Raw genomic sequence first — 57,125 nt, 5'->3', positions numbered from 1 at the left:
CACCGAAGTGACTGGACCGTGGATCAATGATGGTTCCGAACTGACACTGAGTGATGGCAGCGGTCGCATTCTGGCCACCATCCGCGCTGAGGCTACGGCCTGCTCGTCGCCCTGATCGCGGCTGTTCCAGTACAACCTTTCCATGCTCATCGGAGCTGTAATTTGAAAATGCCTGTCTTTGGATTCGGTGCGAGCCGTTTCGTGCTTGCGTCGTTGGTGGCGGCCTCGCACTTGTGGTCCAACATGCCGCATGGCTATGCGGCTTATGCGGTGTGGGCGTTCTTCGTACTCAGTGGCTTCCTCATGACCTTGGTGCTGACGACCAAGTATGGCTTTGATGGAGCCGGTCTGAAGGCCTACGCGTTCAATCGCTTCATGCGCATTTTCCCGCTTTACTGGCTGGCTGCGATCATAGGCTTGCTCACCCTGTGGTACTACGGCAGCGTAGGTATCGATCTTCGGCCCATTAACGGCGAGTTTCACATGCCGCGCGGCCTGCAAGACTGGGCCTACGTGGTTACCCTGTTCCCGGGCATCAACCGCGGCGGTCTTCCGGTGCCGGTCGCAAATGCGCTGGCCATCGAGGTAGGTTTTTACCTGCTTATGCCGATGATGGCGACTTCCCGTGGCGCGGCTGCGCTCGGTGTAGTTATAGGCGCGTTGATCAACCTCAAGCTGGGTATTCAGCAGGACAGTTTCGGTGAGCGCTATGCAACGTTCTTGCCCTGCCTCTTGCCATTCGCCGTCGGTGCGCTGATCTGCCAGTACCGTGAGGTTCTGCAGCGCATCCGCATGCCGTTCATCAGTTGTGCGGCGTGGCTTCTGCACGGCGCGGTATGGTTTTTCGTGCCAAGTTGGCCTTGGGACTGGGGGCTGTACGCTTCCATGCTGTTGTCGGCCTGGATGGTGATATCGCTGCACCAACAGCGCGGCGGCAAGCTGGACAAGATGCTTGGTGACCTGAGCTATCCGGTGTACCTAGTCCACACCACGGTGGCCGCTTGGTTCGTCTGCGCCTGTGGCTTCACCAGACCATTTACCACGTTCTTTCTGCCCGCATTCGCAGTCACTGTTGCGTTGTCCTGGCTGATCGTCGTGCTGGTCGATCGCCCGCTTTCACGCCTGAAGCGGAAGCCGCCCGCACACGTGGCGGAAGCTCGCTAGAGACACTGTTCAAAAGTACAAATAGAGGCGGAAAGAAAATGCCGGCGCGGATTTCGCGCCGGCATTTTTTCTTCGTTCGCAGGAACCGGTTCAGCGGGCTGGCGCAACAACTTCGCAGGGCGGCAGGTCTATCTGCTGCTGGCTCAGGACGCCTTGACTGTCGGAGCGGACCAGCGACAACAGTGAGTGGTTCGGCAGCGAGTGTTCCACTGTAAGTGTCGTTTCCTGCGGCGTTGTGCTGGCCAGCAGGGTACGCTGTGCTCCCACCGAATCCACCCACAGCTGAGCGCCGGAGGGTGCCAGATCTCGGGTATCCAAATGGATGCGAACCGGCTGTGCGGCATCGTTGCCGCAACTGCCAGCTACCGGATCAGCTGCCAGGGTGGCTGTCGCCGATGCCAGCATGATGCGTTGGTCAAAACGCTGCTCTTGGGTACTTCCGGGCCAGAAGCCGGGCACAGTTGCCAAGGATGGGTATAGGCGATTGCGGATCTGGAACCGGCTGGAAAAGATGTTCAACTGCTTGTCCACTAGCAGCGAGATCAACTTCACCCGCTCTTCCTCGGGATAGCCGCACACGGTCATGATGTCGGTGCAGGCGGTCGGCGGGCTGCGCGGGTCCGTGGCCAGCCGTTGCATGGCCAGTGCCGTGTTTTGCCAGTACGGTATCAGGTAGTGCGGCAGTTTCCAGTTGTAGACCGATGCGTGCCACTGGACGCCCAGCAGGCCGGAGATCAGCAACAAGATGGCGCTGCGTTCGAGCACGCAGGCCTTGGTCGAGGCAGGCGGTGTCGACCGGGTGAGCCGGTAATGGAACATAACCGCGATGGCCACCAGGTTGATCTGGTAGGACATTACGTAACGAGGCTGGTGCAGGTAGTTCCAGTCAAATGCAGGTACCCTGCTCAGGATAATGCCGGCGGTCAGGGCATACGCTACCAGCATCAGGAACGTGGCCATGGCCAACGTACGGTCATATGCGCGGGCACGCCACGCGCCGATTACCGTCACCCAGAAAAAAACCTGGAGAGCAATCACCGCGGCAGCGCACACCAGCGCTGCAGTGCCGGTGTTGTCGGGGAAACGCGAGGTAAGCAGCTGCAGATGCACCAAGCTGTCGGAGAAAGGTATCAGTAGCCCGCTGAAGGCTTCTGTGGTGAGCAGGGATTCGGCCAGCCCACGGCTTGGTAGGAGTACGGCCGCCCCAGTGCCCGCATGCTGGGCGACCCACCAGAGGAAAATGCGGGCAAGGACCAGACCTGTCACGCCGGCGGCGAGAGTGCTGAGCTTGCTGCGTCGGGATGAGGTCAGCAGCGGTACGCAGGCAAGTGCGGCCGCAATCACCAGCACCAGGGCTATCTCGTCGGTGCAGAGACCCAGCAGCAGAGTCGCCACCAGTACCAGCACAGGTCTGGCCTTCTGCAACAACTGGCCCATCACAAGCGAGAAGTACAATGTGCCCAGTAGTAGCGGAATGTACCCGAGTGTCGCCAGCGGCCACGTGAATATGTTGGAGCTGTTGAGCGACAAGCCAAGCGCAAACACCAGCCCGACGCATATCCATGAGAACGCGTTCCGCAGGGGATCAGCTTGAGGCTGGCGCATCATCTCGCGGGAAATGGCCCAGCACCAGGCGATGCCGATGGCAACACCGATTAAGCCCTCGACGCGGAAATCCAGATCGAAATATTTCGTGTGGAACAGGAGCACCAGCTTCTGCAGCGGCTGCGCGTGATCTCCTGCGCCGCGCTGCATGAACAGGTCTAAGAAGGTCAGAGAGCCCTCTAGATAGCGCGGCAGGAACGTCTCGAGGAAGTACCATGCGTCCGATTGCACGAGCGGCGTTGCAACGGCGTCGCTGTACAGCAGGGCATTTGCTGAGGCAGCGATCACTAGCAATATGCCGAAGGCACGCAGAATCAAGGCCATCGGCGCTGTCTTTGGAAAAGGCAGTGCCGATTCCTGGCGCGAGGCATGTGTCTTCGATAGTTCATTCATGCGTACTGCCTCAGTGCCGCGTCGGCCGCCTCCATCACTGCATCCAGCTGCGGCTCAACACCGATCCACAGGGGCATGCGCACCAGCCGAACGCTGATATCGTCGGTGACGTGCATGGTCGAGCCTGTACGTCCCCGGGAGATGCCGGCCGGGGAGGAATGCAGCGGGATGTAGTGGAATACAGACTGCACGCCGCTTGCCTTCAGGTCCTGGATGAAATGCGTCCGCGCCTCCAGCGACGGCAGCAGCATGTAATACATGTGTGCATTGTGGCTGCAGTGGGCCGGTATGGTCGGCCGTACCAGGCGGCCCGCAGCCTCATGCGGGGCTGCCCAGGCGTGGTAACGCTCCCAGATCGCCAGGCGACGAGCGGTGATGTCCTCGGCCGCATCCATCTGCGCGGCCAGGAAGGCGGCAGTGATCTCGCCGGGGAGGAACGAGGAGCCCACATCCACCCAGGTGTACTTGTCGACCTGGCCTCGGAAGAAGCGGCTGCGATTTGTACCCTTTTCGCGAATGATCTCGGCACGTTCAGCATGGGTGTGGTCGCGGCACAACAACGCGCCGCCTTCGCCGGAAATGATGTTCTTGGTTTCGTGGAAGCTCAGAGCGCCGAGATCGCCGATGGTGCCCAGCGGCCTGCCCTTGTAGGTGGACATGATGCCCTGCGCGGCATCCTCGACTACCGCCAGGTCATGGCGCGCGGCAATGGCCAGGATTTCGTCCATTTCGCAGGACACACCTGCGTAGTGCACCACGCAGATGGCCTTGGTCCGCGGGGTGATGGCCGCTTCGATCAGTGTCTCATCGATATTCAGCGTGTCCGCGCGGATGTCCACGAACACTGGCACCGCGCCACGCAGGACGAAGGCATTGGAGGTCGAGACAAACGTGTAGGACGGCATGATCACTTCGTCGCCGTCCTCAAGGTCCAGCAGCAGGGCTGCCATTTCCAGGGCGGCGGTGCACGAGTGGGTCAGCAGCGAAGCGCTGGCGCCGGTGCGCGCGTTCAGCCACGTATGGCATTGCTTGGTGAAGGGACCATCGCCGCTGAGGTGCCCATTGGCATGCGCATGGGTGATGTTGACCAGTTCCTGGCCAGTCATGAATGGCTTGTTGAAAGGAATCACTGCTGCTCCTGATCGTGGCTGGCGTCGGCCTGGCGCACGCATTCCATGATGTAGTGTGTATAGGGGACGAAAAGCATATCGCTTCTGACCTGGCCTTTGACCACCCCGAACTGTGACTCGGCGAGGGCATGGTAGGCGGACGGCGTGCGGATGCTCTGGCCACGATCGCGGGCGATCAGGCCGTGGGCGATGACCGACTGGCCATCGACGTAGGCGCCGTCGAGCGAGATGAAACGGCCGCCCGGCTTGAGGGCGGCATGTGCGGTGCGCATCAGCGCCCGCGCGTGTGAATCGTCAAGGTGGTGCAGTATGCCGATGGCCAGCACGAGGTCCGCCTTCTGCTGCCCTTGACCCACCTTGTAGTCGGTCACGTCCATGCATTCGAAGCGCGCGCGGTCACCAAAGCGCTTCCGTGCTGCGTCGATATAGTCTTGGGACAGATCGAACCCGACGTAGCGCAGGCCCGCGGGCAGCTGACTGAAAAGTTCGCCCGTACCGCAGCCGATATCGAGGACATGATCACCCTGGCGGGGGCGAATATGGTCGCGGATCAGCCGTGCACGGGAGCGACGGGCTCCAAGTAGGTTCTGCAGCAGGTCGTAGACCGCCGGGTGTGAAAGCACTGCGTGCAACCCATCGGTCTTCTGCGACATGGTTCAGGCTCCGGAGCGAGACAGGACAATGACGCCGAGGATGATCAAGGCGGTGCCGGCGATCTTATGCCAGTCGAAGGACTCGCGGAAGAGCAATACCGCAAGGGTTGCCACCAATGGGAAACTCAATGCAGTGAACGGGTAAGCCTTGCTAAGCGGCATCCGGCCGATGGCCGCCATCCAGCACAGCGAAGCGCCGAATGCCGCCGCGAAGGCGCTGATCACCCAGGGATTGAGCAGCAGGGTGATGATCGCACGTGGGTTGAGGCCATCGATGGTCGCGCCGGGATTGAGGTTGACCTGCCATTTCAGCATGAGCTGGCCATATACGGTAAGCAGGATGGTCAAGGCAATGAAAACGTAGCTCATCGGATCAGGTCGCTGGCAGGGTGATTTTGCGGGTAAGGACATCCAGCAGGTCGGTGCCGTCCCAGACCGGGTGGAAGTCCAGGGCGCGGCCGAACGGCACAACTCGATCGATGGCGCGATTGCGTAGGCGGCAAAGAAAGTCGCGCAGAGCTGAAGCCGTGAAGCCGTGCTGTACCAGCGTCTGGTCGCGGTCATCGAGTTGTGCTGCCAGCGCATCAAGTCCGAGCAGGTCGATTTCGACTACCAGACCGTGGCCGGACTGGATCTCGCGGATCCCGCCGTCAGCGCGCGCCGCTTCGAGGCGCAGCGGATATAGGCCGATGGCATCGGCTGAGTGCACGCCATGCTCTGTCGCAGCCAGTAGGTTGGCGTCGGTCACCCGCGCCATCAGCGCAGCCGGCTCGTCTTCCAGCGCAGCGGCCTGCATGCGCACCGCTGGCCAGAAGCATGCCTTGGCTGCCGCGATTGTGGGCTCATCGCCGACCCAGTACAGGGTGCGCGGTGACGAGCAGGCCTGCTGGCCGAACCAGAGTACGTCGTTGCAGAAGCGCCGCGCCAGTTCCTGCAGATCGGCATCGCTGCCGTCGGTGAGGGCAGCTGCACGCATCACGGCTATGCCGAAGCGGTCCGGAAAGGCGAGTTCGACGGCCAGCGGGGAGATCGGCAGCGAGCGGATCTTGGCGACGGTGGCGTCACCGCCCCAGATGATGCGCGCGTGGCAGTGACGGGAGATCGCCGTGGTGATCGAATCGTCGTGCGGGTAGGTCAGCAGTACTGCACGCTCCAGTACCAGCGGGTGCAGGTCCTCGCGCTGCATGTCATGAAGGATCGAAACCAGCGCATCGCGCTGGGTGCTCTGCTTCTGCGACAGGCGTGCCACGTTGGTGTTGCCCGATAGCACCGACATCAGCCAGGCGTACGCGAAAAGTACGTCCACATTGGCCGGTGCCAGATGGAAGATCAGGCCGCGGGCTAGGTCCAGTTCGGCCGGGTGCGTCCCGATGCGTTGCGACAGCTGGTTGACCGCAGCGCCTCGGAACCAGTGGCCCAGGGTGGCCAGCTCGGGGTGCTGGCGCAGCTGCGGCAGTGCGAATACACGTCGGGAGAAATCGGCGACGAACTCGCGCAGCGGCGCGCTGAACGGCAGCAGCGGCGGTAGTGCTGATAGGCGTTCCAGTTCGGCGTCCAGCGCGGCGTCCGGGTGGATTGAGAAGAGCAGTCTGGTCATGCGTTGGGTACCGTGCGGGTATCGCTGCAGCCGCGGATTTCCACGTTCTTGATACGGCCAAGCACCGCGAAGTGCTTGCCGGGGCGGCCGCAGGCGCAGTCGTCCTCGCCGTGGATAACTCCGAGATCTTCGGTCAGCAGGCTATGGCCGGGATAGCTTTCGGGCAGGAGGCTCAGCACCTGGATCGCACCGGTGGTACCGTGCGGTACCGGGCGCAGGTCCTGGAGGTCACGCACGATCACGTCTGCATAGGCCGGTGCATGCAGGTGGCCCTGCTCGCATTCGAAGAAGATCGAGCCGACCTGTTCGACCATGCCGTAATAGTTGTGCACACGCTCGATGCCGAAAGTCTGCGACAGCGCGGCCTTGTAGGCGGCATTGCCGACTTTCTGCTCGTCCATCTTCTTCCAGCCGCCTCCATGCACCAGCATGCTGCCGGCCGGGAAGCGGATCTGCTTGCCGTCGCGGCGTGCAGCCTGCACAAATGACTGCCAGACGATGAAGGTGAAGCCGAACAGCAATACTGGTTCATCAGGCTGGGCGTGCAGCCATTGCTCTAGTGCGGCCCAGTCCGGCTGCAGATCTTCGTCCAGCAGGTACAGATGGTCGCGGCCGAAGTTGGAGAAGCCGAGGATACCTGCGGCGCGTGCGTTGAAGCGACTGCGGTCGCGCAGGAAACTGGAGTCGTCGACCACCAGCATGCGCAGGCGCTTGGCGCCTGCGAAATGGGAGAAGATGCGAGTCAGGGCACGGGCCTGTGCGCGTGCGGTGTCGGCGTCGAGGAAAATGCGCGAAACCGCAGCACCGGTGGTGCCACTGGACACCAGCGTGCGCGAAACCTTGTCATCCTCGATGCTCTTGAGGTCCATCAGCTTGAACATGCGCACCGGCAGCCACGGTACTTGCTCAAGGCTGCTTGCGTCGCCGGCATGCCACAAGCCGTCAAGGATGCGCGCGTAAGGGACACACTGCGCGCGGTGGTGGCCGGTCAGGCGATTGAGCCCGTCCAGCAACCAAATGCGTTTTTGGGCGCGGTCCAGGCCGAAGACATCGACATCCAGGGCGGCGGCCGCATCGGCAGCCGGTGCAGCAGGCAGGGTCACCTTGCAACTCCTTGTCCGGCCATCTGCCGGAGACTCTGGTAATCCACCTTGCCGCTGGCCATCAGGGGCAGCGCATCGAGGTGGAGGGAACGGACGTGACCACCGAACAGTTTGTAGCGTTCCTGCACAAGCTGGCGCACCTGCGCCTGTTCGGCAACCTGAGTGCCGTGGCTGAAGGCCACCAGGTCGTCATCGCCTCCTGAGCAGACGATCTGCTGGCTCAGTGCCGACGACAGCATGGCCTCGACTTCGTCGAGATTGACCCGGTTGCCGGAAATTTTCAGAAAGCGCTTGGCGCGGCCGGTGATGTAATGAAAGCCGTCTTCGTCGACGCGGGCGAGGTCGCCGGTGCGTAATGCGCCCTGCAGCTCGTCACCCTTGGCCAGATCAGTGCGCGTGCTGGCATAGCCCATCATTACGTTGGCGCCGTAATAGATCAGCTCGCCGGTCGTAGCGTCGACCTGCATGCGGCCCCCGGGGACCGGCACGCCGATACTGCCGACCTTGTCGATAATGCGTGCGGACGGAACGTAGCTGATCCGCGGCGATGCCTCGGTCTGGCCATACATGACGAAGAACTCCAGGCGATGGGCTTGGCTGGATTCAGCGAAATAGGCCACCAGTTCATCGCGCAGGCGGCCGCCTGCCTGGGTCAGCATGCGAAGGCTAGGCAGCTGCATTCGGGCCAGACCCATGCGTCGAAGGATCTCGAAGGTGGCCGGAACACCGGACAACGAGGTGATGCCATGGCGCCGTGCGCTGTCCCAGAATTCCCGAGTCATCAGGCTGTCCTCGCTCAGCACCACCGATCCACCCACGGCCAGGTGGCTGTTGAGAATGGACATGCCGAACGAGTAGGCCAGCGGCAGCGTGGTGATCGCGCGATCATCGGCATGCAGGCCCAGGTACTCGACGATGGCGCTGGCATTGGCATTCAGACCAGAGGATGACAGACGAACCAATTTGGAGGAGCCGGTGCTCCCGGAGGTGCTGAGCAGTAGTGCCAAGTCCGGGTGTGGCACGTCGGGTGCTGCGGCCGCCTCACGCACGTGCAGGGACAGCGCTGCGCCCTGATGCACGGTTCGGTAGCCTGCGGCCGCCTTGCCCGGGCTGGCGACCCAGTCAGGCTGGTAGTGCACCACTAACGCGGCAAGTAGCTGGGGGTCTGTGTCCGGCTGCAGTAGCAGGGGAACCTGGCGCCCGCTGCGTAGTGCGCCCAGATAAAGGGCAACGGCATCGACATGGCTGGGCATGCACAGCAGGCCCATGCCGCGCCCGTCTGGAAGACGCGCGGCGTGCTGGTCGGCGAGGTTGGCCAACGCGGTGTAGTCCAGCGATTTATCGCCATCGATCAGGGCGATGCGCGCGTCATGTTGTTCCAGGTTCCAGAACGACATTCAGACCACCATTTGTCCGTCGATGCCGATCACCTGTCCGGTGACATAGGTGGAGGCATCGCTGAGCAGGAAGGCCACCAGTGCGGCGACTTCCTCGGGGGTGCCGGCGCGGCCCATCGCAATCGATGCAACGCGCTTGGCATGCGCGGCTTCGGGCATGCTACGGGTCATGTCGGTATCTATGAAGCCTGGCGAGACAGCATTGACGCGGATGCCGCGTGGGGCTAATTCCTTGGAGGCCGAGCGAGTGGCGCCGAGCAGTGCCGCCTTGCTGGCTGCATATAGGCTGAGCCCAGCGGCACCATTGACGCCCATGATCGACACAAGGTTAACGATGCTGCCTGTGCCGTTGCGGGCCATCAGCCGTGAGGCGTACTGCATCGCCATCAGCGGCACTTTGACGTTGACGGCCAGCACGTGGTCGATGTCCTCGCTTCGAATCATTCCCAGCAAGCCCTCGTGCAGCACGCCGGCGTTGTTGACCAGTCCATCCAACCGGCCGAAGTGGGTGAAGATCTGCTTGAACAGGCCGGCAATGGCCTCGGCATCGGTTAAGTCCATGGCTACGCACAGTGCCGGCGGCGCGCCGAGTGCCTGTATCTGCGCACCCAGGTCGGCCAAGGCCTGTCCGTCGCGGGCCACCAGCACCAACTGTGAGTGCTGAGTAGCCTGCTGCAGGGCAATCGCGCGGCCTATGCCGCGCGATGCGCCGGTGACCAGGATGACTGGCGCAACGTCGGTCATGATCAGACGGCCGCGCCGTGCTTGCGCAGGATTTCGCGGGCCTTGCCCACCGAGCTCATGTCGATGACTTCGTCCATGTCGATCATCACGCCGAATGCCTCTTCCAGCGCGGCCACCACTGACATGTGGGCGATCGAGTCCCACTGCGGGATGGTTGCGTAGCGCAGCTCATCACTCACGTTGTCGGCCGGGATACCCAGTACGCGGGCGAACACGGCAACGACTTGGTCTTCGGTAACGGTGTCATTCATAGAAATTTCCTGAACCCAAACAGGGTGCTGTTGAAATGGAAGCCGAGGCGGGCATAGAGGTTGAGGATGCCCGTATTGGCAGCGGAAACGAGGGTCGTGCACTGCGGAACGCCGCGCGCGGCGAGCGATTCCAGTGCGGTGATCCACAGTGGCAGGGCGAGCATCGCATAGGGGCCGGTGGCACCGGTCAGGAGCAGCTCGCAGTTGCCGTTGTCGGCAGCCACGCGTTCAGCATGGAAGCCGATGGTGCGCCCGCGTGATTCGGCGACATGGGCCAACCCGCTGCTGACCAGGTCTTCGATCCAGTTGGCAGTGCGCAACGCTGCGCGCTGCGGGTCGATGGCGGGGTCTTCCAGGAAGCGGCCATGGATGAAATCGGTCACGGCAATGCGCCGCAGTTCGGGCACGTCCGCGCCGGTCGCAAGGCGCAGCGTCGGCAGCATGCCGCGCGGTACCGGCGGGAGGTTAGCAAACCCGCTGCGCGAGACGGTTAAGGAGGTTTCCACGAAGGTATAGCCCTGCAGCAGCAGGGCCGACTTGGCCGCCGTCTGGGTCGCGTCGATGCGGCCGAACAGGTAGTGCACAGCATGCGCGGTACACCATTGCTCCAGCTCGGAAAGCAGCGAGGCCGCCTGCTCGGCGGTGGAGATCTCCAAGGATGTCACCTCGGCGGTGACGAAGCCAAGTGCGCGCTCATCCCACGGCGTCAGGCGTGCGGCAATACGGCCCTGACTGTTGTCGATGACTACGTTCACCGCGCTTCCTCTGCGTCGTTCACCGCATCGGCGACGATGTAATACGGACGCTTCTGTACGTTGCGGAACACTTGACCAACATACAGTCCAACCACGCCGAGGCAGAACATCACCAGGCCACCGATCAGCCAGACCGAGCCGATGATCGAGGTGTAGCCAGCCACCTCGATGTCCCCGTCCCACCAGCGCAGCAGGCTCATGGCCACCAGCACGAACGCGACCAGGGAGCAGGCGATGCCGGTACCGGCAACCATGCGCAGGGGTTTTTCGGAGTAGCCCAAGGCGATGTTCATCGACAGCTTGAGCAGCTTTCGTAGGGTGTAGGAGGTCTCGCCGACGGCGCGGGCCTGATGCTGCACCGGCAATTTGCCGGTGCGGAAGCCGGCCCACTTGACCATCAACGGAAATGAGCGGTCACGTTCGGGCATCTGGCACACGGCCTGGATGACCTTGCGGTGGTAGATGCCGAAGTTGGCCGTGCTTGGGTCCTGGGGAACACCGGTCAACCAACCCAGCACATTGAAGAAGGCCCAGGAAGACAGGCGCTTGAGCGGAGTGTCCTGACGTTCCTGGCGCTGGGCAAACACCACATCCAGTTGTTCGGCATTGGCCTTGCGATACAACGTCGGAATTTCGCCCGGTACGTCCTGCAGGTCGCAGTCCATGACTACGGTCCATTTGCCACGTGCGTGTTCGATGCCGGCGGAAATGGCTGAATGTTGGCCGAAGTTGCGCGACAAACGCAGGCCGCGCAGCCAGGGACGGCTGCGGGCAAGTTCCGCGATCCGGGCCCAGGCCCCGTCGGGGCTGGCGTCGTCGATCAATATCATCTCGAAGCTGATGCCCATCGTCTTAATAGCAGCTTCCACTTGGTCCACGAGGTCTTCCAGGCACCCCTGGCAACCATAGACCGGTGCCACCACTGAAATCTCAAAGCTGGAATCCCCGCGGCTGGGGGAGGAAGGCATCGCGTCTGTCATGGCGTAGCGGAATCCTTAGGCGCCCTGCCTCGGCACGTAAATGTCACCATCTCGGCAGGCAGCGGGGCGCACGGGGCGTGTACCTGCATCCGCCCGCGCGATGATTAGTGGCGGCAGCCAGCGATTATAGCTTTACAGGCTGTCTCGCACCGATCGGGTGTCATCTCTCCCTGAATGGACCCAGATCCCTGCGTTCGGTTTCTGCGAAGCTCTATCCGTGACTTACTCAAGCTGGATTGTGCCCAGCTCTATGGCGGCGTGCCCCGGACAGGCGATCGAGACCGACAGAGGGCCTGGCTGGGCGTGCAGTGCAGGCTCGCTGAAGCCGGAGGTCACGAGTAGATCACTATAGGCGGTAGCCCCAGTCGTGGTGCCGATACGTACTTGTGGGTGGCCTTGCAGCTGTTTCATGGTGATCCACAACCCACTACTACCGTCAGGCTGGAGGTTGAAGCCCTGTGCTGTCGTGCCAGTGCGCGGACCCCACTGGTCAACCGTGAAGCTGCAATCCTCTACTGCGACGGAGGTAGCCGATTTCAGCTCAGTCGAAACGTCGAGAATACCTACATACACCGGCGGCTGGCCGGGACAGCTGAGACTGACCGGCATGGGGCCAGTGAGGTTGGAGACGGCACTGGTGACGAAGGCGGCCGTAACAAGGTGCTCGCCCACGTTGGTTTCGCCGACGATGTCGCCGATCCTCACTTCGGGCGCGCCCCGCAGATGCTTCATCGCAAACCACATGGCGCTGGAGCCGTCGGGTTGAAGATTGAACCCCTGTCGCGGCATAGCCTGGTGCGGGCCCCACCGATCGACCTCGAATTCGCAGGCCGCATGGCTTGCTTCAACAATCATTGGATGTAGGCGCGGGGCGCGGAATGCCGCGGCGTGCTGCGCGCGCAGATAGTGGCCATCACCGAAGACGATATCTTGGCGAAGTGTGCGTAGTTGGTCGAACTGCTTCCAGGCGGCATTGCATGTCGGGGTGCGCGGCGCGCTGTCGTGCCCGGCGCAGTCAGTCCAGCTTCCATCGTTGCTAGCAAGCAGGTGCCCGCGGAATGGGCGCAGCGTCATCGGGCCGCGTTGGGCAGACTGCGGGAGGAGAGCGCCGTTGCCTAGCAACTGGCCGATCAGGCCAGGTAGCTCGTACATTGGCAGATCGGTGCCTGTGCGAAGCGCGCCACGGTTGCCGTCGAGGATCAGCAGAGGAGTACGGCTGATACCGACTTTGCGCCGGGTCGCTGGGCTGTCGAACACCGCCTTGTCACGGCCGTTCACCGCGGTGTAGGGGTCTGGATCGACATCGAGTGACGGTGAATGGTCGCCGAAGGCAATGATCAGAGCCTCCGGGTCGCGCATCAGGATGTCCTCTGTCCAGTCCATGAAGGCCTTGGTGGTATAGGCCACCGCATTTGCGTAGGCGTGAAGCACCGGAACATCGGCAGGGCTGATTGTCACCAGGTCGGGACGGCGCTCGGAATTGCGCACGAAGCCCCAGTGTGACGACAGTGAAACGAGATAGTTGAATAGGGGGGCATCGGACCGGTTTTCATCCAGATACTGCAGGTTCTGACGGAAGAACGAGCTATCGGCCAGCAGCCCACCTTCCAAGTCATCCAGCTCGAAAGCGCCGATCGGTCGATATATATCGAAGCCAGCGTTGTCATAGGCGCGTATCCGGTTCCAGTTCTCGGCTTGATGCGCGTGGCTGGCTATCGTGCGGTAACCTGAGCGCGCCAGCACTGCGGGAATACAGGGTGAGGGATTGCGCATCAGGTTCACGAAGGCCACCGAGTTGCGTGGGGCGGGCAGGCCGCACAATACTTCGAACTCGGCGTTGGCGGTGGCGCCGCCCATTTCTGGTGACAGTACGTAGGGGCGACCAGCACTTTCCCACAACGCCAAGAAGCGTGGGTCCAACGGACTTCGTGAGCTCTGGTAGCGGTCCAAGAGCGTGATATCCCAGACGCTCTCTAGCAGGACGACATGTACGTTGCGTGGTTTGCTGATACTGCCCGGCCGCCATGCCTGCAGTGTCAGCGCATCGATCTCGGCAGCCGTAGGAACGTTGCCGGTGTCCTCGTGCATCATTCGCCAGTCTTCGAGCAGGTAGATCAACGGACCGCGCACCCGCAGCAAACTGATCTGGTCCTCACGGCCTGGAATCCGCACGACCTCGCCATCGGGCATTTTCAGTTCTTCGATTCCCACCGGGAGCAGGTTTTCTGAGATCGAACGTAGCTGGCCGGACGCTGAGGACAGTAGGAAGACGAAGACTGTAGTCGTGGCCAGCGCCAGCAGGCTGTGCCAGCTCAGTCGAAGACTCCCCAGCGGCAACAGCACAGCTACGGAAATCAGCGCTGTCGCCAGCAGTAAGGGACGACCTGACAAGGTGGCCAGCAGGATGGGCAGCGCCTGTACATCCGCGATGGAAAGCGGGACGTGTAGCATCGCAACCTTGGCTGCGCTGCCGACCAGCAGCAGGCTGGCCAACCCTGTTGTCAGTGCGGCGCCCCACCAGCGGTTACGTAGGCCAGGGCCCATTAACCATAGCGCGCAGCCTAGCAACAGCCCGGTAACGACAATCGCCCCGACGCCATACGTAAACCCAAAGCTGATCCGCGCCACTACGGCCATAATGCTGCAGGCCATCAGGCTGATCGGCAGGTACTTCCACGACGCCGCCAAATCCGTAATGAACGAGCGGGCAGTCGGTCCAATTCCTAGCTTCATCAAATATAAAAATCGTGAGAAAACGCCCGCATTCTGGCCCCACGAAGCCGCTTAAAGACACCTCAAGGGTGTAACGCTATGTATCAAATCTTGTCTGGCCACCTCTTTAAGGTGGCCATGGCAAGGTGCCCGGCGGGAGTGTCAGTCCGGCCGGGGGCTGCGCCGGTTGCTGCATGGCTTTGCAGGTATCGGCTTGGATTACCCTAGTGCGATTTCCAGCTCCGGCAGCAAGGTGAACAGGTCACCGACCAAACCAATATCCGCAATCTCGAAGATCGGCGCATCGCCGTCCTTGTTGATGGCGACGATGGTGCCGGCATCCTTGATGCCGGTCAGGTGCTGGATGGCACCGGAGATGCCCACGGCGATGTACAGCTCCGGGGCGATGATCTTGCCGGTCTGGCCGACCTGCATGTCGCTGGGCACATAGCCGGCGTCCACCGCGGCGCGCGAGGCACCGACGCCGGCGCCGAGCTTGTCAGCCAGCTGGTAGATCACCTTGAAGTTCTCTTCCGAGCCGACGCCGCGGCCGCCGGAGACCACGCGCTTGGCGCTCTGCAGGTCCGGACGGTCGCTCTTGCCGGCGGCCAGGCCGATGAAACGGGTGTGGCCGGGCAGGGCGGCGTCGATGGCCAGGGCCTCAACCGGTGCGCTGTTGCCCTTGGCCGCTTCCGCCCAGGAGGCGGCACGCACAGTGGCCACCACAACCTGATCGGCGGGAGCTTCCACGGTGATGATGGCGTTGCCGGCGTAGATCGGGCGCTTGAAGGTGTGGCTGCCTTCGACGGACATCAGGTCCGAGACCTGGTTGACGCCCAGCAGTGCGGCCACGGCCGGCATCAGATCCTTGCCGGTGGTGGTCGAGGGGCCGAAGACGTGGCTGTAGCCAGCGGCGGCCTTGGCGATCTGCGGGGCCTGTACCTGTGCCAGCGCATGTTCGTTGGCCGGGTTGGCGACGGTCAGCACCCTGCTGACGCCAGCAATCTGTGCGGCTTCAGCGGCAATGGCAGCCGGGTCGGCGGCCAGCACCAGCACGTCGATATCGCCGCCCACGGCGGTCGCGGCCGAAACGGTCTTGGCGACGGCGCTGTTGAGCTTGCCGTCCAGGTGTTCGGCGATGACGAGAATCTTGGCCATTACAGCAACCCCTTCTGCTTGAGTGCGGCCACCAGTTCGGCGGCATCCTTCACCATCACGCCCTTGCTGCGCTTGGCAGGTGCGGCGTAGTGGGTGGTCTTGAACGTGTCGGCGGCTTCAACATCCAGGTCGGCCAGCTGCAGGGTCTCCAGCGGCTTGGCCTTGGCCTTCATGATGTCCGGTAGCTTGATGAAGCGCGGCTCGTTCAGGCGCAGGTCGGTGGTGATGACGGCGGGGAGGTCGACTTCCAGCGTTTCCAGGCCGGCGTCGACTTCACGGGTGACCGTGGCCTTGCCGTCAGCGATCTCAACCTTGGAGGCAAACGTGGCCTGCGGACGCGCCCACAGCGTGGCCAGCATCTGGCCGGTCTGGTTGGCGTCGTCGTCGATGGCCTGCTTGCCGAGGATGACCAGGTCCGGCTGTTCCTTTTCGACCAGCTTGAGCAGGGTGCGGGCGGCGGTCAGCGGCTGGATGGCCTGGTCGGTGACCACGTGGATGGCACGGTTGGCACCCATGGCCAGGCCGTTGCGCAGGTGCGCCTGGGCGTCGGCCGGGGCGATGGTGGCCACCACCACTTCCGTGGCGATGCCCTTGTCGCGCAGGCGCAGGGCTTCTTCTAGGGCGATTTCATCGAACGGGTTCGGCGAAAGCTTGACGCCATCGGTGACCACGCCGGAACCATCCGGCTTGACTTGAATGCGGACGTTGTAGTCCACCACGCGCTTGTACGCGACGAGGATTTTCATGTGCTGCGGGGTCCTTCGGTTGCTGATGGGGTCCGGCGCGGGCCGGGGGACAAATTTTCTCGATTCTAGCCGGGTTGATAGGCCCGTGCGAACGCGTATGGTGTGCGGTCCGCCAGGTCAAATGTCCGGACAAATTGCAGCTTCAGGGCCGCCGTTGTCAATGGTGCAGGTCTAATAACGGCTGGCGTTATATCCTTGGCGGTATTGTTCGCTGCCCCGGCAGCCGTAAATCGGAGAATCAACGCGTGACCACATGGCTTGTGACCGGCGGCGCCGGCTTTATCGGCGGCAATTTTGTATTGGAAGCTGTGGCAAAGGGCATCCGGATCATCAATCTGGATGCACTGACCTATGCCGGCAACCTGAAAACGCTGGATAGCCTTGAAGGCAACCCGAACCACCTGTTCGTTCACGGCGATATTGGTGACCGTGAGCTGGTAGCGCGTCTGCTGGCCGAGCACCGCCCCGACGCGGTGCTGAATTTTGCCGCCGAGAGCCATGTGGACCGCTCGATCGATGGCCCCGGCGCCTTCATCCAGACCAATGTGGTTGGGACGCTTGGTCTGTTGGAGGCCGTGCGCGACTACTGGAAGGCGCTGCCGGCCGATAAGGCGGGCGCATTCCGCTTCCTGCATGTGTCCACCGACGAGGTCTACGGCACGCTGGGAGAAACCGGAAAGTTCACCGAAACCACGCCTTACGCCCCGAACTCGCCGTACTCGGCGTCCAAGGCGGCGTCCGATCATCTGGTGCGTGCGTTCCATCACACCTATGGACTGCCGGTGTTGACCACCAATTGCTCGAACAACTACGGCCCGTATCATTTCCCTGAGAAGCTCATTCCGCTGGTGATCGCTAAGGCCCTGGCCGGCGAACCTCTGCCGGTGTACGGCGATGGCAAGCAGGTGCGCGACTGGCTGTTCGTGGCCGACCACTGCGAAGCGATCCGCACCGTACTGGCCAAAGGCAAGGTGGGCGAGACCTACAACGTCGGTGGCAACTCCGAGAAGCAGAACATCGAGGTGGTGGAGGCGATCTGTGCATTGCTGGATGCACGCCGTCCGCGTGCGGATGGCAAGCCACGCAGTGAGCAGATCACCTATGTCACCGATCGTCCCGGTCACGACCGCCGCTACGCCATCGATGCGTCCAAGCTCAAGAACGAACTGGGCTGGGAACCGAAGCACAGCTTCGAGCAGGGCATCGGCTTCACGGTGGACTGGTATCTGGAAAACCAGCAATGGGTGAACGGCGTGCTGGATGGCAGCTATCGCCTGCAGCGCATCGGCACCGACGCCTGATATCGATGATCCAGTGTCCATGCTCCCCGGCGGACCAACTAGAGAACAACCATGACGCAACGTAAAGGCATCATTCTGGCCGGCGGCTCTGGCACGCGGCTGTATCCGATCACCAAGGGCGTCAGCAAACAATTGCTGCCGGTCTACGACAAGCCGATGATCTATTACCCGCTCAGCGTGCTGATGCTGGCGGGCATCCGTGAAGTGCTGATCATCAATACGCCGCATGAACAGGCTTTGTTCCAACAGCTGCTGGGTGATGGTTCGCAGTGGGGAATGGACATTCAGTACGCGGTACAGGCCAGCCCGGATGGCTTGGCGCAGGCGTATTTGATCGGCCGTGATTTCGTCGGCGGCAAGCCCAGCTGCTTGGTGCTCGGTGACAATATTTTCCACGGCACCGGCCTGCGCGAAGTACTCAAGCGCGCTGATGCGCGTGATGATGGAGCGACGGTGTTCGGCTACTGGGTCAATGACCCGGAACGTTATGGTGTGGCCGAGTTCGGCAAGGATGGCAAGGTTGTCGGGTTGGTTGAAAAGCCTGCTGAGCCGCGCTCCAACTACGCAGTGACCGGCCTGTATTTCTATGACGGCAATGCCAGCGATTACGCTGCTGCGTTGAAGCCGTCACCGCGCGGTGAGCTTGAGATCACAGACCTCAACCAACGTTACTTGGACGAAGGCAAGTTGCAGCTGGAGCCGTTGGGCCGTGGCTACGCCTGGTTGGATACCGGCACGCATCAATCCTTGCTGGAAGCCTCCAACTTCATTGAAACCATCCAGACCCGTCAGGGCCTGCAGGTTTGCTGCCCTGAAGAAATCGCTTACGGGCAGGGCTGGATCAGCGCAGAACAGCTCGAAGCATTGGCTGCACCCTTGTCCAAGAATGGCTATGGGCAGTACCTGCAGAAGTTGATTCAGCGGGGCATCGTTCCGTGAAAGTGATTGAAACGGGAATGCCTGGCTGCGCGGTCATCGAACCCGCAGTGTTTGGTGATGAGCGCGGCTTCTTCTTCGAAACCTGGAATGCCGAACGTTTCAAAGCGCTGGGCCTGCCCGACAAGTTCGTGCAGAGCAACGTTTCCGCTTCAAGCAGGGGCGTGCTGCGTGGCCTGCACTACCAGTGGCCGCGTCCGCAGGGCAAACTGGTCAGTGTGCTGGAAGGCGAGGTGTATGACGTGGCGGTGGATGTCCGTCGTGGCTCGCCGACGTTCGGCCGCTGGGAAGCTGTCATCCTGAGCGCAGAGAACAAGCGCCAGTTCTGGATACCCGAAGGCTTTGCGCACGGCTTTGCCGTGCTTTCGGAACGCGCGCTATTCAACTATTTGTGCACGGACGTCTATGTAAAAGAAGCGGATGCAGGCATTCGCTGGAACGATGCCGATATCGGCGTTGACTGGCCGATCCGCGCTCCGACCTTGTCGGCCAAGGACGAAGCAGCGCCTTTCCTGAAGGACATAGCCGAAGACCGCCTGCCGGTCTATGCGCCATGACCGTGCTGGTCTTTGGCGGCAACGGGCAGGTGGGCCGGGAGCTGCTGCGGGCACTGGCTCCACTGGGGCCCGTCATTGCCACCACGCGCAGCGGAAAGCTGGCGGATGGCAGTGCTTGCGAGGTGGCGGATTTCGATTCGCCTGAAGGCCTGCCGACCTTGCTGGATCGGCTGCAGCCTTCGATGGTCGTCAACGCTGCCGCCTACACCGCCGTCGACAAGGCCGAGCAGGAGCCCGAAGCGGCGTTCCGGGCCAATGCGCAGGCGCCGGGCGCGATCGCTCGATGGTGTGCGGCTCACAACGTGCCAATGGTGCATTACTCCACTGACTATGTATTCGATGGGCAGGGCACTGCGCCTTATGCTGAAGAGCATGCCATGGCACCGTTGGGCGTATACGGCAGCAGCAAGCGTGACGGCGAAGATGCGGTGCGTGCAGCTGGTGGCCGGCACCTGATCTTCCGTACCGCGTGGGTGTATGCCTCGCATGGCGGCAACTTCCTGCGCACGATGCTGCGGGTAGGCGCTGAGCGCGATGAATTGCGGGTGGTGGCCGACCAGCTGGGCACGCCGACGCCGGCAGCCTTGATCGCCGATGTGACTGCGCAGGCCTTGCAGCATCCGGGGCAGTTGTCCGGCACCTGGCATTTGACGGCATCGGGGCAAACCAGTTGGCATGGTTTTGCCGAGGCGATCTTCGCCGAGGCAGTCGCTGCAGGTGTGTTGGCGAAGGCACCGAACGTGCAGGCAATCTCAAGCGCGGAATACCCGACGCCGGCCAAGCGCCCGGCCTGGTCGGTGCTGGATAATCGCAAGCTGCAGCAGGATTTTGGCATCACCTTGCCGGCTTGGCGCGAGGGCCTGCGACACGTGATCGCTGAGATCGCAAAAGCCTGAGCTGCGCTCATGCGCATGGCGATGGATCATCATGCCGGCGCTGAGATGAAAAAACCCCGGGACTGCCCGGGGTTTTTTCTGCGCGGCTTGCTCTCTATCTCAGGCGCGGCCGTAGGTATCCTCGAAGCGCACGATATCGTCTTCACCCAGATAGCTGCCCGACTGCACTTCGATCAGCTCCAGCGGCAGCTTGCCCGGATTGCGCAGACGGTGGGTGACACCCAGCGGGATGTACGTGCTCTGGTTCTCGGCCAACAGCAGTACTTCATCGCCACGAGTGACTTCGGCCGTGCCGCTGACCACGATCCAGTGCTCGGCGCGGTGATGGTGCATCTGCAGGCTGAGGGTGCCGCCGGGTTTGACCGTGATGCGCTTCACCTGGAAGCGTTCACCGTGGTCAATGGAGTCATAGGCGCCCCAAGGGCGATAGACCTTACGGTGCCAGGTGGCTTCGCTGCGGCCATCGGCCTTCAAACGCGCGACGACGTCCTTCACTTCCTGCATGCGATCGGACTTGCCGACCAGTACCGCATCGTCGGTCTCGACCACGATCACGTCGTCCAGGCCCACCATCGCAATCAAGCGTTCGCCATACGCAAAGGTGTCATGGCAGTCGATGGCAATGACATCGCCGCGATGCGCGTTGCCGTTGGCATCCTGTTCGGAGACATCGCGCAGCGCGGTCCATGAACCGACATCACTCCAGCCAGCATCCAGCGGAACCACGGCAGCGTCGGCGGTTTTTTCCATCACCGCGTAATCGATGGAGTCCGATGGGCTGGCCTTGAATGCGTCCGCATCCAGGCGGATGAAGTCGCTTTCACGTCGTGCGTTCTCCCACGAAGCGCTGCAAGCGGCCAGGATCTGCGGCTGCAGGCGTTCCAGTTCCTGCAGGTAACGCGAGGCGCGGAACAGGAACATGCCGCTGTTCCAGTAATACTCACCGGATGCCACATAGGCCTGGGCGGTGGCCAGGTCGGGCTTTTCGACGAAACGCTCGATGGCCCGTGCACCGTCACCGGGCACAGCCTTGATGTAGCCGTAGCCGGTTTCCGGCGCGGTTGGCTGGATGCCGAAGGTAACCAGCTTGCCCTGTTCGGCGATATCCGCAGCTTCCAGGATGGCGCGGTGGAAATGCGCGGCATCACGGATCAAATGGTCTGAAGGGAGCACCAGCAGCAGCGGGTCGGCGCCGTCGCGGCAGGCCTCCAATGCAGCGGCAGCGATAGCCGGTGCGGTATTGCGGCCTACTGGCTCCAGCAGGATCGCCGACGGCGTGGTACCCACTTGCTGCAGCTGTTCGGCGGCAACGAACCGATGCGCCTCGTTCGCCACCACGATCGGCGCCTGCGTGGCGACGTCGGCCACCCGCAACCAGGTGGACTGCAGCATGCTGTGCTCGCTGGCCAACTGCAGGAACTGCTTTGGATAGGCCTCACGTGAGAGGGGCCACAAGCGTGTACCGGAACCACCGGAAAGAATGACGGGAAGAATATGGCTCATGAAGGTTCTCAGGCGGTGATCAAAGTAGAGATTTCAGCAGTACGCTCTGCCAGCAAGGCTGCGTCACCCCGGGTTTCAACGTTCAAGCGCAGCAACGGCTCGGTGTTGGAGCTGCGCAGGTTGAAACGCCAGCTGCCGAAGTCGGCGCTGATGCCATCGGTGTGATCCAGCGCGGGCGTCTGTGCTTCAAAGTGCGCCATCACGCGGGCAACGGCGGCCTTGGCGTCAGCAACCTTGAAGTTGATTTCGCCGCTGCACGGGAAGCGCGCCATGCGGTCTTCAACCAGTTCGGCCAGCGACAACCCGCCGCTGGACACCTGCGCGGCAATCAACAGCCATGGGATCATTCCCGAATCGGCATAGGCGAACTCGCGGAAGTAATGGTGCGCGCTCATCTCGCCGCCGTAGACGGCGTTTTCGGCGCGCATCTTCTCCTTGATGAAGGCGTGGCCGCTCTTGCACAGCACCGGCACGCCACCGGCCGATTCGACCATCTCGACCGTGTTCCAGGTCAGGCGCGGATCGTGGATGATCTTGCCGCCGGGGTTGCGCGCGAGGATGGCCTGGGCCAGCAGACCGACCAGGTAATAGCCTTCAATGAAGCGGCCGTTGTGGTCGAAGAAGAAGCAGCGGTCAAAGTCGCCATCCCAGGCGATGCCGAAGTCGGCACCATGCTCGCGCACGGCCTTGGCGGTGACGTCGCGGTTTTCCGGCAGCAGCGGGTTGGGGATGCCGTTGGGGAAGCTGCCATCGGGTTCGTGGCAGACACGTACGAACTCCAGCGGAAGATGCGGCGCCAGCAGATCGACAATGCTGCCTGCACCACCGTTGCCGGCGTTGACCACCAGCTTCAGCGGCTTGAGCTGGCTGGCGTCGATATAGCTGAGCAGGTGCTGGATGTAGGCGCTCTTGTCGTGCTGCTCGCTCTGGCCGGCGCGCGCGGGCTGTGGCTGCGAATCATCGGCGGCCACTGCATCGGAAATGGTGAACAGGCCGGTGTCCGAGCTGATCGGGCGCGCGTGCTCGCGCACCAGTTTCATGCCGTTGTAGTCCATCGGGTTGTGGCTGGCGGTGACCATCACGCCGCCGGCGGCCTGCAGATGGCCGGTCTGGAAGTAGACTTCTTCGGTGCCACACAGGCCGATATCGATGACCTCGCGGCCCTGTCCGCGCAGACCTGCAGCCAGCGCATCCTGCAGCGCAGGGCTGGTCAGGCGCACGTCATGGCCCAACACAACGGGGCCGGCGCCGAGCTCGGCGGCCAAGGCCTTGCCGATCTTGCGGGCCATGTCTTCATTGAGTTCTTCAGGCACGCGGCCGCGGATGTCGTAGGCCTTGAACGCGGGGAGGGGCATGCATGCATCCTGCTGGGTGAAAGATTGCCTAGTTTAGTCGGGTACGCGTTCGGAGGCTGTCTGCTGGCTGGATGGAGATTTCAGGGGGCCGGATGCGCTGGACGAAGGTCCAAGGGGGGCCATCACCACAGTATGGCTAGAATATGGTCATCTTCAGTACTGTGAGCGTGATGCGATGAGCGATCTCTCCTCTCCGGCCCGGCAACGCGGCAAGGTCTTTGCCAGCGCCGCCGATGCCCTGGCTGGCATCGTGGCCGACGGGCAAACCCTTGCCGTAGGTGGCTTTGGCCTGTGCGGCATCCCCGAGGCACTGATTGCCGCGCTGCGCGACAGCGGGGTCAAGGGCCTGACCGCAATCTCCAACAACGCCGGCGTAGATGGCTTCGGCCTGGGCCAGCTGCTGGAAACCCGCCAGATCAAGAAGATGATTTCGTCCTATGTGGGCGAAAACAAGGAATTCGAACGCCAGTACCTGGCCGGCGAGCTGGAGCTGGAATTCAACCCGCAGGGCACCCTGGCCGAGCGTCTGCGCGCCGGCGGTGCCGGTATTCCCGCGTTCTTCACCGCCACCGGTTACGGCACCATCGTTGCCGAAGGCAAGGAAACCCGCGAAATCGACGGCAAGCACTACGTGCTGGAAACCGCACTCAAGGCTGACGTGTCGCTGGTCAAGGCGTGGAAGGCCGACGAAGCTGGCAACCTGCTGTTCCGCAAGACCGCGCGCAACTTCAACCCGGCCTGCGCCATGGCCGGCAAGGTCTGCGTGGTGGAGGTGGAAGAAATCGTGCCGGTGGGCGCCATCGATCCGGACCAGGTGCACCTGCCGGGCATCTACGTCGATCGCATCGTATTGAACGCAACGCCGGAGAAGCGCATCGAACAGCGCACCGTGCGTCAGGAGGGGAACTGAGATGGCCTGGACCCGTGACGAAATGGCACAGCGCGCCGCGCGCGAGCTGACCGATGGTGCCTACGTGAATCTGGGCATTGGCCTGCCGACGCTGGTGGCCAATCACATTCCCGATGGTGTGGATGTATGGCTGCAGTCGGAGAACGGCCTGCTTGGTATCGGCCCGTTCCCGACCGAGGCCGAGGTGGATGCCGACCTGATCAATGCCGGCAAGCAGACTGTTACCGCACGTGCAGGTGCCAGCTACTTCGGCAGCCATGATTCGTTCGCGATGATTCGTGGCGGCCACATCAACTTGGCCATCCTCGGCGCCATGCAGGTGACCGACAAGGGTGACCTGGCCAACTGGATGGTGCCCGGCAAGATGGTCAAGGGCATGGGTGGCGCGATGGATCTGGTCGCCGGCGTGCAGCGCGTAGTTGTGCTGATGGAGCACACCGCCAAGAACGGCGAGCACAAGATCCTGCCGGACTGCACCTTGCCGCTGACCGGCGTGGGCGTGGTCGACCGCATCATCACCGATCTGGCGATCTTCGATGTCAGCGCCGATGGCCTGGTGCTGGTGGAAGCTGCGCCGGGTGTCAGTGATGACGAGTTGAAGGAAAAGACCGGGGGTGCGTTTCGGCGTGGCTGAGTGAGAGAGCGGGGCGGCGTGGCTGCCCCGCATCGCGCAATGTTGTTTCCCGATACATCGGCCTTGACGGACGTCCAGCATCTTCCCGGCTGGCTACCTGCAGCGCAGGCGGATGCCTTGTTGCTGGCCTTGCACACGCAGGTTGCCTGGGAAATCCACCGCATCCGCATGTTTGGGCGCTGGCTGGATTCGCCGCGCCTGAGTTGCTGGATGGGCGATGCGGATGCTCACTATCGCTATTCGGGGGCGGATTTCATTCCGCATCCGTGGGTGCCGGCAGTAAATGAACTGCGCGAGCGGCTGCAGCAGGCCTGTGATGCGCGCTTCAACAGCGTGCTGCTGAACCGCTACCGCGATGGCCGCGACAGCATGGGCTGGCATAGCGATGACGAGCCCGAGTTGGGGCCGACGCCGCTGATCGCCTCGCTGAGCCTGGGCGCTGAGCGCCGCTTTCTACTGCGTCGCCGCGATGACCCCGCACGCAAGCTCGAATACCGGCTCGGTCACGGCGATCTGTTGCTGATGCGCGGGGATTGCCAGCGCGACTACCAGCATGCCTTGCCGAAAACCGCGCGGGTGGCTGGCGAGCGTATCAACCTCACTTTCCGCCAGGTCGCTGCTGTGCCGCGTCGCGCTGGCCGTTGAGCAGGGTCCAGCCGATCAGCTCGGTGGCGGTCTTGTCCAGCGCGGTTTCAAAGGCGCTGGCGACGCTGCCGATATCGGTGGAGGTGGCAGGTTCGGCGACGATGAAGGTGCGTGCTGCGACCACGCGCTGGTCCAGGCTGTAGATCAGCTTGGCGTTGAGTTCGATGGTGGCCGAGGGCAGCTCACCGCCGCGGTAGTCCGATTCAAAGCGGCGCAGGTCGGTGGTCAGCTTGTAATCGGAGCGGATGCCGGTGGCAATGCGCGCAACGGCATCGATCCGGCCGGAATCTTCAAAGCCGCGCAGCAAGGTGTCTTCCAGCATGTCGGTGGCCGGCTGCGACCAGGTGGCACCGCGGTAGACCTCCAGCTCACCCGGCGTTGGCCGCACGTTGATGCGCGGGCTGTCGATCAGGCGCGCGGCGCTGGGCTTGGCGATGGCCAGCTGCCAGTTGACCTGCGGCCATGATGGATCGGCCTGTACCCGCACCTGTGGCGCATAGATGGTGGTGGACTGGCGGTCGCCGCCAGCCAGCACCGAGCAGCCGGCCAGCGCCAGCAGGCAGGCCGGGGCGAGCAGCTTGAGCATCGTGATGGGCTTCATTTGGGTTCGAACTCCTTCGGGGCGTCGCGACCGAGCAGGTAGCGCGCCGGGTTGTTCTCCAGCCGGTCACTGACCCGGCGCAGGTCGCGGATCAGGCCGCGCAGTTCGGTCAGGGTCGGGCCGAGCTGGGCCAGGCCATCGTTGGCAAAGCTGTTGATCGCTGCGCGGTTCTCGCCAAGGATGGCGTCGGCATTGCCGGCGGCCGAGTCGAGCTTGGCCAGGCTGGTGTCCAGTTTGTCCATCGTTGCCGGCAGTTCCCGCAACACGTTCTCGTCCAGGTTCTTGATCGCACCATTGGCGCTGCCGAGGGTGACGTTGAGGTTGCGCGCCGCGTCGCGGGCTTCCACCAGCAAGGCCTGTGTACCTTCGTCGCGGTCCGCCAGGCCGCCGCTGATGGTTTCCAGGTGGGCCAGCGTGGTGGTGATCTTGCGGACGTTCTCATCGCTGAGTAGTTCGTCCATGCGCTCGACCACGCGGTTGGCCACGTCGGTGATGTTCTGCAGGGCCGAGGGCGCAGCGGCGATGGTCGGCACCGGTTCCTTGCTCACTGCGGTAAGCGCAGCGGCCTGCGGGCTGCCGCCGCTGAGCTGGATGATCGATGGCCCGGTCAGGCTGGTGATGGCCATTTTTGCGCGGGTGTCGGTCTTGACCGGAGTGGTGGAATTGAGCCGCAGCTTGGCAACGACTTTGCGCGGGTCATCCGGGGCCAGGGTCAGCTCGGTGATCGAGCCGACCGCGATGCCGTTGTATTGCACCGGGCTGCCAACCGACAAACCGGTCACTGCTTCGGTGAACACCACCTGGTATTCCTGCCAGGTGCGATCGGACGAATATTTGGCGGCCCACAACCCGAACGCCAGCAGGGCAATGCCGGCAAGCAGGGTGAAGGCGCCGATCAGGACGTAATTGGCTTTGGTTTCCATATCAAGCAGGCTCGTGCTGGAGGCCGCGCGCGGCGCGGGCGCGGGGGCCGTGGAAGTACTCGCGTATCCACGGATGGTCGAGTTGTTCGATCTCGGGCAAGGGAGCGTTGGCGATGACCTTGTTGTCGGCCAGCACCGCGACGCGGTCGCAGATGGCGTAAAGCGTGTCCAGGTCGTGGGTGATCAGGAAAACGGTCAGGCCCAGTGCTTCCTGCAGGGTCTTGATCAGGCGGTCGAAGGCGGCCGCGCCGATTGGATCGAGCCCGGCGGTCGGTTCATCCAGAAACAGCAATGGCGGATCCAGCGCCAGCGCACGCGCCAAGCCGGCGCGTTTGCGCATGCCACCGGACAGCTGCGAAGGCAGCTTGTTGATGGCGTCGGCAGGCAGGCCGGCCAGCTTCACTTTCAGCAGGGCCAGTTCGTAATGCCAGCGTTCGCTGAGTTCGGGATGATGTTCCTTGAGCGGCACCTGCACGTTCTCGCCCACCGTCAGCGAGGAGAACAGGGCGCCGTCCTGGAACAGAACACCGGTGTTGCGCTCGATGCGCAGGCGGTCGTCTGGGTTGCCCGAGCGCGCATCCACGCCGAGTACTTCAATCTGCCCGGCATCGGGCGTGCGCAGGCCGAGGATGGAGCGCATCAACACCGATTTGCCGGTGCCCGAACCGCCAACCACGCCGAGAATTTCGCCACGGCGCACATCCAGGTCCAGGCCATCGTGCACGGTCTGGCTGCCGAAACGGTTGACCAGTCCGCGCAAGCGGATGGCCAGTTCGGTGTCTTCAACGGTGGTGGCTTGCGGGGTGTTCATCGGCTCACCAACCCATGTGCATGAACCACAACGCGGCCAGCGCGTCGAGGATGATGACCAGCGAGATGGTCTGCACCACGCTGGAAGTGGTGCGTTCGCCGACCGATTGTGCGGTGCCTTCCACCTTCAAGCCTTCCAGGCAGCCGATCAGGGCGATGATCAATGCAAATACCGGCGCCTTGGACAGGCCAACCAGCATGTGCCGCACCTCGATGGTGTCGTGCATGCGCGCCAGATACATCTGCGGCGGAATATCCAGGTCGAACGCGCCAACGGTGACGCCACCGGCCAGGCCGGCGATCATCGCCACGAAGGTGAGCAGGGGCAGCATGATCAGCAGCGCGACCACGCGCGGCAGCACCAGCAGGTCGATCGGGTCCAGGCCAAGGGTCTGGATGGCGTCGATTTCCTCGCGCGCCTTCATCGCGCCAATCTGCGCGGTGAAGGCGCTGGCGGTGCGCCCGGCCAGCACGATGGCGGTAAGCAGCACCGCGAACTCGCGCAGGAAGGCAATCGAGACCAGCTCCACCACATAGATCTCCGCACCGAAGTCGCGCAGGATGGTGGAGCCTAGGAAGGCAATCACCGCGCCCACCAGGTACGACAGCAGCGCCACCAGCGGCACTGCGTTCAGGCCAACTTCTTCCATCTGGTTGACCGCCGCGGTCAGCCGGAAGCGACGCGGTTGGCGGATCAGGCGCGCCAGCTTGCTCAGGTTTTCGCCGAGGAAGTTGACCAGCACCACGATGTTGCCGGCAATGGCGTACACCGAGCGGCCCAGTCGATCCAGCGCGGCGGCTACGCCGTAATCGCGCTGCGGCTTGGGGCGCTCGTCGGCAACTTCCTCGATGGTGCAGACCAGCGCCTGGTGATCGTCACGGAACTGCAGCGCATCATCGGGCAGGCCCAGCTTGTGCGCGTAGCGCAGCAACAGCAGCACCCCGGCCGAATCCAGCCGATCAATGGCGCGTGCATCGATACCGGTCACCGTCCCGGTCTGCGCATGCAATACCTCGCCCGAGCGCAATGCAGTGGCCAAGGTCCAGTTGCCGGAAAGCCTGAGCAGGCCATCCGCATCGGGAGGAAGTACGCAGTCGGGTGGGGGAATGTCTTTCATGGTGACCATTGACTGCGGAGAATAACCTGTCCGTCCTTCAACCCGGATGAGTATTTCATCCGCTTCAGGTGATACTAACGGCCATGTCTGCCGAAACCCTTGCCGCTGCCCCGGCCACTGCTTCCAATCGGGCCACCTATGCGCAACGTGTGGCCTTCGTTTCGGAGATGGCTGGGCGGCTGCACAGCTATGGCACAACCGCCCAGCGCCTGGAGGCGGCCGTGGTGGCCTTGGCGCAGCAGCTGGATCTGGATTGCGAGCCGTGGTCGAACCCGACCGGTTTGATTCTGAGTTTCAGCGACCCGACCCGAGCGATTGGTTCCAGTGACATCACCCGCGTGATCCGCCTGGGGCCGGGCGATACCAATCTGCACAAGCTGGCCATGGCCGACCAGATCGCCGATGCGGTGGCGGCCGGGCAGATGTCCATCGCCCAAGGCCACACCGCGCTGCGCCAGCTCGACAAGGATGGCGGCCTGCGCAGCAAGATCCAGCTGCTGGCCTCCTTCACCCTGGGCTCGGCCGGCGTCGCCGGTCTGTGGCGGCTGCCGTGGCTGGATATTGCCACCGCAGGTATTACCGGTCTGCTGATCGGCCTGATGCTGTTCTATACCGACCGGCGGGTGGCGACGCGGGAGGCCGGTGAGGCCCTGGCGGCGTTGCTGGCCGGTTTCGTCGCGGTGCTGGTGGCCAGTTTCATCGGCCCCTTGAATCTGAATTCCACCATCATCGCGTCGCTGGTGGTGCTGCTGCCCGGCATGGCGCTGACCAACTCGGTCAATGAACTGGCCAGCGGGCATTGGGTGTCGGGCACGGCGCGGTTCGCCGGTGCGCTGACCACCATCATGAAGCTCACGGTGGGCGCGATGATCGCCGTCACCATCGCCAATTCCATCGGTCTGGAACCGGTTATCCGCGCCTCGCGGCCGCAATCCAACTGGGTGGAATGGGGCTCGGTGCTGGTGGCCTCGTTTGCTTTCGCCATGTTGTTCCGGGCCAGCAGACGCGACTACGTGTGGGTGATGGCGGCATCGGTGGCCGGCTACGCCATTTCCCGCTATGGCGGCCAGTTATGGGGCGCGCCAGCGGGTATTTTTCTGGCGGCGATGGCGGTGACTGCCGCCGGCAATCTGTTCGGGCGCATCGTGCAGCGGCCGGGGGCGATCATCCGCTTGCCGGGCATCATCATGCTGGTGCCCGGCAGCACCAGCCTGCGCGGGGTGCTGAGGTTGATCCAGCAGCAGAACGTGAATGCCGGTGAGTCGGCATTGTTGACCGTGGTCAACGTGGTGATGGCGCTGGTGGCCGGGCTGCTGTTCGGCAATCTGCTGGTGCCAGCGCGCAAGAATCTTTAGGTCAGATGCGTCTGCAGGCCAGTAAAGGCGTTGATTGGAGCTGAAATGCGGTTCGTATTGGCAATGTCGCTTTTTTGTGGGAGCGGCGTAAGCCGCGAAGCTGGTATTGCTCAAGGCTTTGGCGCCTGCGTCATCTGACGATGTGGCTGCTTCGCGGCTTACGCCGCTCCCACAAAAAATCCGATGCCAGAGCGCTGGCATCGGATTTCCTAGTGACTCAATTACTTGACCAGGCAGCATTACCGCAGCTGCCAGTTTGTAATCGATATTCCAGATTGATTACTTCTGGATCAGGAAATCTTCAACCTTGCGGCCTGCCTTGGTGTATTCGGCCAGCCAGCGCGGCTGCTTGCCACGGCCGGTCCAGGTTTCAGCGGCATTGGCCGGGTTGCGGTACTTCGGCTCAACCTTGGGCAGCTTGCGGCCGGTTTTGGCAGCGCCCTTGCTGGCCTTGGCGCCACGCGGGGCCTTTACTGCAACGGCGGCGCCGGTGCCGAACAGCTCTTCGACGGTGTAACCAGCCTTCTTGGCGGCAGCGGCAACCAGGGCACGGGCCTTGGCAATCGGCTGGCGCTTGGCGACAACGGTCTTGCGCTTCTGTGCGTCGCGGATCAACACGGCCAGTTCTTTGGCCGACAGCTGGGACAGATCGATACTCATCGAATAACTACTCCGGATAATGGGTTTGGGGGTGAATGCCATTCCGTGGCAGCGCGGCAAAGCATACCGGGCCGGTTACGGGAATGACAGATAAATACCGTTTTCCATGTTATCCGCAAATGAAAACGCCGGGACAATGCCCCGGCGTTTCAAGTCACCAGATTCAGCCGGTAATCCTGCTGATCGCGGTTGCCTGATCCAGATTTTCCGCTTCGCTGGCGCTGCGTGCGCGGTATTCCACGGTGCCAGCGGCCAGGCCGCGTTCGGATACCACGATGCGGTGCGGAATGCCGATCAGTTCCATATCGGCAAACATCTGGCCCGGGCGCAGGCCGCGGTCATCCAGCGCGGCGTCCACACCAGCGGCCTGCAGCTGGACCAGCAAGGCTTCGGCGGCGGCGGTTACGGTCGGGTCCTGCTTCGGGTTGATCATGCAGACAACCGCTTGCCACGGCGCCATGCTCACCGGCCAGATAATGCCAACCTCATCATGGTTCTGCTCGATGGCCGCAGCGACGATGCGCGACACACCAATGCCATAACAGCCCATCGCCATCACCGCAGCCTTGCCGTTCTGGTCCAGCACGGTGGCCTTCAATGCCTGCGCATATTGGCGGCCCAGCTGGAATACGTGGCCGACTTCGATACCACGGGTAATCTTCAGCTCACCACCGTCGCGCGCGCGGTCACCGGCCTTGACGTTGCGGATATCGGCAACCTCCGGCTCGGCCAGGTCGCGGCCCCAATTGACGCCGGCAATATGCAGACCTTTCTCATTGGCGCCGACCACAAAATCCGCCATTGCCGCCACTTCACGGTCAGCCACCACGCGGATGGGCTTGCGCGGATTCAAGGGGCCGAGGAAACCCGGCTCGCTGCCCAGATAATCGGCAATCTCCGCTTCGCTGGCCATGCGGTAATCGTTGAGGCCAGCCACCTTGGCCAATTTGATTTCATTGATTTCGTGGTCGCCACGTACCAGTGCCAGCACGAACTGATTATCCGTGCTCATTACCGCGACTGATTTGACCGTGCGCAGCAGGGCGATGCCCATCAGCGCGGCCACTTCTTCACAGGTTTTCTGGGTGGGGGTATCGATCTTGCGCAGGGCCTCACTGGCGCCGGTGCGTGCAGCCGGGTCGGCGGCGATGGCCGCTTCCACGTTGGCGGCGTAATCCGAGCCGGTGGAGAACACCAGCGCGTCTTCACCGGAATCGGCGATCACGTGGAATTCCTGCGAGGCGTCGCCACCAATAGCGCCGGAATCGGCTTGCACAGCGCGGAATTCCAGACCCAGGCGGGTGAAGATGCGGGTGTAGGCGGCCTTCATGTTTTCGTATTCGGCGACCAGGCTGGCGTCGTCCAGATGGAAGGAATAGGCATCCTTCATCAGAAACTCGCGCGAGCGCATGACGCCGAAACGCGGGCGGATTTCGTCGCGGAACTTGGTCTGCACCTGGTAGAAATTGACCGGCAGCTGCTTGTAGCTGGACAGCTCCTGGCGCGCGAAGTCGGTAATGGCTTCCTCGGCGGTGGGGCTGTAGCAGTATTCCTGCTCCTTGCGGTCCTTGATTTTCAGCAGCTGGCCGCCGAATTTTTCCCAACGGCCGGTTTCTTCCCACAGTTCCTTGGGCTGGATGGTCGGCAGCTGCAGTTCCACCGCGCCAGCGCGATTCATTTCCTCGCGGACGATGGCTTCCACCTTGCGCAACACACGCAGGCCCAGCGGCGACCAGGTGTACAGGCCCGACGCCAGCTTGCGGATCATGCCCGCGCGCAGCATCAGCCGGTGGCTGACCAGCTCGGCGTCGGCAGGGGTTTCCTTGGTGGTGTGCAGGTGGAAACGGGAAAGGCGCATGGCAGGGGGCTTCGCAGAACGGACGATCCGCTATTTTGCCAGCCTTGCAGGCCCCTGCGTACCGCTGCGATCAGGTCAGGGTAGTGGCAAGGGGAGGGAACGCGCTGTGGGAGCGGCGTAAGCCGCGAAGCGGGGTGTTTCGGAAAGGCCTCAAAAACCAACCCCTCCCCAGCCCTCCCCTTGGCCTGCGGCCAAAGGGAGGGAGCAAGGCTGTAGGAGCGGCGTAAGCCGCGAAGCCCGGAATACAGAAAGGCCCCGAAAGCCAACCCCTCCCCAACCCTCCCCTTGGCCTGCGGCCAAGGGGAGGGAGCAAAGCTGGGGCAAAGCGGTGGGAGCGGCGTAAGCCGCGAAGCCGGGAATACGGAAGAACCTCAAAAACTAACCCTTCCCAATCTTCCTTTGGCTTGAAGACAAAGGAGAAAACCCGCGAAGCCAGCCGATCCAGGTTGCCGGAAGTGTTGGCAATTGCAGGGATTATGAGCTTCGCGGCTTACGCCGCTCCCACAGCCCCACAGTCCCACAACCTGATCGTCCAGCAACCTTCAAACCCGCAAAAAGTCAGCATCCGGCAATTGCCGGACGGCTTAACTCTTCGGCGCCGGCTTGCAATAAGCCGCCGCTGCCGCCTCGGCCAGCCGCTTCTGTGCGTCGCGCTGGGCGTCATCCAGGGGGGCATCGGGTTTGCCGTCGCCGTCGGTGTCGTGCAGCACCGGGCCGCTGCCGTTCAGCAGATCAAGGTTTTTGCGCGCACCCAGGCATTGCTCCGATTCGGCAGCTTCAGCCGTTGCCGCCGGTTCGGCGATCGACGCGCCGCTGGTGGTGATGCGGCGGGTTTCGTACGGCTTGCCGGCCGGTGGCCGTTCCGAGTACTGGGTGACGCCATTGGCGTCCTTCCACTTGTACAGATTGCCGGCGTGGGCGCCGGCGGCGGCTGTGAGCACGAGCAGGCAGCAGAGGCGAGACAGGGCGAGCATGGCAACTCCAGACACCGAAACAGGGCAGGGGGCGATTGCAGCACCCGGTGACGTGGCTGGCAAGTCGATTAAACTGGCCGGTATGGACGAATTGAGACCACCACCCCGTTCGCGCAGCATCTACCTGCTCCCGAACCTGTTTACCACCGCCGGCCTGTTTGCCGGCTTCTACGCGATCATCGCCGCTTCCAACGGGCAGTTCGTCAACGCCAGCATTGCCGTGTTCGTGGCGGCGGTGATGGATGGGCTGGATGGCCGGGTTGCGCGTTTGACCGGCACCAGCAGCGAATTCGGCGTGCAATACGACTCCCTGGCCGATCTGGTCAGCTTCGGCATGGCGCCGGCGCTGGTCATGTATCACTGGGCCCTGTCTTCCCTGAAGTTCGATGGCGACGTGCTGGGCCGGGTTGGCTGGTCGGCAGCGTTTCTCTATGCCGCCTGCGCCGCGCTGCGGCTGGCCCGCTTCAATACCCAGGTGGGAACGGTCGACAAGCGTTGGTTTGTCGGCCTGGCAAGCCCGGCTGCGGCCGGCTTGATGATGTCCTTTGTCTGGGCCTTTGCGGACGGCGAGCTGGGCTGGAACGGCGAGCAGCTGCGCTATGTGGCCTTGGGCGTGACCATCTTGTCCGGCCTGCTGATGGTCAGCCGGATCCGGTTCTGGAGCTTCAAGGGCGGCAGTGAAAAGGGCCCGCGCTCTGAGCGGGTGCCGTTCATGGTGCTGGCGCTGGTACCGATCGTGATTTCTATCGTGGTGCTGGATCCTGCGCGCACCTTGCTGGTGGTCGGCGTGATCTACGCGCTGTCCGGGCCGGTGATGTGGCTGCTGCAACGCTTTCGGCAACCGGCTGGCAAGGTGCAGTGATCGGCTTCTCGCCCGAACCGGTGTGGACCGCGGAGCAGCAGGCATGGCTGCAGGCGATGGGCTATACCGTGTATCTGGAGGGCAGTGCGCTGGACGCACCGCCCGCCGTCGCCACACCGGCGTTTGATGCTCCGGCGCAGGCGGTGAAACGTACGCCGCCGCAGGCAGCGGTGATGAACACACCGGTTGCCGCTGCGCCGCCGCGGGAAACCGCAGCCAAGGCGCCGGAGGCACCCAGTACCGCGCCGGCGCCGGTGTCTGTTGTGGGCGCAACCGGCGGAGCGCGCCGCAGTGGTGGCCTGCGCATGCCCGATCGCCTGCAGATCGCCTTGTTGCGGGCTTCCGGCTGCAACCCGAACGACCCGCAGACGCGGGTTTTGATGGACAGCTGGCCGCTGGCCGAGCTGCGCGCCAATCCGGCGGCCAAGCGTGCCCTGTGGCCGCAGCTGCGGGCATTGCGGCGGAAATCGCGGCAATGAGCACGTTGGGCACAGTCCTGCGTCCCATGTATGACGGGGATCTGGATGCGGTGATGGAGGTGGAACTGCGCGCCTATCCGTTCCCGTGGACGCGCGGCATCTTCCAGGACTGCCTGCGTGCCGATTACCCAAGCCGGGTATTGGTGCAGGACGATGGCATCGTCGGCTACGGCGTGCTCAGCCTCGCCGCCGATGAGGCGCATGTGCTCAACGTCTGTGTTGATCCCTTGTGCCAGTCGCGCGGCCATGGCCGGCGCTTGCTGCGCGAGCTGGTGCGGGTTGCCCGCCAGCGCGGTGCGCTGCGTGTGTTCCTGGAAGTGCGTCCGTCCAATGCTTCGGCCATCGCGCTGTACCACAGCGAAGGGTTCAACGAGATTGGCCGGCGGCCGCGTTATTACCCCACCAGCAACGGGCGAGAAGATGCGCTGGTGATGGCGATGGAGCTGGTGGACGACGACATCAGCGTGATGCCGCCGCTGTAAGCCAGGCTTTCAGGGCGCGCTTGTCAGGCAAGCCGCAGCAGCATTACACCGGCGACGATCAGCACGGCGGCAAGCAGGCGCCGGCGGCTGATGTGTTCTTTCAGCAGCAGCGCCGATATCAACAACGCGAACAGGATCGAGGTTTCGCGCAGCGCTGCGATCACCGCCACCGGCGCAAGCGTCATTGCCGATAGTGCGATCGCATACGAGGCGGTGGTGCCGATGCCGCCGACCAGGCCGAGCTGCCAGTTGCCACGCAGATAACTGTTCAATTGCGCGCGGCGGGCGAACAGCGCCCACAGCGGCAGCGGCAGACCGGATAGCAGAAACAACCACAGCGTGTAGCTCAGGGCATTGCCCGACAATCGCGCGCCCTGCGCGTCGACGAGGGTGTAGGTGGCGATGACCACGGCGATGCACAGCGGCAGGCGGAGGTTGCCGCCCTTGCTGCTGCCGGCCATGCACAGGATGCCGCTGCTGATCAGGGCGATCCCTGCCCAGGCGCTGGCGGGCAGGTGTTCGTTGAACAGCCAGGTGCCGGCGACGGCGACCAGCAGCGGCGCGCAGCCGCGCATCAACGGGTAGGACAGGCTCATGTCGGCGCTGTGGTAGGCGCGGGCGACAAGCACGTAGTAGCCGGTCTGCAGCACGGCGGAGGCAGCAAGCCAAGGCCAGCTTTGTTCTGCAGGTGCTGGCAGCCAGGGCAGGACCATGGCTGACAGCACGGCGGCCCAGCCGGTGACCAAGATGGTGGTCAGCAGTTTGTCGCCACCGAGTTTGACGATGGCGTTCCAACTGGCATGGAGCAGGGCGGCGAACAGGACGGCGCAGAAGATGCCGAGTGACATTTGGATGGGTGTTTTTTGGTGGCTTGTTGAGGGTAGCTGGGATTGAGGGTGTTGGGGTTGTGGGGAGGGGAAGGCAAAAGGCAAAACCAAAAGCCAAGAACAAAGAGCCCCCTCATCCGCCCTGTCGGGCACCTTCTCCCGCGCGCGGGAGAAGGGACTGCAATGATTTTTGCGTTGTGATGGGTTGGCCGCGCGATCACGCTCGAGCCGAAGCCGAAGCCGAAGCCGAAGCCGAAGCCGGAGCCGGAGCCGGAGCGCATAGAGCCGATTGCTCAGTAACCCCGCAGAAGTGCATGGGCGCATTGCGTTCCCTTCTCCCGCTTGCGGGAGAAGGTGCCCGACAGGGCGGATGAGGGGGCTTTTGACTTTGGCTTTCAGCTCTCCGTGTTCAATACGCACAAAAGAAAACGCCGCCCGAAGGCGGCGTTTTCCACAACAGCAATCAGCAGGCCTTACAGCTTCGCGCGCTGCTCCTGCAGACCGGCCAGCTGGCTGTTCCAATCGATAAGCCGCACACGTTCCTGCTCGACCACCGCTGCCGGCACCTTGTCAGTGAACTTGGACAGCTTGACCTCGCTCTTGTCCTTCTCCGAAGAAACGCGGGCGATTTCCTTGTCCAGACGTGCACGCTCGGCATCCAGATCCACCAGGCCTTCCAGCGGCACCAGCAACTTCAGTTCGCCGACAATCGCCGCCGCCGCCGGTGGCGTCACCGCATCAGCCGCCAACCAGTCGATGCTCTCCAGCTTGAGCAGGAAGCGCAGCTGCGAGGCAAAGCGCTCCACGCGTGCACGGTCAGCTTCCTGGCCGCCCTGCAACAACAGACACACCTGCTTGGACGGCGGCACGTTCAACTCGCTGCGCACGCGGCGCAACGCGCTGACCATGCTCTTGAACCACTCCACGTCGACTTCGGCCTGCGCGTAATCGCCGGCAAACTCCGCTGCGGTCGGGTAGGCACGCAGCGACAAGGACGCATCGGTGATGCCCAGGCGCGGTGCCACCTGCTGCCACAGCTGCTCGGTGACGAACGGGGTCAGCGGGTGCAGCAAACGCAGCACCGCTTCCAGTACGTACAGCAGGGTGTGGCGGGTGCTGGCTGCGTCTTCGGCGTTGTCACCGTTGAGCGCCGGCTTGGTCAGTTCCAGGAACCAATCGCAGAACTCGTTCCAGACAAACTCGTACAGCGCCTGCGACAACAGGTCGAAGCGGTAGTCGGCGAAGTGCTGCTGCGCTTCGGCCGAGACCTTGGCCAGACGCGAGAGGATCCACTTTTCGGCATCGGTACGCGGCTGCAGTGCGCCGGTGAAGCTCGCACCCTCGGTGTTCATCAGGGTGAAGCGGCTGGCGTTCCACAGCTTGTTGCAGAAGTTCTTGTAGCCCTCGGCGCGGCTCATGTCGAACTTGATGTCGCGGCCATGCGTAGCCAGCGCGGCGATGGTGAAGCGCAGCGCATCGGCACCGTGGGCGATGATGCCGTCCGGGAATTCGCGGCGCGTGGCCTTCTCGATCTTCTCGGCCATCTTCGGCTGCATCAGGCCATGGGTGCGCTTGGCAACCAGATCGTCGATGGTGATGCCGTCGATGATGTCCAGCGGGTCCAGCACATTGCCCTTGGACTTGGACATCTTCTGGCCCTGACCGTCGCGGATCAGGCCGGTGATGTAGACGTCCTTGAACGGGATCTGGCCGGTGAAGCTGTCGGTGGCCATGATCATGCGCGCCACCCAGAAGAAGATGATGTCGAAGCCGGTGATCAGCACGTTCGACGGCAGGTAGCGCTCAAAGCCGCGCTCGGCCATCGCTGCTTCATTCGGCCAGCCGAGGGTGGAGAACGGCCACAGCTGCGAGGAGAACCAGGTCTCAAGCACGTCGCTGTCCTGGGTCAGCAGCACGTCGTCGCCCAGCCCGGCCTTGGCGCGGGCTTCGGCTTCGTTGCGGCCCACGTAGCAGTTGCCAGCTTCGTCGAACCACGCCGGGATGCGATGGCCCCACCACAGCTGGCGGCTGATGCACCAATCCTGGATGTTCTCCATCCAATGGCGGTAGGTATTGATCCAGTTGCCCGGCACGAACTTGATGGAGCCGTTCTCCACAAGCTCCAGACCGCGCTTGGCCAGCCCGTCCATCTTCACGAACCACTGGTCGGTCAGATACGGCTCGATCACCTGGCCGGTACGGTCGCCGCGCGGCACCTGCAGCTTGTGCGCCTTGGTCTCGACCAGGATGCCCAGGTCTTCCAGCTCGGCCAGGATCACCTTGCGCGCTTCGTAACGGTCCAGCCCTTGGTACTGCTGCGGGGCGTTCTCGTTGAGCGTGGCGGTGGTGGTGAACAGGTTGATCATCGGCAGGCTGTGACGCACGCCCACCTGGTAATCGTTGAAGTCGTGCGCCGGGGTCACCTTGACCACGCCGGTGCCGAACGCCTTGTCGACGTAATCGTCACCGATCACCGGCACGCTGCGGCCGGTCAGCGGCAGGGTCACGCTCTTGCCGATCAGGTGTGCGTAGCGGCCGTCTTCCGGGTGCACCATCACTGCGGTGTCGCCGAGCAGGGTTTCCGGACGGGTGGTGGCCACGACCAGATAGTTGCGGGTCTCGCGCAGGGTTTCGTTGCCGTCGGCGTCCACTTCGACGTGCTCATAGCTGGCACCGTCGTTGAGCGCGTAGGCAATCGACCACATGAAGCCGTCTTCTTCCACGCTCTCCACTTCCAGGTCGGAAATGGCGGTCTTCAGCACCGGGTCCCAGTTGACCAGGCGCTGGCCACGGTAGATCAGGCCCTGCTCGTGCCAGCGGATGAAAGACTCGATCACCGCCTCGCTCGGGCCCGGGTCCATGGTGAAGGTGCTGCGCGACCAGTCGGCCGACGTGCCGAGGCGGCGCATCTGGCCTTCGATCACGTTGCCCGAATGTGCCTTCCACTCCCACACCTTGTCGATGAAGCCATCGCGGCCCAGCGAGTCGCGGGTTTCGCCCTTGCCTTCCATCGCCAGGTTGCGGCTGACCACCATTTCGGTGGCGATGCCGGCGTGGTCGGTACCTACCTGCCACAGCGTGTCGTAGCCACGCATGCGGTGGTAGCGGATCAGCGCGTCCATCAGCGTCTGCTGGAAGGCGTGGCCCATGTGCAGGGTGCCGGTGACATTCGGCGGCGGCAGCAGGATGGTGTACGGCTCGCCCTTGCCGGACGGCTTGAACAGGCCGGCCTTCTCCCACGACTCATAGAGCGCGGTTTCAAAGGATTTGGGGTCGTAGCTGGAGGCGAGTTGGGTCATGCGGGGGAACCGGTAAAAGCGGGAGGGGGATCAGCGGCCGAGTGCGCGCTGGATCTTTTTGTCGGTGTGGTACTGGCTGACGGCATAGGCAGCCCAGATGGCTGCGGGCAGCCAGCCAATCAAGGTGATCTGCAGGATGAGACAGACAATGCCGGAAATCGGGCGGCCAATGGTGAAAAAGGCCAGCCACGGCAGCAGGATGGCAATCAGCAGGCGCATGCGTGTAATCCCTTACATATCGTATTTGTTGAGCGTGTAGTCGGCGGCCTTGTACTGGCGCCAACGCTCACGCAGCGGTTCGCGGGCTTCGGGGTCGGCCGGCACCACTTCCAGCACGCGGTCGCAGCTGCCCAGGTAGGGCTCATCGCGCAGGTTGATGACCAGCGGCCGCTCCGGTGCTTCGGCGCCGGGCGCGGCGATCAGCACGATGGCTTCTTCCTCATCCACGTCCTCACCGATGATCTGGTGCGGAATATAGGCGTCCGGGTCGAACGACCACAGCAGCTCGTCCAGTTCCTCGGCCTGGGCCTGGTCGCGGGCCAGAACCAGCGTGTACAGACCGCCGTCGTTGGCCTTGCGTGCGAGCTCGCACACCAGCTTCAACGGTTCGGTGAGAAAACGCGGCTTGGCGATCAGGTAGAAGTCGGCGCGCATCAGGTCACTAGGAAGTGGAAGGAAGAGGGTGAAACAGCGGGGTCAGCAGGAGCTTGCGCCGGGTACAACCCGGCGCAGGCCCTGTTTTCGACCCTGGCTTTGCTCAGGCAACGCGGTCCAGCAGCCACTGGGTCAGCAGGCCAACCGGGCGACCGGTGGCCATGCCGCGCTTGCCTTCATCGCTGGCAACGCCGGCGATATCCAGGTGCGCCCAGCGCTGGCCTTCGGTGAAGCGCGACAGGAAGCAGCCAGCGGTGATGGCGCCGGCCCAGCGGCCGCCGATGTTGTAGACGTCGGCAAAGCTTGAATCCAGCATGCCCTGGTACTCGTCCCACAGCGGCAGGCGCCAGGCGCGGTCGAACACGTTCTCGCCAGCAGCGGTCAGTTCGTTGGCCAGGTCGTCGTGCTTGCTCATCAGGCCGGCGGTCTGGTGGCCCAGGGCCACCATGCAGGCGCCGGTGAGGGTGGCCACGTCGATCAGGGCGGCCGGCTCGAAACGCTGCGCATAGGTCAGCGCATCGCACAGGATCAAACGGCCTTCGGCGTCGGTATTGCCCACTTCGATGGTCTTGCCCGACATCGAGGTGATCACGTCCGACGGACGGTAAGCATTGCCGTCGATGGCGTTTTCCACCGCCGGCACGACTACAACGAGGTTCAGCGGCAGCTTGGCCTTGACCGTGGCGACAAAGGTGCCGATGACGTTGGCGCCACCGCACATGTCGTACTTCATTTCCTCGATGCCGCCCTGGGTCTTCAGGTTGACGCCGCCGGTATCGAAGGTGATGCCCTTGCCAACCAGCACGTAGGGCTTGGCCTCACCGCCATTGTTCCACTTCAGCACGACAAGCTTGGGGCGGTTGGCCGAACCACGGGCCACGGCCAGCAGCGAGCCCATGCCCAGCGCTTCCATCTGCGCCTCGTCCAGGATCTCGGCTTCGGCGCCGTCATGCTCGGCGGCGAACTTGACCGAGGATTCGGCCAGGTAGGCCGGGGTGCAGTAATTCGGCGGCAGGTTGCCCAGCTCGCGGGCGTATTCCACGCCGGCGGCGATGGCCTGGCCCTGCAGCAGCGCGGTTTCGTCGCTGCTGGCAATGGCCAGCGATTCCAGACCCGGGGCTTCGGGCTTCTTCTTGCCCAGGGTGGCGGTGTAGCGGTAGCTGGCGTGGTTGGCGGTGATCACCGCCTGACGCACCTTCCAGGCGCTGTCGCGGCCGCTGACGTCCAGTTCGTTCAGGGTGAACAGCGCGCTGCGGGTGTTGCCGGCCTTCAGGGCGCGGGCGGCGTCGCCGGCGGCCTTCAGGTACTGCACCACGCCAAACTTGGCCGGGTCGCCCAGGCCAACCACCAGCACGCGCGGAGCGCTGACGCCGGCCAGATCGTGCAGCAAAGTGGTGTTGCCGGTCTTGCCGCCGACATCGCCGCGCTCGATCAGCGCCGCCAAACGGCCTTCAGAGGCCGTATCCAGGGCCTTTGCGGCCGGTGACAGCGTCTTGTCAGAGAAGGCGCCAACAATGACGCAATCCACCTCGGCAGAGGCGGGGGCGGCGTGGTTCAGGGTGAATTCCAGAGACATTGATCAGATTCCGTTGCCAAATCCGTACAATCGCAGGCTGTATACGCGGGGCCATCGAGGCCGGGCGTTCTGCGGACTAAACCGAGAGTTTAAACCACCGACCCTATGGCGAAGCTTGACCGCTACCTGCTGAGTGACTTCCTCCAGAGCTTTCTGGCCACTTTGACCGTACTTCTGGTAGTCAGCATGGGCGGTGTGCTGGTCGACATCCTCGGCCGCATCGCCGATGGGCGCATCCCCGCCGGGCTGATGCTGTCCCAGCTGGGCCTGCAGTTCATCGTCTACCTGCCCATCATCCTGCCGTTGGCGCTGATGCTGGGGCTGGCGCTGTCGATCGCGCGGCTGTACCGCGATTCAGAAATGGCCGTGCTCACCGGGGTCGGCGTCGGCCCCAAGCGCATGCTCAAGCCGATCCTGCTGCTGACCGTGCCGGTCGTGGCCCTGGTGGCGGCCTGCTCGTTGTGGCTGGGCCCTTGGGCCGACCGCAGCGCCGAGCGGATGCTGCAGGACGCCAGCCGCAGCATGGTGGTGGCCGGGTTGGAGCCGGGCCAGTTCACCCCGTTGTCCGGTGGTGGCGTGGTTTACCTGTCTTCATTGGCCGGCGATGGCACCAAGATGGGCAAGGTGTTCATGCAGCGGCAGAAGGAAGGGCGTATCGACGTGGTATCGGCCAACAGCGGCGCAATGTTCTTTGAAGGCGATCGCCAGCGCTACCTGCGCCTGGAAGACGGTTATCGGGTCGAGGGCCCGGAAAACGGCGCCCTGGACTACCGGCTGATGCGCTATGCGCGCAACGAGGTGGCCCTTCCGGACCGCGACGAAGTGCGCGACCAGAATGATCCGGAAATGTTGCCCACCCGGCAGTTGCTGGGGGATGCGCGGCCTGAGGCCAAGGCCCAGCTGCATTGGCGGCTCACCCCGCCGCTGCTGGCCCTGGCATTTGCACTGCTGACCCTGCCGCTTGCCCGCAGCGCACCGCGCCAGCAGCGCTACGGCCGCATCATGGTGGCCTTCCTCGCATATACGCTGGGCGTGAGCCTGAGCATTCTCGGCAAGCAGTGGCTGGCGTCGGGCAAGCTGCCGGTGGAGGCGGGCATGTGGTGGTTGACCTTGCCCTTGCTGATCCTGGCGCTATGGCTGTATTTCCGTGATGGGCGCCTGAGCCGCCGCCGCGTGGGAGCCAAGGCATGAGGTTGCTGCCGCGGATCCATGACATCTACGTAGGCCGTACCGTGCTGCTCACGGTGTTGGTGGTGTGGATGGTGCTGCTGGGCCTGGACGCGATCATGGCCTTGTCCGGCGAGGCCGGGAAAATCGGCCAGGGGCATTACAGCTTCGGCCATGCCTTGGCCTGGGTGGCCTATACCTTGCCGCGCCGGGCCTACACCGTGTTCCCGATGGCGGCGGTGATCGGCGCCCTGATGGGCCTGGGGCAGCTGGCTGCCACTTCGGAGCTGACCGCATTGCGTGCGATTGGCCTGTCGCGTCGGCGCATTGCCGTATCGGTGGCGATCTCGTTGTCGCTGCTGACCGTGCTGATGGTGGTCAACGGTGAGACTCTGTCGCCCTGGGCGCAGAACCGCGCCGATGCGCTCAAGACCAGTGCCCGTTACAACACCGATATCGCTACCGCCCGCTATTCGGGCCTGTGGGCGCGCGAGGGCGACATCTTCCTCAATGCGCAGACCGGCGAAGAACAGGTCGGTGCCGATGGCCAGTCGACCCTGCTGCTGCATGACGTGCGTCTGTACCAGTTGGGTGAAGACGGCCGTCTGTTGAGCCTGACCCACGCCAAGACTGCGCGCCACGACCACCAGGGTTGGGTGCTGGAAACGGTGCGTCGCGATACGTTCGGTGAGCGTTCGGTCAGCCGCCAGGAACTGCCCAGCGAGAAATGGGCGTCCAAGCTGGATGCGGCGGCCTTGGCGTCGGGCCTGGCCAAACCGCGCAACCTCAGCGCCGGCGAGCTGAAGACCAGCATCGATTACCGCAAGCGTAACGGTCTGGATGCGCGTGATTACGAAGATACCTATTGGGGCCGCTGGTTCTACCCGCTGAACGTGCTGGCGCTGTGTCTGGCGGCGGTTCCGTTCGCGTTTGGTTCGCTGCGCAGCGGTGGCATGGGCAAACGCCTGTTCCTGGGGATGCTGTTCGCGCTGGGCTTCCTGCTGCTGCAGATGTTCTTCGGGCGCATGGCCGGTGCGTTGAAGTTCGATTACCGCATCGCCTACGCATTGCCCCCGATCATGATGCTGGGCATCTCCGCCTGGCTGTCACGACGGCGGGTAGGCTGATAGCAAGGTTGTTGTAGGAGCGGCGTAAGCCGCGAAGCCGGTGACAATGAAATCACCGGCATCCCTGCAATCGTATGGGTGTGTAGCTTCGCGGCTTACGCCGCTCCTACTAGGGCTGTGTGGAAGGCCCCTTGCCGAGCATGGCTCGGCACTACATCTGGCAATGTTGGTGATGCCCCTGCCGAGCATGGCTCGGCACTACAGTTTCTGCAGGCGGGTGCCGCTCAGGCGGTCGTGCAGGGTCAGGCGTTCGCGGTCGACCAGTGCCCAGAAAAATCCCAGCCCTGCCAGCAGCAGCGACAGGCTGCCCAGCGCATAGCGTTTCCACAGCAGCGCCCGGCTTGGCGACTGCCCGTCCACGGTCTGCAGGCGCAAGCGCCATGGCCGCATGCCCAGGGTCTGGCCGCCGCGCTTCCAGCTTTCGGTCGCGTACAGCCCGGCAATCAGCCAGCAGCTCAGCCACAGCAGCCATTGCAGGGCGCTGAACGGATGGATGTTGTCGCGGCTGGCGTGCCCGGCCAGCGCGTAGCCGACGGTGAACAATGCCGAGACCAGCATCCACAAGGCCAGCACCGGCCACAGGTCATAGAACAGCGCGGCCAGGCGGCGCAGCAACATCGCGGAAGGGCGGGGCGTCTGGGCGAGGGCAGGTGTGCTCATGCACCGAGCATACGATTTGTGGCTACCGGCGTGCATGGGCAGGCGCGGGCGCAACGCTTATCCTTGCGCCGATGTCCGCCGCACTTACCCCCGCCGAACGCCGCCAGCTGGTACAGCAGTTGCCGCCCCTGCGCGCTGCCGATGAGCATCTGATCCAACGTTTCCTGGATGCGATCTGGGCTGAGCACGGCCTGGCCCGAGCCTCGCTGGACAGCTATCGGCGTGACCTGGAAGGCCTGTCGCGCTGGCGCGATGGCGCCAATGATGGTCTGGCCGGGATGGATCGCGCCGGCCTGTTCGATTACCTGGCCTGGCGTACCCGGCACGGTTGGACTGCGCGCAGCAACGCGCGTCTGCTGTCGGTGCTGCGGGCCTTCTTTGCCCAGGCGCTCAAGCGCGGCGAACGCAGCGAGGACCCGGCCGCCCTGCTGGAATCGCCCAAGCTGCCTCGCTCCCTGCCCAAGGCGCTGGCCGAAAGCCAGATCGAGGCCTTGTTGAACGCACCGGATGTGGACACGCCGGTAGGCCTGCGTGACCGCGCGATGCTGGAACTGATGTATGCGGCTGGCCTGCGGGTCAGCGAACTGGTCAACCTGCCGGCCAATGCGGTCAATCTTCGTCAGGGCGTGTTGCGGGTCACCGGCAAGGGCAGCAAGGAGCGGCTGGTGCCGTTGGGCGAAGAGTCGCAGTACTGGCTGGAGCGCTACCTGGCTACCGCGCGGCCGCTGCTTGCCGGTGGCAAGCCGGTCGCCGCGACCCCGAGCGGGCAGGTGCCTTTGTTTGTCGATGTGGACCGTACCCCGCTCAGTCGCCAGCAGTTCTGGGCGCTGGTGAAGACCAGTGCTGCGGCAGCCGGCATCGACCCCGGCAAGATCAGCCCGCACGGCCTGCGCCACAGTTTTGCAACCCATCTGCTCAATCACGGTGCCGACCTGCGCGCGCTGCAGATGCTGCTCGGCCACAGTTCCCTGTCAACCACCCAGATCTATACCCTGGTAGCCCGCGAACACCTGCAGAAGTTGCACCGCAATCACCATCCGCGCGGCTAAGGCTGCGTTGCAGGCCGCCGCCGTGCTTGTTTGCAGGAACGGCATCAGCCGCGAAGTGGGTTAAGGCGAAAACGCACCTGTAGAGCCGAGCCATGCTCGGCTGGGGCACTACCGGCAAAGCCTCTGCCGAGCATGGCTCGGCACTACCAGTGCTCGGCTTTATGTAGGAGCGGCGTAAGCCGCGAAGCACGTACAGCCGGAAACGCACCTGTAGAGCCGAGCCATGCTCGGCTGGGGCCATTACCGGCAAAGCCTCTGCCGAGCATGGCTCGGCACTACCAGCGCGAGGCTTTTGTAGGAGCGGCGTCAGCCGCGAAGCAGGTATAGCCGGAAACGCACCTGTAGAGCCGAGCCATGCTCGGCAGAGGCCTTACCGGCAAAGCCTCTGCCGAGCATGGCTCGGCATTACCAGTGCTCGCGTTTTGTAGGAGCGGCGTCAGCCGCGAAGTCGGGAAGGTCCGAGCAAAGGCATTTCTGGCGACCTGCCGGTTCAGCTGCTTCGCGGCTGGCGCCGCTCCTGCAGGCCTGCGTTCTTACGCCCTCCGCCGCTGGTGAGCTGCCGGTTGCGGAGCTGTGCACGGCGGGTGTGCGAGAATCCCCCCGTTCTCTTTCGATGGGTCGCCATGTTCCGATTTGCCATTGCCGCGCTGCTGGGAGCGCTGAGCCTTACTGCCTGTGCGCAACAGCCCGCAGCCTCCAAAACCGCTGCCGCAGCTGCCGCCCCGGCCACCGATGCGGCGGTCGAGAAGCGCGTGCGCGATGCGCTCAAGGAACTCGATCCGAATTTCAAGCCCGATTACATCGGCGCGGCACCGTTCGCCGGTTTCCGCGAGGTGATCGTGTCCGGGCAGGTGCTGTACGTCACCGATGACGGCCGCTACCTGCTGCAGACCACCCCGTATGACATCGCCAACAAGACCCAGGCCACCAGCCCGGGCCTGCTGGCCTACCGTCGCGGCCTGCTGGAAACCCTGCCGCATTCGGATCGCATCGTGTTTGCGCCGCCCAATGCCAAGCACACCATCAGCGTGTTCACGGACATCGAGTGCGGTTATTGCCGCAAGCTGCATCAGGACATCGCCGAGCTGAACCGCAATGGCATTGCGGTGGAATACCTGGCGTTCCCGCGCATGGGCCTGGCCAGCAAGGACGCCACCGACATGATCTCGGTCTGGTGCGCCAGCGACCGCAAGGCTGCATTGACCGCCGCCAAGACCGGCCAGCCGGTTCCGGCAAAGAACTGCACCAACCCGGTGGCCATGCAGTACAACCTGGGCCAGCAGTTGGGCATCAACGGTACGCCGGCGATTTTTGCCGCCGACGGCACCCAGCTTGGTGGCTACCTGCCGCCGGCCCAGCTGAAGGCAACGCTGGACCGCATGGAAGGCGGCGGCAGCCGCTGATAGCCCTGCAGCCCAACGCGTGAAAGGCAACGCCCCTCCCGGTAACGAGAGGGGCGTTGTGGTTTTGGCCGGGGCTTATTTCAGGCCTTTGCCGATGCTGTTGACCAAGGTGCCCTGGGCGTCATCGCCGCTGAACTCCCAGAAGAAAGCACCGCCCAGGCCCTGCGCTTTGACGTAGGCCATCTTGCGGCCCAGCATTTCCGGGGTATCCACGCTCCAGAACGTGCTGCCGTTGTACAGCCAGGTGGCCTGTGCAGCCGGGTCGGTATACACCGGCCAACCGAGGTTCTTGAGCACTTTCCAGTCCTCGATGCCGGCTTCGAACCTGCCGTTCGCCGGCCGCCCGCTCTGGTACAGACCGTTGTTGGTGGGGCCTACATTGGTCCAGCCACGGCCGTAGAAGCCCACGCCCAGGTTCAACTTGGCCGCCGGCACGCCGCGCTGCAGGTAGGCCTCGATGGCGTCGTTGCTGTTGTACAGGGCGGCATCACCGCGGGACGGATCGGCCGGTGCGTTGAACAGCGCGCTGTGGTGGTTGGTGGTGCCGGCCCAGGCGCCGTGGAAGTCATAGGTCATCACATTGATGAAATCCAGGTGGCGGTGGTAGGCCGCCGGGTCGGTCGGGCGGATCTTGTCGATGCCGGCACCGACCGCCACGGTCAGCAGCAACCCCGGCCGCACCGCATCCAGCTGGCGGCGGAACTCGGCCAGCAGCGCGGTGAAGTTGTCGCGGTCGGCCGGGGTGCCACAGCTCAGCCCACAGGCGGCCGGGTATTCCCAATCGATGTCGATGCCATCGAACACGCCCGCAGCGACACCCTTGCCACCGGCGTTGTCAGTGAACGGCAGGTTGCCCTTGATATACGCATCAATGCAGGAGGCGACGAACGCTTGGCGGTTCTCCGGGCGCGCGGCGCTGGCGAAGCCGCGTGACCAGGTCCAGCCGCCCAGCGAGATCAGTGTCTTCAACTGTGGGTGCTTGGCCTTGAGTTGCTTGAGCTGGTTCCAGTTGCCGCGCAGGGGCTGGTTCCATCGGTCGGCAACACCGCTGACGCTCTCGCTGCCGCCAAAGCTGCGGGTGTAATCGGCATAGGCATCGCCGCCGGCACCGCTGGACGCGTTGGCGGCCTGGGTGACGCCGACTTCGCAGCGGTTGTTCCGGACGTTGCCGAAGGCGTAGTTGATGTGGGTCAGGTGTGCCGCCGAACCGCTGCTGTCGATGTTCTTGACCCGGTAATTGCGGCCATAGATACCCCACTGGGTGAAGTAGCCGATGACCCGCTTGCCAGTTGCGGCCGGCGTGCCGGGATCAACGGGATTGCCTGGGTCAACCGGATTACCGGGATCAACTGGTTTACCCGGATCAGTAGGATCACCGCCGCCGGTGTCCTCGGCCAGGGTAGTGGCGCTGATGGCTGTGCTGATGGCCGAGGCATTGCCCGCCTTGTCGCGTGCACTTACGACATAGCGATAGCTGGTGGCCGCGCGCAAGCCCGCATCGATGTAGCCAGCCGCGCCGACCGAGGCGATCTGCCGGCCATCGCGGTACAGCGTGTACGCCGCCATGCCGCTGCCGCCGGGGTTGTCGCTGGCGGCATTCCACTGCAGGGCGATGCTGTTGGCGGTGCGCGAAGTCACCGCCAGCCCGTTGGGGATGGAGGGCGGGGTGGTGTCCTTGTCGGCGGCGGTGACCACGACATGGACCGGCGCCGAGGTGGTGCTGGCATTGCGGTCATCGGTGGCTACGGCTGTGAGGATGTAGTTGCCCGCTGCCGGGCCCCGCCAGGTCAGGCTGTAGGGGGCGCTGCCGACACTGCCAATGGACAGCGCGTTGCGGAAAAATTCGACCTTGCGGACAGTGCCATCACTGTCGCTGGCCTCGGCGCTGAAGGTGATGGGGCTGCCGGCGATGAAGCTGCTGCCAGCGGCAGGCGAGGTCAGGCGGACCTGTGGTGGCTTGTTGGCAACGGGCGGGCTGGCGTCGCAGCGGCCCAGATTGTCGTAGTAGCGCCGGCCGGCGGGGTGATCGGGCGGGGCGTTCCAGATGGTCTGGCGCACCTGGTACAGCACGCCGCCTTTCTGCAAGGTGTTGCCGGGCTGGTAGATGGTGGTGCCCAGCCAGGCTTTGACCCCGCTGCAGTCGGCGGCCTGGGCCGCAGGCACGGCCGCCATGGCCAAGGCCAGCACCAGGCTCGCGCGCAGGTGCACGCCGGAATGGGCAGGGCGGATGAATGGGGGCAGGCAATGGCGCAGGGAATGTTCCGTCATGGTCAGTCTCCTTCTGGTGGATGTGGTACGCGCACGGGCACGCCTTCGGCATGCCGGACAAACGGGTGTCAGGCCTTGAAGAAGGTGCTGGGAGGAATGAAAACGCCCGGATGGGAGCCCGTGTGCCGGCAGGCTGCTGCCGGCCGATTGAGGATAACGATGTCAAAATCGGCTGCGCGGTTTGCACTGCCGTGCCAGCTGTCGGTGTGATCCGCGTCATTGCTGAGGACTTCTGGTAGCCGCCATGCTGAGGCCTGGGGCGGCCGAGTCCGGTACAATCGCGGGCCGATTCCCACCATGGTCTCCCGGACATGATCGTCCTCGAGGGCGCAGCTGCCCTTTCGCCGTTCCGCCGCGAACGTCTTGAATCCCGCCTGCAGTCCATTGCCGCCGATCTGCGCATCACCGGTGCCTGGCACGTCTATTTCACCCAGGCCGCTGATGCCGGCGCGGTCGACCAGACCACGCTGGGCCGCATCCTGCAGGGTCAGCCGCAGGCTGCCGAACGCGCCGAGGGAGCGGTTTCCCGCTTCGTGGTACCGCGCTTGGGCACGCTGTCGCCGTGGTCGAGCAAGGCCACCGAGCTGGTGCGCGGTGCCGGCCTGCCGATCCAGCGCGTCGAGCGCGGTACCCGCATCGACCTGAGCGGCTGGCCGGCCGATCCGGCCCAGCAGGCGGCGGTTGCCAAGCTGCTGCACGACCCGATGACCCAGTCGCTGCTGGCCGATATCGGCCAGGCCCAGGCGCTGTTCAACAATGTCGGCCGCGGCACCCTGGAGCGGATTGCGCTGGATGACCTGGAAGGGGCCAACAAGCGCCTCGGCCTGGCCCTGGCTGATGACGAAATCGATTACCTGCGCCAGCGTTACAGCGAACTCGGTCGTGACCCGTCCGACGTTGAACTGATGATGTTCGCGCAGGCCAACTCCGAACACTGCCGGCACAAGATCTTCAATGCCAGCTGGACCATCGACGGCGAGGCGCAGGAGCGCTCGCTGTTCAAGATGATCAAGAACACCCACCAGCAGACCCCGCAGCACACGCTCAGCGCGTACAGCGACAATGCCGCGGTGATTGAAGGTGAACCGGCCGCGCGTTATCGCCCGGACCCGGCCACCGGCAAGTACCGCAGCGAAGCGGTGGTGCCCAGCGCGTTCCAGATCAAGGTGGAAACGCATAACCACCCGACCGCGATTGCGCCGTTCCCGGGCGCCGCGACCGGCGCCGGTGGCGAAATCCGCGACGAAGGTGCCACCGGCCGTGGCGGCAAGCCCAAGGCCGGCCTGACCGGTTTCTCGGTCTCGCACCTGCGCATCCCGACCCTGCCGCAGCCGTGGGAGGCACCGCGCGCGCTGAACCCGCGCATGGCGCCCGCCCTGGACATCATGCTCGACGGCCCGCTCGGCGGCGCCGCGTTCAACAACGAATTCGGCCGCCCGAACCTGCTCGGTTACTTCCGCAGCTTCGAGCTGCCGGAAGACGGCATCACCCGTGCCTACGACAAGCCGATCATGTTGGCTGGCGGGCTGGGCGCGATTGATCGCGTGCAGGTCGACAAGCTGCAGCTGCAGGCTGGCGACGCGGTGATCGTGCTCGGCGGCCCGGCCATGTTGATCGGCCTGGGCGGCGGTGCGGCTTCGTCGGTTGCCTCGGGCGAAAGTGCCGAAGACCTCGATTTTGCCAGCGTACAGCGCGACAACCCTGAAATGGAACGCCGCTGCCAGGAAGTGATCGACCGTTGCGTGGCCATGGGCAGCAACAACCCGATCAGGTTCTTCCACGACGTTGGCGCCGGTGGCCTGTCCAATGCCATTCCGGAACTGCTGCACGACTCCAACGTGGGTGGCGTGATCGACCTGGGCAAGGTGCCCACCGACGATCCCTCGCTGTCGCCGCTGGAACTGTGGTGCAACGAGTCGCAGGAACGTTATGTGCTCGGCGTGGCGCAGGAGCGCTTGGCCGAGTTCGCCGCCATCTGTGCACGCGAGCGCTGCCCGTTCGCCGCCGTAGGCGTCGCCACGACGGAAGAACACCTGGTCGTTGCCTATGGCGCGACGCCGGGCAATACCCCGGCCGATGCCCCGATCGATCTGCCGATGGACGTGCTGTTCGGCAAGGCGCCGAAGATGCACCGCGACGCCGTGCACCCGCCGGCACCGCGCTGGCCGTCGCTGAAGACCGCCGGTATCGATCTGCATGACGCCGGCCTGCGTGTGCTTGCACACCCGACCGTTGCGTCCAAGAGCTTCCTGGTCACCATCGGTGACCGCAGCGTTGGCGGCCTGACTGCGCGCGAGCAGATGATCGGCCCGTGGCAGCTGCCGATGTCCGATGTCGCCATCACCCTGGCCGGCTTTGATACCTATGCCGGCGAAGCGATGTCGCTGGGTGAACGCACGCCGCTGGCGCTGTTGAACGCCGCCGCATCGGCGCGCATGGCGGTGGGCGAAGCCATCACCAACCTGTGCGCAGCACCGGTGACCGCGCTGGATACGGTCAAGCTGTCCGCCAATTGGATGGCCGCCTGCGGCCACAACGGCGAGGACGCGCTGCTGTACGACGCAGTCAAGGCCGTCGGCATGGAACTGTGCCCGCAGCTGGATATCAGCATTCCTGTGGGCAAGGACTCGCTGTCGATGCAGGCGCAGTGGCAGGCCGATGGCCAGGCCGAAAAGTCGGTGTCGCCGGTATCGCTGGTGATCACCGCGTTCGCGCCGGTCAGCGATGCCCGCCAACAGCTCACGCCGCTGCTCGACCGCGAAACCGAAAGTGAGTTGTGGTTGATTGGTCTGGGTGCTGGCAAGCAGCGTCTGGGCGGTTCGATCCTGGCGCAGACCCAGGCCGATCACAGTGCGCTGCCGGCATTCGCCGGTGAAGTGCCGGATCTGGACGACCCGCAGCGCCTGCGTGCGTTCTTTGAATTGATCTGCGATGCACGTGAGTCCGGCCTGCTGCTGGCCTACCACGACCGCAGCGACGGCGGCGCGTTCGCCGCACTGTGCGAAATGGCGTTTGCCTCGCGCATGGGCCTGGACATCGTGCTCGATGCCTGGGGCGATGATCCGTTCCGCAGCCTGTTCAACGAAGAACTGGGCGCCGTGGTGCAGATCGCCAAGGAAGACCGCGCCGCGTTTGCCGACCTGGTCGAACGCCACGCCCTGACCGAGTGTGCACAGCGCATCGCCCGCCCCACCACCGCAGCTGCCGTACGCGTGCAACTGGGCAGCGACACGCTGGTGGAATGGCGCTGGGAAGAACTGTTCGATGCCTGGTGGTCGGTAACCCATGCCATGCAGAAGCTGCGTGACAACCCGGATGCGGCTGATCAGGAACGCGCCATTGCCCGTAATTTCAACGCGCCGGGGCTGAAGCCGAAGCTGTCGTTTGACGCGGCCGAGGACGTGGCAGCACCGTTCATCGCCACCGGCGCACGGCCGAAGGTGGCGATCCTGCGCGAGCAGGGCGTCAATGGCCAGATTGAAATGGCCAACATCTTCGAGCGCGTCGGTTTTGATGCCTACGACGTGCACATGAGCGACCTGATCGAAGGCCGCGTGCAGCTGAGCGACTTCCGCGGCATGGCTGCCTGCGGCGGTTTCAGCTACGGCGACGTGCTGGGCGCAGGGCGCGGTTGGGCAACCTCCATCCTCGAACGTCCGGCATTGCGTGAGGCCTTTGCGACCTTCTTCGCACGCCCGGATACCTTCGCGCTGGGCGTGTGCAACGGTTGCCAGATGATGAGCCAGCTCAAGGACATCATCCCAGGCGCCGAGCACTGGCCCAAGTTCCTGCGCAATGCCAGCGAGCAGTTCGAAGCGCGTACTGCGCTGCTTGAAGTGCTGGAGTCGCCGTCCATCCTGCTGCGTGGCATGGCCGGTTCGCGCCTGCCGGTGGCGGTGGCGCATGGCGAAGGCCGTGCCGAGTTCGATAACGCGGTGGACCAGGCCGCAGCCAGTGTCGCGCTGCGTTACGTCGATGGCGATGGCCGCGTGGCCAGCCAGTACCCGCTCAATCCGAATGGTTCGCCTGACGGCATCACCGGCCTGACCAGTAGTGATGGCCGCGTCACCATCCTGATGCCGCACCCGGAACGTACCCCGCGCAGCGTCAACCTGAGCTGGGCACCGGGCAGCTGGGGCGAAGATTCGCCGTGGCTGCGGATGTTCCGCAACGCAAGAGTATGGTGCGGCTGAACAGGCGAAAACGCCGAAAGATAGTTTCAGCACATACGAAAACCAAGAAGCCCGCAGGCCAACGCCTGCGGGCTTTTTCCGTTCTGGAATGTCGTTCTAAGTCTGCTCCGGACGCTGTATCCGCATGTGCCAGAACAGAGTTGTTTGTCAAAAAAAAACCATGATGGGTTTCGCCAAACAGCGTGTTTTTCCCGCTGTAACCGCTGGTTTTCGGGGCCAGTACGAAACTTGACGTTCAAAACACAGCGCTCTGAAACTCGCGCCGCTCTACAGGCACAGCTGCACTTCGCAGCGTGGTGCCGGTGACGGGCGCGAGCCCGAGGCATGCAAACAGCACGGGGAAAGACAGCAGCACACGTCAACGCAAACAGTCGTCGATGCCGCATCAGCCAGCACGCCTGCGGCGAAAACTCAGTCCACTTCAGGAGCAGTTTCGATGAATCGGATTTATCGCAAGGTGTGGAACAAGGCACTGGGACAGCTGGTCGTGGCATCGGAACTTGCCAGCAATGCGCCAGGTGCGCTGGTGGACGAGCGCGCAGGAGGCTCCCATCGTCTGCAGGCGCTGGCAATCGCAATTGCCTTGGGGCTGGGAGCGCAGGTAGCGCCGCTGCAGGCGCAATCAGTGGCGGTGGGAGGCAATGCCAAGTGCATCGTACTGGGCAGCATGAACCTCGCCGACTGCGCGCTGCAGGGCGATGCGGCGGCTGCAGGCAGCAATGCGGTCGCAATCGGTGCGCAGAGCGTGGCCTCGGCGTTGGGAAGCGTGGCGCTGGGCAATGCGGCGGTTGCGCAGGGCCGCAACAGTGTTGCCTTGGGCGCACACGCGCTGGCCGATCGTGACAACGTGGTATCGGTGGGCGCTGCCGGCAGCGAGCGGCAGATCAGCAATGTCGCTGCGGGCAGTCAGGACACCGATGCGGTGAATCTTGCCCAGCTCAAGGCTGTTGCCGGCGACGCCGCGCAGACCAGCCGGTATTTTGTCGCCAACGGCGCGGCGGACGGCAGCGATGATGCCCAGGCCAGCGGCGTTGGTGCCACCGCTGCCGGTGTTGGCAGCGTTGCCAGCGGTGCAGAAAGCGTGGCGATAGGCAGTTACAACATTGCTGCTGCCGATTACAGCAGTGCGCTCGGTTATGTGAACACGGCCAGTGGCATCAATAGTTCTGCCGTCGGCAACTTCAACCAGGTGGACGGCGATGGCAGCAGCGCGTTTGGCCTGGCCAACTATGTGGCCGGTGCGAATGCGCTGGCAGTTGGCAGCAATGGTTTTGCGGGAGCAGACCGCAGCATCGCCATCGGTGATGGTGCGCAGGCCATGGCAGTTGATGCCACTGCGATTGGTACGGGCAGCGCCGCCCAAGGGGATTCGAGCATCGCGTTGGGTGTGCGCGCCACTGCCGTGGGCGAGGATGCAGTTGCCATCGGCGGTGTCTCTGTCGATGGCGATGTCACCGAGGCACTTGCTGCGGGCACTTCAGCGGTAGGTGCTGGCGCAAGGGCATCTGCCGAAAAAAGCACTGCCGTGGGCTTCAAAAGCAGCGCCGATGCTGATGGTTCAACCGCATTGGGTCAGCAGGCTGCCGCACGCGCGGCCAACAGCGTTGCGTTGGGCGCCAGCTCGGTCGCTGACCGCGAGCGCAGCGTATCGGTAGGCGACAGTGGTAGTGAGCGGCAGATCATCCATGTCGCAGCCGCCACCGAAGCGACAGATGCGGTGAACAAATCCCAGCTTGATGCAGTGGCGGCCGTGGCCGAACACACCAGCAAGTATTTTGTCGCCAACGGCAGTTCTGCCAGCGATGTTGGCGCGTATGCCGAAGGTGAAGCCGCAACTGCCTCGGGCGAAGCTGCCAATGCGATGGGCGAGGCGGCCTCGGCTTATGGTGCCGGCGCCACTGCGCTGGGCGACAACGCTTTGGCCATGGGCGCAAACTCCGTCGCCAGCGAAGTCAGTGCGGTGGCGGTCGGCCATGAAAGCATCGCCAGTGGTGATGCAGCAGTGGCTCTGGGCCAGGAAGCGCAGGCCGGTGGCAAGTTCGCCCTGTCGCTGGGCGCCGCCTCGCTTGCCTCCGGCAATTTGAGCGTAGCTGTAGGTGCGTCGGCTGAAGCGAGCGGAGCGGTTGCCACTGCCATAGGCGTTGGCGCTGTGGCATCGGGAGAGGAAGCTACCGCCGTTGGCGGGGCCGCCGATGGCAGCGTCTACACCACGGCATCCGCTGCGGGCACCGCCGCGTTTGGCAATGGGGCCATTGCCAGTGGTGATTTCAGCACCGCGCTGGGCTATCTAAGTGCCGCGGACGGCCTGCTGAGTACGGCCGTGGGTGCCGGCGCGAATGCCTCGGCGGAGAACAGCGTGGCCCTGGGCGTGGACTCGCTGGCTGAGCGGGCCAATTCGGTCTCGGTTGGTTCGGCGGGTAACGAGCGCCAGATCACCAATGTTGCGGCGGCTACCGCCGCTACCGATGCAGTGAACAAGGCGCAGTTGGATGATGTGGCTGCTGTTGCGGTCAATACCGACAAGTACTTCAAGGCAAGTGGCATGGTCGGCAGCGATGCAGGTGCCATGGTTGGCGCTGCGGGCGCAGTCGCCGCGGGTGAAGCTGCTGCGGCGGGTGGCCAGTACAGCGTGGCTGTTGGCGCAACGGCGGTGGCCAGCGCAAAGGGTAGTGTCGCGTTGGGTGGGCCGGCGATGCTTTCGCCCGACGACCAGGACTATCTTGGCACCCTTGCCAGTGGTGATGCCGCAACTGCACTGGGCGCCGGTTCGCAGGCGACAGGTCACTTCTCCCTGGCCTCCGGCGCGCTGAGCGAAGCGGCGGCGGCACAGGCCACGGCCATCGGCTATCAGGCCCGGGCCACACGTCTCAATGCCACCGCGCTGGGCAGCGCCAGTTGGGCTGCCGGCGCCAACAGCATTGCAGTCGGTCATGCGAGTGTGAGCCGCGGCAGCGCTTCCACGGCGTTGGGCGCCAGCGCCCAGGCGGTTGCTGCCAACAGCGTTGCCTTGGGTGCCGGCTCACTGGCGGATCGTGTCAACAGCGTAGCGGTGGGTGCCGAAGGCGAGGAGCGGCAGATCACCCATGTCGCAGCCGCCACGCAGGCTACCGATGCGGTGAACAAGTCGCAGCTTGATGCGGTGGCGGCCGTGGCCGAGCACACCAGCAAGTACTTCGTCGCCGACGGCAGTTCTGGCAGCGATGTTGGCGCGTATGCCGAAGGCGAGGGCGCAACTGCCTCGGGCCAAGCTGCCAATGCGATGGGCGCGTCGGCCTCGGCTTATGGTGCCGGCGCCACTGCCCTGGGCGACAACGCTTTGGCCCTGGGTGCCAACTCCGTCGCCAGCGAAGTCAGTGCGGTGGCGGTTGGCCATGACAGCATCGCCAGTGGTGATGCAGCAGTGGCCATGGGCCAGGAAGCGCAGGCCGGTGGCAAGTTCGCCCTGTCGCTGGGCGCCGCCTCGCTTGCTTCCGGCAATTTGAGCGTAGCAATAGGTGCGCAGGCTGAAGCGAGCGGAGCGGTTGCCACTGCCATAGGCGTCGGTGCTGTGGCATCGGGAGAGGAAGCTACCGCCGTTGGCGGGGCCGCCGATGGCAGCGTCTACACCACGGCATCCGCTGCGGGCACCGCCGCGTTTGGCAATGGGGCCATTGCC

48 protein-coding genes and 1 pseudogene (1 of these 49 running past the window's edge) are annotated in these 57,125 nt (G+C 63.8%); 19 read left to right on the top strand and 30 right to left on the bottom strand.

The genetic code is table 11. The features are described from left to right. Positions 1-115: the final stretch of a hypothetical protein gene (locus ACVOKO_RS07190; protein ID WP_346498253.1), read on the top strand. Its footprint begins 356 nt before the window's first position; 115 of the gene's 471 nt are visible here — the last part of the coding sequence; its start codon lies beyond the left edge, outside the window; the stop codon is at positions 113-115. 53 nt (positions 116-168) lie between these two features. Next, positions 169-1,164, top strand: coding sequence for an acyltransferase family protein (locus ACVOKO_RS07185; RefSeq protein WP_346498300.1), 996 nt, complete (start codon positions 169-171; stop codon positions 1,162-1,164). Positions 1,165-1,254: 90 nt separating this feature from the next. Here the strand turns inward: ACVOKO_RS07185 and ACVOKO_RS07180 are convergent, their stop codons facing one another. The 14 genes from ACVOKO_RS07180 to ACVOKO_RS07115 all read right to left on the bottom strand — a co-directional run bounded on the left by ACVOKO_RS07180 (position 1,255) and on the right by ACVOKO_RS07115 (position 16,388). After that, a complete protein-coding gene (locus tag ACVOKO_RS07180) occupies positions 1,255-3,162 on the bottom strand; it encodes a hypothetical protein (protein WP_346498252.1) in 1,908 nt (635 codons plus the stop codon). Further along, entirely contained in the window at positions 3,159-4,292 is a 1,134-nt protein-coding gene (gene rffA, locus ACVOKO_RS07175) for a dTDP-4-amino-4,6-dideoxygalactose transaminase (RefSeq protein WP_346498251.1), read from the bottom strand. Before rffA ends, ACVOKO_RS07180 begins: the two co-directional genes overlap by 4 nt. Then, positions 4,289-4,945 carry a class I SAM-dependent methyltransferase gene (locus ACVOKO_RS07170; RefSeq protein ID WP_346498250.1) on the bottom strand — a complete coding sequence of 219 codons (657 nt, stop codon included), beginning with the start codon at positions 4,943-4,945 and terminating at the stop codon, positions 4,289-4,291. Before ACVOKO_RS07170 ends, rffA begins: the two co-directional genes overlap by 4 nt. A gap of 3 nt (positions 4,946-4,948) precedes the next feature. Beyond that, positions 4,949-5,314: an EamA family transporter gene (locus tag ACVOKO_RS07165; protein WP_346498249.1), complete on the bottom strand. Its 366-nt coding sequence runs from the start codon at positions 5,312-5,314 to the stop codon at positions 4,949-4,951. A 4-nt stretch (positions 5,315-5,318) separates the two neighbouring features. After that, complete coding sequence (locus tag ACVOKO_RS07160; RefSeq protein ID WP_346498248.1) at positions 5,319-6,542, bottom strand: acyl-CoA reductase; 1,224 nt, start codon at positions 6,540-6,542, stop codon at positions 5,319-5,321. Beyond that, positions 6,539-7,645, bottom strand: coding sequence for a LuxE/PaaK family acyltransferase (locus ACVOKO_RS07155; RefSeq protein ID WP_346498247.1), 1,107 nt, complete (start codon positions 7,643-7,645; stop codon positions 6,539-6,541). Before ACVOKO_RS07155 ends, ACVOKO_RS07160 begins: the two co-directional genes overlap by 4 nt. Further along, positions 7,642-9,042 carry an AMP-binding protein gene (locus tag ACVOKO_RS07150; protein WP_346498246.1) on the bottom strand — a complete coding sequence of 467 codons (1,401 nt, stop codon included), beginning with the start codon at positions 9,040-9,042 and terminating at the stop codon, positions 7,642-7,644. The genes ACVOKO_RS07155 and ACVOKO_RS07150 overlap by 4 nt, the downstream gene beginning before the upstream one ends. Continuing rightward, entirely contained in the window at positions 9,043-9,786 is a 744-nt protein-coding gene (locus ACVOKO_RS07145; protein WP_346498245.1) for an SDR family NAD(P)-dependent oxidoreductase, read from the bottom strand. A 2-nt stretch (positions 9,787-9,788) separates the two neighbouring features. Next, the gene (locus tag ACVOKO_RS07140) at positions 9,789-10,037 is read right to left on the bottom strand and encodes an acyl carrier protein (RefSeq protein WP_346498244.1); all 249 of its coding nucleotides are present in this window, start codon (positions 10,035-10,037) and stop codon (positions 9,789-9,791) included. Further along, complete coding sequence (locus ACVOKO_RS07135; protein ID WP_346498243.1) at positions 10,034-10,792, bottom strand: GNAT family N-acetyltransferase; 759 nt, start codon at positions 10,790-10,792, stop codon at positions 10,034-10,036. Before ACVOKO_RS07135 ends, ACVOKO_RS07140 begins: the two co-directional genes overlap by 4 nt. After that, a complete protein-coding gene (locus ACVOKO_RS07130; RefSeq protein ID WP_346498242.1) occupies positions 10,789-11,760 on the bottom strand; it encodes a glycosyltransferase family 2 protein in 972 nt (323 codons plus the stop codon). The genes ACVOKO_RS07135 and ACVOKO_RS07130 overlap by 4 nt, the downstream gene beginning before the upstream one ends. A 234-nt stretch (positions 11,761-11,994) precedes the next feature. Then, positions 11,995-14,505 (bottom strand): LTA synthase family protein, encoded by a 2,511-nt coding sequence (locus ACVOKO_RS07125; RefSeq protein WP_346498241.1) that lies wholly within the window; start codon positions 14,503-14,505, stop codon positions 11,995-11,997. A 198-nt stretch (positions 14,506-14,703) separates the two neighbouring features. After that, positions 14,704-15,642 carry an electron transfer flavoprotein subunit alpha/FixB family protein gene (locus tag ACVOKO_RS07120; protein WP_346498240.1) on the bottom strand — a complete coding sequence of 313 codons (939 nt, stop codon included), beginning with the start codon at positions 15,640-15,642 and terminating at the stop codon, positions 14,704-14,706. Further along, positions 15,642-16,388, bottom strand: a complete 747-nt coding sequence (locus ACVOKO_RS07115) for an electron transfer flavoprotein subunit beta/FixA family protein (protein WP_346498239.1) — start codon at positions 16,386-16,388, stop codon at positions 15,642-15,644. Before ACVOKO_RS07115 ends, ACVOKO_RS07120 begins: the two co-directional genes overlap by 1 nt. 245 nt (positions 16,389-16,633) lie before the next feature. On the opposite strand from ACVOKO_RS07115, the gene rfbB reads away from it, so the two are divergent. The 4 genes from rfbB to rfbD are packed head-to-tail and all read left to right on the top strand — an operon-like array spanning position 16,634 to position 20,078. Next, on the top strand, positions 16,634-17,689 hold the full coding sequence (gene rfbB, locus ACVOKO_RS07110) for a dTDP-glucose 4,6-dehydratase (RefSeq protein WP_346498238.1): 1,056 nt from the start codon (positions 16,634-16,636) through the stop codon (positions 17,687-17,689). A gap of 51 nt (positions 17,690-17,740) precedes the next feature. Continuing rightward, entirely contained in the window at positions 17,741-18,628 is an 888-nt protein-coding gene (rfbA, locus tag ACVOKO_RS07105) for a glucose-1-phosphate thymidylyltransferase RfbA (RefSeq protein WP_346498237.1), read from the top strand. After that, positions 18,625-19,182 carry a dTDP-4-dehydrorhamnose 3,5-epimerase gene (gene rfbC, locus ACVOKO_RS07100; RefSeq protein ID WP_346498236.1) on the top strand — a complete coding sequence of 186 codons (558 nt, stop codon included), beginning with the start codon at positions 18,625-18,627 and terminating at the stop codon, positions 19,180-19,182. Before rfbA ends, rfbC begins: the two co-directional genes overlap by 4 nt. After that, positions 19,179-20,078 carry a dTDP-4-dehydrorhamnose reductase gene (rfbD, locus tag ACVOKO_RS07095; protein ID WP_346498235.1) on the top strand — a complete coding sequence of 300 codons (900 nt, stop codon included), beginning with the start codon at positions 19,179-19,181 and terminating at the stop codon, positions 20,076-20,078. Before rfbC ends, rfbD begins: the two co-directional genes overlap by 4 nt. A gap of 99 nt (positions 20,079-20,177) precedes the next feature. On the opposite strand, the gene ACVOKO_RS07090 is transcribed toward rfbD, so the two are convergent. Next, a complete protein-coding gene (locus tag ACVOKO_RS07090; protein WP_346498234.1) occupies positions 20,178-21,581 on the bottom strand; it encodes a mannose-1-phosphate guanylyltransferase/mannose-6-phosphate isomerase in 1,404 nt (467 codons plus the stop codon). A gap of 8 nt (positions 21,582-21,589) precedes the next feature. Further along, positions 21,590-22,936 (bottom strand): phosphohexomutase domain-containing protein, encoded by a 1,347-nt coding sequence (locus tag ACVOKO_RS07085; protein WP_346498233.1) that lies wholly within the window; start codon positions 22,934-22,936, stop codon positions 21,590-21,592. 175 nt (positions 22,937-23,111) lie between these two features. Here ACVOKO_RS07085 and ACVOKO_RS07080 point away from each other — a divergent pair, with 175 nt between their 5' ends. Genes ACVOKO_RS07080 through ACVOKO_RS07070 form a run of 3 tightly spaced genes read left to right on the top strand, consistent with a single transcriptional unit; the run spans position 23,112 to position 25,125 of the window. After that, positions 23,112-23,846 carry a CoA transferase subunit A gene (locus tag ACVOKO_RS07080; RefSeq protein ID WP_057627308.1) on the top strand — a complete coding sequence of 245 codons (735 nt, stop codon included), beginning with the start codon at positions 23,112-23,114 and terminating at the stop codon, positions 23,844-23,846. A gap of 1 nt (position 23,847) precedes the next feature. Next, positions 23,848-24,480 carry a CoA transferase subunit B gene (locus tag ACVOKO_RS07075; RefSeq protein ID WP_346498232.1) on the top strand — a complete coding sequence of 211 codons (633 nt, stop codon included), beginning with the start codon at positions 23,848-23,850 and terminating at the stop codon, positions 24,478-24,480. Between the two features lie 39 nt (positions 24,481-24,519). Next, positions 24,520-25,125 carry an alpha-ketoglutarate-dependent dioxygenase AlkB family protein gene (locus ACVOKO_RS07070; protein WP_346498231.1) on the top strand — a complete coding sequence of 202 codons (606 nt, stop codon included), beginning with the start codon at positions 24,520-24,522 and terminating at the stop codon, positions 25,123-25,125. Here ACVOKO_RS07070 and ACVOKO_RS07065 read toward each other — a convergent pair. From ACVOKO_RS07065 to ACVOKO_RS07050, 4 genes are read right to left on the bottom strand one after another with little or no spacing between them, the layout of a single operon-like run. Beyond that, positions 25,079-25,726 (bottom strand): ABC-type transport auxiliary lipoprotein family protein, encoded by a 648-nt coding sequence (locus ACVOKO_RS07065; RefSeq protein ID WP_346498230.1) that lies wholly within the window; start codon positions 25,724-25,726, stop codon positions 25,079-25,081. The genes ACVOKO_RS07070 and ACVOKO_RS07065 overlap by 47 nt on opposite strands. Next, on the bottom strand, positions 25,723-26,649 hold the full coding sequence (locus tag ACVOKO_RS07060; protein WP_346498229.1) for an MlaD family protein: 927 nt from the start codon (positions 26,647-26,649) through the stop codon (positions 25,723-25,725). Before ACVOKO_RS07060 ends, ACVOKO_RS07065 begins: the two co-directional genes overlap by 4 nt. 1 nt (position 26,650) lies before the next feature. After that, a complete protein-coding gene (locus ACVOKO_RS07055) occupies positions 26,651-27,460 on the bottom strand; it encodes an ABC transporter ATP-binding protein (RefSeq protein ID WP_346498228.1) in 810 nt (269 codons plus the stop codon). Positions 27,461-27,464: 4 nt separating this feature from the next. Continuing rightward, positions 27,465-28,577 carry an ABC transporter permease gene (locus tag ACVOKO_RS07050; protein WP_346498227.1) on the bottom strand — a complete coding sequence of 371 codons (1,113 nt, stop codon included), beginning with the start codon at positions 28,575-28,577 and terminating at the stop codon, positions 27,465-27,467. An 83-nt stretch (positions 28,578-28,660) separates the two neighbouring features. Between ACVOKO_RS07050 and ACVOKO_RS07045 the strand changes: the two genes are divergently transcribed. Beyond that, on the top strand, positions 28,661-29,932 hold the full coding sequence (locus ACVOKO_RS07045; RefSeq protein WP_346498226.1) for a threonine/serine exporter family protein: 1,272 nt from the start codon (positions 28,661-28,663) through the stop codon (positions 29,930-29,932). A gap of 282 nt (positions 29,933-30,214) precedes the next feature. Here ACVOKO_RS07045 and ACVOKO_RS07040 read toward each other — a convergent pair. From ACVOKO_RS07040 to ACVOKO_RS07030, 3 genes and pseudogenes are all read right to left on the bottom strand, one after another. After that, positions 30,215-30,592 (bottom strand): annotated as a pseudogene (locus tag ACVOKO_RS07040) (H-NS histone family protein); the annotation flags it as partial. A 163-nt stretch (positions 30,593-30,755) separates the two neighbouring features. After that, positions 30,756-32,450 (bottom strand): proline--tRNA ligase, encoded by a 1,695-nt coding sequence (locus tag ACVOKO_RS07035; RefSeq protein ID WP_346498225.1) that lies wholly within the window; start codon positions 32,448-32,450, stop codon positions 30,756-30,758. Between the two features lie 584 nt (positions 32,451-33,034). Continuing rightward, positions 33,035-33,424 carry a DUF4124 domain-containing protein gene (locus ACVOKO_RS07030; RefSeq protein ID WP_346498224.1) on the bottom strand — a complete coding sequence of 130 codons (390 nt, stop codon included), beginning with the start codon at positions 33,422-33,424 and terminating at the stop codon, positions 33,035-33,037. An 82-nt stretch (positions 33,425-33,506) separates the two neighbouring features. Between ACVOKO_RS07030 and pssA the strand changes: the two genes are divergently transcribed. The 3 genes from pssA to rimI are packed head-to-tail and all read left to right on the top strand — an operon-like array spanning position 33,507 to position 35,247. Continuing rightward, positions 33,507-34,286: a CDP-diacylglycerol--serine O-phosphatidyltransferase gene (pssA, locus tag ACVOKO_RS07025; RefSeq protein ID WP_346498299.1), complete on the top strand. Its 780-nt coding sequence runs from the start codon at positions 33,507-33,509 to the stop codon at positions 34,284-34,286. Between the two features lie 56 nt (positions 34,287-34,342). Next, entirely contained in the window at positions 34,343-34,765 is a 423-nt protein-coding gene (locus ACVOKO_RS07020) for an alanine acetyltransferase (protein WP_346498298.1), read from the top strand. Beyond that, positions 34,762-35,247, top strand: coding sequence for a ribosomal protein S18-alanine N-acetyltransferase (rimI, locus tag ACVOKO_RS07015; RefSeq protein ID WP_346498223.1), 486 nt, complete (start codon positions 34,762-34,764; stop codon positions 35,245-35,247). The genes ACVOKO_RS07020 and rimI overlap by 4 nt, the downstream gene beginning before the upstream one ends. A gap of 23 nt (positions 35,248-35,270) precedes the next feature. On the opposite strand, the gene ACVOKO_RS07010 is transcribed toward rimI, so the two are convergent. The 5 genes from ACVOKO_RS07010 to ACVOKO_RS06990 form a co-directional block, all read right to left on the bottom strand. Beyond that, positions 35,271-36,095, bottom strand: a complete 825-nt coding sequence (locus ACVOKO_RS07010; protein WP_346498222.1) for an EamA family transporter — start codon at positions 36,093-36,095, stop codon at positions 35,271-35,273. Between the two features lie 452 nt (positions 36,096-36,547). After that, positions 36,548-39,373, bottom strand: coding sequence for a valine--tRNA ligase (locus ACVOKO_RS07005; protein ID WP_346498221.1), 2,826 nt, complete (start codon positions 39,371-39,373; stop codon positions 36,548-36,550). A 30-nt stretch (positions 39,374-39,403) separates the two neighbouring features. Further along, positions 39,404-39,592, bottom strand: a complete 189-nt coding sequence (locus tag ACVOKO_RS07000) for a YqaE/Pmp3 family membrane protein (RefSeq protein WP_057627321.1) — start codon at positions 39,590-39,592, stop codon at positions 39,404-39,406. Between the two features lie 12 nt (positions 39,593-39,604). After that, positions 39,605-40,030 (bottom strand): DNA polymerase III subunit chi, encoded by a 426-nt coding sequence (locus ACVOKO_RS06995; RefSeq protein ID WP_346498297.1) that lies wholly within the window; start codon positions 40,028-40,030, stop codon positions 39,605-39,607. 100 nt (positions 40,031-40,130) lie between these two features. Beyond that, a complete protein-coding gene (locus tag ACVOKO_RS06990) occupies positions 40,131-41,603 on the bottom strand; it encodes a leucyl aminopeptidase (protein ID WP_346498220.1) in 1,473 nt (490 codons plus the stop codon). A 105-nt stretch (positions 41,604-41,708) separates the two neighbouring features. Here ACVOKO_RS06990 and lptF point away from each other — a divergent pair, with 105 nt between their 5' ends. Beyond that, on the top strand, positions 41,709-42,794 hold the full coding sequence (lptF, locus tag ACVOKO_RS06985; RefSeq protein ID WP_346498219.1) for an LPS export ABC transporter permease LptF: 1,086 nt from the start codon (positions 41,709-41,711) through the stop codon (positions 42,792-42,794). Then, complete coding sequence (gene lptG / locus ACVOKO_RS06980) at positions 42,791-43,897, top strand: LPS export ABC transporter permease LptG (protein WP_346498218.1); 1,107 nt, start codon at positions 42,791-42,793, stop codon at positions 43,895-43,897. The genes lptF and lptG overlap by 4 nt, the downstream gene beginning before the upstream one ends. A gap of 198 nt (positions 43,898-44,095) precedes the next feature. Here lptG and ACVOKO_RS06975 read toward each other — a convergent pair whose 3' ends face one another. Next, positions 44,096-44,557, bottom strand: coding sequence for an RDD family protein (locus ACVOKO_RS06975; protein WP_346498217.1), 462 nt, complete (start codon positions 44,555-44,557; stop codon positions 44,096-44,098). Positions 44,558-44,628: 71 nt separating this feature from the next. Here ACVOKO_RS06975 and xerD point away from each other — a divergent pair, with 71 nt between their 5' ends. Both xerD and ACVOKO_RS06965 read left to right on the top strand, forming a co-directional pair. Further along, positions 44,629-45,606: a site-specific tyrosine recombinase XerD gene (gene xerD, locus ACVOKO_RS06970; RefSeq protein WP_346498216.1), complete on the top strand. Its 978-nt coding sequence runs from the start codon at positions 44,629-44,631 to the stop codon at positions 45,604-45,606. A 623-nt stretch (positions 45,607-46,229) separates the two neighbouring features. Beyond that, entirely contained in the window at positions 46,230-47,009 is a 780-nt protein-coding gene (locus ACVOKO_RS06965) for a DsbC family protein (RefSeq protein WP_346498215.1), read from the top strand. 75 nt (positions 47,010-47,084) lie between these two features. Here the strand turns inward: ACVOKO_RS06965 and ACVOKO_RS06960 are convergent, their stop codons facing one another. Beyond that, on the bottom strand, positions 47,085-49,181 hold the full coding sequence (locus tag ACVOKO_RS06960) for a glycosyl hydrolase family 18 protein (protein WP_346498296.1): 2,097 nt from the start codon (positions 49,179-49,181) through the stop codon (positions 47,085-47,087). Between the two features lie 407 nt (positions 49,182-49,588). On the opposite strand from ACVOKO_RS06960, the gene purL reads away from it, so the two are divergent. Then, complete coding sequence (gene purL / locus ACVOKO_RS06955) at positions 49,589-53,470, top strand: phosphoribosylformylglycinamidine synthase (RefSeq protein ID WP_346498214.1); 3,882 nt, start codon at positions 49,589-49,591, stop codon at positions 53,468-53,470. Between the two features lie 436 nt (positions 53,471-53,906). Next, on the top strand, positions 53,907-57,125 hold a 3,219-nt coding region (locus ACVOKO_RS06950), incomplete at its 3' end, for an ESPR-type extended signal peptide-containing protein (RefSeq protein ID WP_346498213.1).

Source organism: Stenotrophomonas sp. STEN240, from assembly GCF_056756175.1.
The sequence above is the reverse complement of the archived record's forward strand: the minus strand, read 5'-3'. Positions and strand labels throughout refer to the sequence as shown.

Bases quoted from the DNA above. Each gene is read 5' to 3' on its own strand.
- ACVOKO_RS07035 (WP_346498225.1), bottom strand. From the start codon at position 32,450: ATGCGCCTTTCCCGTTTCCACCTGCACACCACCAAGGAAACCCCTGCC.
- ACVOKO_RS07150 (WP_346498246.1), bottom strand. From the start codon at position 9,042: ATGTCGTTCTGGAACCTGGAACAACATGACGCGCGCATCGCCCTGATC.
- xerD (WP_346498216.1), top strand. From the start codon at position 44,629: ATGTCCGCCGCACTTACCCCCGCCGAACGCCGCCAGCTGGTACAGCAG.
- ACVOKO_RS07075 (WP_346498232.1), top strand. From the start codon at position 23,848: ATGGCCTGGACCCGTGACGAAATGGCACAGCGCGCCGCGCGCGAGCTG.
- rfbD (WP_346498235.1), top strand. From the start codon at position 19,179: ATGACCGTGCTGGTCTTTGGCGGCAACGGGCAGGTGGGCCGGGAGCTG.
- ACVOKO_RS07185 (WP_346498300.1), top strand. From the start codon at position 169: ATGCCTGTCTTTGGATTCGGTGCGAGCCGTTTCGTGCTTGCGTCGTTG.
- ACVOKO_RS07125 (WP_346498241.1), bottom strand. From the start codon at position 14,505: ATGAAGCTAGGAATTGGACCGACTGCCCGCTCGTTCATTACGGATTTG.
- ACVOKO_RS06975 (WP_346498217.1), bottom strand. From the start codon at position 44,557: ATGAGCACACCTGCCCTCGCCCAGACGCCCCGCCCTTCCGCGATGTTG.
- ACVOKO_RS07020 (WP_346498298.1), top strand. From the start codon at position 34,343: ATGGGCTATACCGTGTATCTGGAGGGCAGTGCGCTGGACGCACCGCCC.
- purL (WP_346498214.1), top strand. From the start codon at position 49,589: ATGATCGTCCTCGAGGGCGCAGCTGCCCTTTCGCCGTTCCGCCGCGAA.
- ACVOKO_RS07045 (WP_346498226.1), top strand. From the start codon at position 28,661: ATGTCTGCCGAAACCCTTGCCGCTGCCCCGGCCACTGCTTCCAATCGG.
- rfbA (WP_346498237.1), top strand. From the start codon at position 17,741: ATGACGCAACGTAAAGGCATCATTCTGGCCGGCGGCTCTGGCACGCGG.
- pssA (WP_346498299.1), top strand. From the start codon at position 33,507: ATGGACGAATTGAGACCACCACCCCGTTCGCGCAGCATCTACCTGCTC.
- ACVOKO_RS07180 (WP_346498252.1), bottom strand. From the start codon at position 3,162: ATGAATGAACTATCGAAGACACATGCCTCGCGCCAGGAATCGGCACTG.
- ACVOKO_RS07165 (WP_346498249.1), bottom strand. From the start codon at position 5,314: ATGAGCTACGTTTTCATTGCCTTGACCATCCTGCTTACCGTATATGGC.
- ACVOKO_RS07050 (WP_346498227.1), bottom strand. From the start codon at position 28,577: ATGAAAGACATTCCCCCACCCGACTGCGTACTTCCTCCCGATGCGGAT.
- ACVOKO_RS07140 (WP_346498244.1), bottom strand. From the start codon at position 10,037: ATGAATGACACCGTTACCGAAGACCAAGTCGTTGCCGTGTTCGCCCGC.
- ACVOKO_RS06960 (WP_346498296.1), bottom strand. From the start codon at position 49,181: ATGGCGGCCGTGCCTGCGGCCCAGGCCGCCGACTGCAGCGGGGTCAAA.
- ACVOKO_RS07030 (WP_346498224.1), bottom strand. From the start codon at position 33,424: ATGCTCGCCCTGTCTCGCCTCTGCTGCCTGCTCGTGCTCACAGCCGCC.
- ACVOKO_RS07065 (WP_346498230.1), bottom strand. From the start codon at position 25,726: ATGAAGCCCATCACGATGCTCAAGCTGCTCGCCCCGGCCTGCCTGCTG.
- ACVOKO_RS07115 (WP_346498239.1), bottom strand. From the start codon at position 16,388: ATGAAAATCCTCGTCGCGTACAAGCGCGTGGTGGACTACAACGTCCGC.
- ACVOKO_RS07170 (WP_346498250.1), bottom strand. From the start codon at position 4,945: ATGTCGCAGAAGACCGATGGGTTGCACGCAGTGCTTTCACACCCGGCG.
- ACVOKO_RS07055 (WP_346498228.1), bottom strand. From the start codon at position 27,460: ATGAACACCCCGCAAGCCACCACCGTTGAAGACACCGAACTGGCCATC.
- ACVOKO_RS07160 (WP_346498248.1), bottom strand. From the start codon at position 6,542: ATGACCAGACTGCTCTTCTCAATCCACCCGGACGCCGCGCTGGACGCC.
- lptF (WP_346498219.1), top strand. From the start codon at position 41,709: ATGGCGAAGCTTGACCGCTACCTGCTGAGTGACTTCCTCCAGAGCTTT.
- rimI (WP_346498223.1), top strand. From the start codon at position 34,762: ATGAGCACGTTGGGCACAGTCCTGCGTCCCATGTATGACGGGGATCTG.
- ACVOKO_RS07010 (WP_346498222.1), bottom strand. From the start codon at position 36,095: ATGTCACTCGGCATCTTCTGCGCCGTCCTGTTCGCCGCCCTGCTCCAT.
- ACVOKO_RS07070 (WP_346498231.1), top strand. From the start codon at position 24,520: ATGTTGTTTCCCGATACATCGGCCTTGACGGACGTCCAGCATCTTCCC.
- ACVOKO_RS07145 (WP_346498245.1), bottom strand. From the start codon at position 9,786: ATGACCGACGTTGCGCCAGTCATCCTGGTCACCGGCGCATCGCGCGGC.
- ACVOKO_RS07120 (WP_346498240.1), bottom strand. From the start codon at position 15,642: ATGGCCAAGATTCTCGTCATCGCCGAACACCTGGACGGCAAGCTCAAC.
- ACVOKO_RS07085 (WP_346498233.1), bottom strand. From the start codon at position 22,936: ATGCCCCTCCCCGCGTTCAAGGCCTACGACATCCGCGGCCGCGTGCCT.
- ACVOKO_RS07090 (WP_346498234.1), bottom strand. From the start codon at position 21,581: ATGAGCCATATTCTTCCCGTCATTCTTTCCGGTGGTTCCGGTACACGC.
- ACVOKO_RS07130 (WP_346498242.1), bottom strand. From the start codon at position 11,760: ATGCCTTCCTCCCCCAGCCGCGGGGATTCCAGCTTTGAGATTTCAGTG.
- ACVOKO_RS06965 (WP_346498215.1), top strand. From the start codon at position 46,230: ATGTTCCGATTTGCCATTGCCGCGCTGCTGGGAGCGCTGAGCCTTACT.
- ACVOKO_RS06990 (WP_346498220.1), bottom strand. From the start codon at position 41,603: ATGTCTCTGGAATTCACCCTGAACCACGCCGCCCCCGCCTCTGCCGAG.
- ACVOKO_RS07060 (WP_346498229.1), bottom strand. From the start codon at position 26,649: ATGGAAACCAAAGCCAATTACGTCCTGATCGGCGCCTTCACCCTGCTT.
- ACVOKO_RS07000 (WP_057627321.1), bottom strand. From the start codon at position 39,592: ATGCGCCTGCTGATTGCCATCCTGCTGCCGTGGCTGGCCTTTTTCACC.
- ACVOKO_RS07005 (WP_346498221.1), bottom strand. From the start codon at position 39,373: ATGACCCAACTCGCCTCCAGCTACGACCCCAAATCCTTTGAAACCGCG.
- ACVOKO_RS07080 (WP_057627308.1), top strand. From the start codon at position 23,112: ATGAGCGATCTCTCCTCTCCGGCCCGGCAACGCGGCAAGGTCTTTGCC.
- lptG (WP_346498218.1), top strand. From the start codon at position 42,791: ATGAGGTTGCTGCCGCGGATCCATGACATCTACGTAGGCCGTACCGTG.